This window comes from Planotetraspora kaengkrachanensis (genome assembly GCF_016862895.1).
In the GTDB taxonomy this organism is placed as follows: domain Bacteria; phylum Actinomycetota; class Actinomycetes; order Streptosporangiales; family Streptosporangiaceae; genus Planotetraspora; species Planotetraspora kaengkrachanensis.
The window spans coordinates 113372-158335 of record NZ_BONV01000033.1 but is presented as its reverse complement, the minus strand read 5'-3'; the positions used below and the strand labels follow the sequence as shown (position 1 = coordinate 158335).

The 44964-nt window shown below is 70.6% G+C and carries 42 protein-coding genes (1 of these 42 running past the window's edge); 32 read left to right on the top strand and 10 right to left on the bottom strand.

Features of this window, described 5'->3' with window-relative positions:
• Positions 1-1813, top strand: a 1813-nt coding sequence (locus Pka01_RS29805; RefSeq protein ID WP_203886231.1) for a hypothetical protein, incomplete at its 5' end; no start/stop codon positions are given.
• A gap of 185 nt (positions 1814-1998) precedes the next feature.
• On the opposite strand, the gene Pka01_RS29800 is transcribed toward Pka01_RS29805, so the two are convergent.
• A complete protein-coding gene (locus tag Pka01_RS29800) occupies positions 1999-2925 on the bottom strand; it encodes an MBL fold metallo-hydrolase (protein WP_239115542.1) in 927 nt (308 codons plus the stop codon).
• Between the two features lie 104 nt (positions 2926-3029).
• Here Pka01_RS29800 and Pka01_RS29795 point away from each other — a divergent pair, with 104 nt between their 5' ends.
• A complete protein-coding gene (locus Pka01_RS29795) occupies positions 3030-3821 on the top strand; it encodes a single-stranded DNA-binding protein (protein WP_203886230.1) in 792 nt (263 codons plus the stop codon).
• 145 nt (positions 3822-3966) lie between these two features.
• On the opposite strand, the gene Pka01_RS29790 is transcribed toward Pka01_RS29795, so the two are convergent.
• Positions 3967-5193: a DUF1015 family protein gene (locus Pka01_RS29790; protein WP_239115540.1), complete on the bottom strand. Its 1227-nt coding sequence runs from the start codon at positions 5191-5193 to the stop codon at positions 3967-3969.
• Positions 5194-5277: 84 nt separating this feature from the next.
• Here Pka01_RS29790 and Pka01_RS29785 point away from each other — a divergent pair, with 84 nt between their 5' ends.
• Positions 5278-5706 carry a tetratricopeptide repeat protein gene (locus Pka01_RS29785; RefSeq protein ID WP_203886228.1) on the top strand — a complete coding sequence of 143 codons (429 nt, stop codon included), beginning with the start codon at positions 5278-5280 and terminating at the stop codon, positions 5704-5706.
• The gene (locus Pka01_RS29780; protein ID WP_203886227.1) at positions 5703-6725 is read left to right on the top strand and encodes an HAD-IIA family hydrolase; all 1023 of its coding nucleotides are present in this window, start codon (positions 5703-5705) and stop codon (positions 6723-6725) included. Before Pka01_RS29785 ends, Pka01_RS29780 begins: the two co-directional genes overlap by 4 nt.
• A gap of 169 nt (positions 6726-6894) precedes the next feature.
• Here the strand turns inward: Pka01_RS29780 and Pka01_RS29775 are convergent, their stop codons facing one another.
• Positions 6895-7242, bottom strand: a complete 348-nt coding sequence (locus Pka01_RS29775; protein WP_203886226.1) for an SCP2 sterol-binding domain-containing protein — start codon at positions 7240-7242, stop codon at positions 6895-6897.
• A gap of 471 nt (positions 7243-7713) precedes the next feature.
• Between Pka01_RS29775 and Pka01_RS29770 the strand changes: the two genes are divergently transcribed.
• The 13 genes from Pka01_RS29770 (at position 7714) to Pka01_RS29710 (ending at position 21262) form a co-directional block, all read left to right on the top strand.
• Entirely contained in the window at positions 7714-7980 is a 267-nt protein-coding gene (locus tag Pka01_RS29770) for a hypothetical protein (protein ID WP_203886225.1), read from the top strand.
• A gap of 49 nt (positions 7981-8029) precedes the next feature.
• The gene (locus Pka01_RS29765; RefSeq protein ID WP_203886224.1) at positions 8030-8830 is read left to right on the top strand and encodes a TlyA family RNA methyltransferase; all 801 of its coding nucleotides are present in this window, start codon (positions 8030-8032) and stop codon (positions 8828-8830) included.
• Positions 8831-8924: 94 nt separating this feature from the next.
• A complete protein-coding gene (locus Pka01_RS29760) occupies positions 8925-9833 on the top strand; it encodes an NAD kinase (RefSeq protein ID WP_203886253.1) in 909 nt (302 codons plus the stop codon).
• A 247-nt stretch (positions 9834-10080) separates the two neighbouring features.
• Complete coding sequence (gene recN / locus Pka01_RS29755) at positions 10081-11799, top strand: DNA repair protein RecN (RefSeq protein ID WP_203886223.1); 1719 nt, start codon at positions 10081-10083, stop codon at positions 11797-11799.
• A 90-nt stretch (positions 11800-11889) separates the two neighbouring features.
• Positions 11890-13089 carry a putative cytokinetic ring protein SteA gene (steA, locus tag Pka01_RS29750; protein WP_373318194.1) on the top strand — a complete coding sequence of 400 codons (1200 nt, stop codon included), beginning with the start codon at positions 11890-11892 and terminating at the stop codon, positions 13087-13089.
• A complete protein-coding gene (locus tag Pka01_RS29745) occupies positions 13086-14051 on the top strand; it encodes a copper transporter (RefSeq protein ID WP_203886222.1) in 966 nt (321 codons plus the stop codon). The genes steA and Pka01_RS29745 overlap by 4 nt, the downstream gene beginning before the upstream one ends.
• Before the next feature lie 87 nt (positions 14052-14138).
• Entirely contained in the window at positions 14139-15077 is a 939-nt protein-coding gene (locus Pka01_RS29740; protein WP_203886221.1) for a hypothetical protein, read from the top strand.
• 63 nt (positions 15078-15140) lie between these two features.
• Positions 15141-16784: a murein biosynthesis integral membrane protein MurJ gene (gene murJ, locus Pka01_RS29735; protein ID WP_203886220.1), complete on the top strand. Its 1644-nt coding sequence runs from the start codon at positions 15141-15143 to the stop codon at positions 16782-16784.
• Between the two features lie 36 nt (positions 16785-16820).
• Positions 16821-17921 (top strand): glycosyltransferase, encoded by a 1101-nt coding sequence (locus Pka01_RS29730; RefSeq protein WP_203886219.1) that lies wholly within the window; start codon positions 16821-16823, stop codon positions 17919-17921.
• Between the two features lie 239 nt (positions 17922-18160).
• The gene (locus Pka01_RS29725; RefSeq protein ID WP_203886218.1) at positions 18161-19192 is read left to right on the top strand and encodes a TerC family protein; all 1032 of its coding nucleotides are present in this window, start codon (positions 18161-18163) and stop codon (positions 19190-19192) included.
• Between the two features lie 139 nt (positions 19193-19331).
• Complete coding sequence (locus tag Pka01_RS29720) at positions 19332-20003, top strand: phosphatidylserine decarboxylase (protein WP_203886217.1); 672 nt, start codon at positions 19332-19334, stop codon at positions 20001-20003.
• Entirely contained in the window at positions 19990-20829 is an 840-nt protein-coding gene (pssA, locus tag Pka01_RS29715; RefSeq protein ID WP_203886216.1) for a CDP-diacylglycerol--serine O-phosphatidyltransferase, read from the top strand. Before Pka01_RS29720 ends, pssA begins: the two co-directional genes overlap by 14 nt.
• Positions 20830-20926: 97 nt before the next feature.
• Positions 20927-21262: a hypothetical protein gene (locus Pka01_RS29710; protein WP_239115538.1), complete on the top strand. Its 336-nt coding sequence runs from the start codon at positions 20927-20929 to the stop codon at positions 21260-21262.
• Between the two features lie 10 nt (positions 21263-21272).
• Here Pka01_RS29710 and Pka01_RS29705 read toward each other — a convergent pair whose 3' ends face one another.
• Both Pka01_RS29705 and Pka01_RS29700 read right to left on the bottom strand, forming a co-directional pair.
• Positions 21273-21905: a hypothetical protein gene (locus Pka01_RS29705; RefSeq protein WP_203886215.1), complete on the bottom strand. Its 633-nt coding sequence runs from the start codon at positions 21903-21905 to the stop codon at positions 21273-21275.
• Positions 21902-22654 (bottom strand): MerR family transcriptional regulator, encoded by a 753-nt coding sequence (locus tag Pka01_RS29700; protein ID WP_203886214.1) that lies wholly within the window; start codon positions 22652-22654, stop codon positions 21902-21904. The genes Pka01_RS29705 and Pka01_RS29700 overlap by 4 nt, the downstream gene beginning before the upstream one ends.
• 166 nt (positions 22655-22820) lie before the next feature.
• Here Pka01_RS29700 and Pka01_RS29695 point away from each other — a divergent pair, with 166 nt between their 5' ends.
• The 3 genes from Pka01_RS29695 (at position 22821) to Pka01_RS29685 (ending at position 25418) form a co-directional block, all read left to right on the top strand.
• Complete coding sequence (locus Pka01_RS29695) at positions 22821-23510, top strand: DUF998 domain-containing protein (RefSeq protein ID WP_203886213.1); 690 nt, start codon at positions 22821-22823, stop codon at positions 23508-23510.
• A 41-nt stretch (positions 23511-23551) separates the two neighbouring features.
• Positions 23552-23926 carry a YciI family protein gene (locus Pka01_RS29690; RefSeq protein WP_203886212.1) on the top strand — a complete coding sequence of 125 codons (375 nt, stop codon included), beginning with the start codon at positions 23552-23554 and terminating at the stop codon, positions 23924-23926.
• A 205-nt stretch (positions 23927-24131) separates the two neighbouring features.
• Positions 24132-25418, top strand: a complete 1287-nt coding sequence (locus tag Pka01_RS29685; protein ID WP_203886211.1) for an RNA polymerase sigma factor — start codon at positions 24132-24134, stop codon at positions 25416-25418.
• 77 nt (positions 25419-25495) lie between these two features.
• On the opposite strand, the gene Pka01_RS29680 is transcribed toward Pka01_RS29685, so the two are convergent.
• On the bottom strand, positions 25496-26140 hold the full coding sequence (locus Pka01_RS29680) for an MBL fold metallo-hydrolase (RefSeq protein ID WP_203886210.1): 645 nt from the start codon (positions 26138-26140) through the stop codon (positions 25496-25498).
• 29 nt (positions 26141-26169) lie between these two features.
• Positions 26170-26976, bottom strand: a complete 807-nt coding sequence (locus Pka01_RS29675) for a maleylpyruvate isomerase family mycothiol-dependent enzyme (RefSeq protein WP_203886209.1) — start codon at positions 26974-26976, stop codon at positions 26170-26172.
• 285 nt (positions 26977-27261) lie between these two features.
• On the opposite strand from Pka01_RS29675, the gene uvrA reads away from it, so the two are divergent.
• The 6 genes from uvrA (at position 27262) to whiA (ending at position 36207) form a co-directional block, all read left to right on the top strand.
• A complete protein-coding gene (gene uvrA / locus Pka01_RS29670) occupies positions 27262-30102 on the top strand; it encodes an excinuclease ABC subunit UvrA (protein WP_203886208.1) in 2841 nt (946 codons plus the stop codon).
• A 165-nt stretch (positions 30103-30267) separates the two neighbouring features.
• Positions 30268-30720: a Rieske (2Fe-2S) protein gene (locus Pka01_RS29665; protein WP_239115528.1), complete on the top strand. Its 453-nt coding sequence runs from the start codon at positions 30268-30270 to the stop codon at positions 30718-30720.
• Between the two features lie 279 nt (positions 30721-30999).
• Positions 31000-32943: an excinuclease ABC subunit UvrC gene (uvrC, locus tag Pka01_RS29660; RefSeq protein ID WP_203886207.1), complete on the top strand. Its 1944-nt coding sequence runs from the start codon at positions 31000-31002 to the stop codon at positions 32941-32943.
• A 205-nt stretch (positions 32944-33148) separates the two neighbouring features.
• Entirely contained in the window at positions 33149-34018 is an 870-nt protein-coding gene (gene rapZ, locus Pka01_RS29655) for an RNase adapter RapZ (RefSeq protein ID WP_203886206.1), read from the top strand.
• A gap of 151 nt (positions 34019-34169) precedes the next feature.
• Positions 34170-35162, top strand: coding sequence for a gluconeogenesis factor YvcK family protein (locus Pka01_RS29650; RefSeq protein WP_203886205.1), 993 nt, complete (start codon positions 34170-34172; stop codon positions 35160-35162).
• A gap of 64 nt (positions 35163-35226) precedes the next feature.
• Positions 35227-36207, top strand: coding sequence for a DNA-binding protein WhiA (gene whiA, locus Pka01_RS29645; RefSeq protein ID WP_203886204.1), 981 nt, complete (start codon positions 35227-35229; stop codon positions 36205-36207).
• Between the two features lie 3 nt (positions 36208-36210).
• Here whiA and Pka01_RS29640 read toward each other — a convergent pair whose 3' ends face one another.
• Entirely contained in the window at positions 36211-36984 is a 774-nt protein-coding gene (locus tag Pka01_RS29640) for a hypothetical protein (RefSeq protein ID WP_203886203.1), read from the bottom strand.
• A gap of 209 nt (positions 36985-37193) precedes the next feature.
• Here Pka01_RS29640 and gap point away from each other — a divergent pair, with 209 nt between their 5' ends.
• The 5 genes from gap (at position 37194) to Pka01_RS29615 (ending at position 40927) form a co-directional block, all read left to right on the top strand.
• A complete protein-coding gene (gene gap / locus Pka01_RS29635) occupies positions 37194-38198 on the top strand; it encodes a type I glyceraldehyde-3-phosphate dehydrogenase (protein ID WP_203886202.1) in 1005 nt (334 codons plus the stop codon).
• Positions 38198-39385: a phosphoglycerate kinase gene (locus tag Pka01_RS29630; RefSeq protein WP_203886201.1), complete on the top strand. Its 1188-nt coding sequence runs from the start codon at positions 38198-38200 to the stop codon at positions 39383-39385. Before gap ends, Pka01_RS29630 begins: the two co-directional genes overlap by 1 nt.
• Complete coding sequence (gene tpiA, locus Pka01_RS29625; RefSeq protein WP_203886249.1) at positions 39382-40164, top strand: triose-phosphate isomerase; 783 nt, start codon at positions 39382-39384, stop codon at positions 40162-40164. The genes Pka01_RS29630 and tpiA overlap by 4 nt, the downstream gene beginning before the upstream one ends.
• A 110-nt stretch (positions 40165-40274) precedes the next feature.
• On the top strand, positions 40275-40505 hold the full coding sequence (gene secG, locus Pka01_RS29620; protein ID WP_203886200.1) for a preprotein translocase subunit SecG: 231 nt from the start codon (positions 40275-40277) through the stop codon (positions 40503-40505).
• A gap of 74 nt (positions 40506-40579) precedes the next feature.
• A complete protein-coding gene (locus Pka01_RS29615) occupies positions 40580-40927 on the top strand; it encodes an RNA polymerase-binding protein RbpA (protein ID WP_203886199.1) in 348 nt (115 codons plus the stop codon).
• A 351-nt stretch (positions 40928-41278) separates the two neighbouring features.
• Here the strand turns inward: Pka01_RS29615 and Pka01_RS29610 are convergent, their stop codons facing one another.
• Both Pka01_RS29610 and Pka01_RS29605 read right to left on the bottom strand, forming a co-directional pair.
• Positions 41279-42883 carry an amidohydrolase gene (locus Pka01_RS29610; protein ID WP_203886198.1) on the bottom strand — a complete coding sequence of 535 codons (1605 nt, stop codon included), beginning with the start codon at positions 42881-42883 and terminating at the stop codon, positions 41279-41281.
• 197 nt (positions 42884-43080) lie between these two features.
• Positions 43081-44478 carry an NAD(P)/FAD-dependent oxidoreductase gene (locus Pka01_RS29605; protein ID WP_203886197.1) on the bottom strand — a complete coding sequence of 466 codons (1398 nt, stop codon included), beginning with the start codon at positions 44476-44478 and terminating at the stop codon, positions 43081-43083.
• Between the two features lie 194 nt (positions 44479-44672).
• Between Pka01_RS29605 and Pka01_RS29600 the strand changes: the two genes are divergently transcribed.
• A protein-coding gene (locus Pka01_RS29600; RefSeq protein ID WP_203886196.1) for a GNAT family N-acetyltransferase crosses the window boundary here: on the top strand, positions 44673-44964 show its 5' portion. The gene runs 758 nt beyond the window's last position; only the first 292 of its 1050 coding nucleotides appear in the window; it begins with the start codon at positions 44673-44675; its stop codon lies beyond the right edge, outside the window.

Genomic DNA, 44964 nt, shown 5'->3' with positions numbered 1-44964 from the left:
ATCCCGCGGAGGCGACCGTCCTCAGCGCTCCTACGGAGACCGTCCTCAGCGCGGCGACCGCGGTGCGTACGGCGACCGCCCTGACCGGGGCGACCGGCCGAGCCGCTCCTACGGCGATCGCGACTCGGCACGCTCCGGCGACCGACCGCCGCGTCAGGGTGGCGGTTTCGGCGGCCGTTACGGCTCCCGCGATCGCGACCAGCACTCAGGCGGCGCCTTCCGGGACGACCGCCGGGGCGCCGAAGGCCGGGAGCAGGGCCGTCCGCAGCGTGATCAGGATCGCGAGGCCCGTCCGTTCCGTGATCGTGAGCGCTTCGATTCACGTGACCGCGCACCCCGTCCGTACGGCGATCGCGATGACCGGGGCGGATCGCGGCCCTTCCGTCAGGAGGAGGGCGGCGGAAGCCGCGCCAGGTACGGGAGGAGCGAGGAGCCGCGAGAGCGTGAGCAGCTGCCCGAGCTCGAGGTGGACATCTCTCCGGACGAACTCGACCGCGAGACGCTTGCGGAGCTTCGCTCGCTGCCCAATGATCTCGCTGATCTGGTGGCGTCCCATCTCGTGGCGGCCGCCAGGGCGCTGAGCGCCGACGAGCCCGAGCGTGCATACGAGCATGCGAAGGTCGCCCGCCGGTTCGCCGGCAGGATCGGCGTGATCAGGGAGGCCACCGGGATCGCGGCCTACCGGGCCGGGCAGTACGCCGAGGCCCTCGCCGACCTGCGTGCGGCGCGGCGGATGACGGGCTCCGACGCCTATCTCCCCGTGATGGCTGACTGTGAGCGCGGTCTTGGACGGCCTGAAAGGGCGCTCGACCTCGTCCGTTCCAAGGAGGCCGAGCGCCTGGACCGGGCGGGCAAGATCGAGCTCGCCATCGTCGAATCCGGCGCGCGACGTGACATGGGCCAGTTCGACGCGGCCGTGGTCACACTGCAGCGCCTCACGGAGCTGCGGGATCCCCAGCGCAGGGCATGGTCGGTGCGTCTGGCCTACGCCTACGCGGACGCGCTGGCGGCGGCAGGTCACGAGTCCGCTGCGACCGACTGGTTCGAGCGGGCGATGACCTTCGACGAGGACGGTGAAACCGACGCGGCCGAACGGTACGCGGAGATCACCGGTGCAGTGATCGATGACCTCGAGGAGGACTTCGACGAGGACGACGCAGCCGACGATCTTGACGGCGACCTCGATGACGGTTTCGGTGACGACGCGGCGGCGGACGCTGTCGGCGATCTCGCAGTGAAGCAGGCCGACGCGGAGGTCGGCACCGCCGACTCCGACCCGGACGACTCCGAGCTCGACGACGAGCCCGACGACGAGGCGGATGACTTCGAGCCGGACGCCGCTGAGCCGGACGACTCCGCGGCGGATGACTCCGCGGCGGATGGAGACGAGGATGATGCCGAGCCCGCTGAGGTGAGGCCGGTCGGCGACATCCTCGACGACCTTCCGCAGGAACGCGGTACGTCGTCCCCTGCCGCTGCCGCGGAGGAGACCTCGAACGGGACCGCCCCTCCGCAGGTCGCGGAGGCCAAGGCCGATGATGCCGAGCGGAACCCGGCACGCGGTCAGGACGCGGCCTCGGTGACGAGCGCCGAGAACCGCGCCGCCCCGGAGGGAGAGCGGGTCGCGCCGTCCGCCGGCGCGGACGCGGGGGCGGCAGGAGACGCGGCCGGTGCCGCGACGGACCAGAAGAACGAGGTCAGCTCGTTCGGCCCGGCCTTCATCGAGCCCGATTTCGGCACCGTGATCGGGGACACGGAAGATGATGATGAGGACGCTGAGGGCGCCGATGGCGGTGTGAACCGCCAGCGCTGATGTGGATGTGAGAGCGCCGTCACCGAATGGAAGATCATTCGGTGACGGCGCCTTTCTATGTCAGAACGCCCTCTCCGAGGCCGTACGGCGCCGGGAGCACACCTGTTCGCCCCAGGCGGGCGCGTCACGAGGCGGGCGGCACCGGGTGCGGTCAGCCAGGCGTCACAGCGTGGCCGGGCAGCCTCTCAGGAGCCGGCGCGGTCGAGCCAGTGCATGATCCCGCCCACGTTCGACTCGGCGCCGCTGAGCAACTCGAACCGTTCGACGGTGGCCGGATCGCTCTGGAGCGCCAGGTAGCGCTCTCGTGTGCGGTCGCGGACCATGGCCACCGCGTGATCGAGGTCGAGACCCTCCGAGCGGGCCTGCTTGGTCAGGTCCACCCACACGCGGAGTTCCTCCGCCGACCGTTCGAGCGTCGCGGGCACGTCGTCCACCGGGCCGTAATGGCTGAACAGCAGCCGTTGCGGGCCGAGTGACTCGAAGAGGCCGATCGACCGGAGGGCCACCTCCAGGTCGAAGTCCGGGGGCGGGCTCGCGGGGCGCAGATCGCCGGTCTCCGGCAGATAGACCCCGGCGGCGTCACCCACGTAGAGGTCGCCGGTCAGCGAGTCGAGGAGACCCACGTGGTGCTTGGCGTGCCCCGGGGAGTAGTGGCTCGCCAGAGTGCGGCCGTTGCCGAGATCGACGCTGCCGACGTCGCCGAGCGCCCGGATCCTGGAGGCGTCCGTGGGCGCGAGCGTCCCGAACAAGGTGTCGAGCCTGCCCCCCCAGACCATTTTCGCGCTGGCCATCAGCCGTGTCGGATCGGCGAGATGCCGGGCGCCCTTCTCATGCACGACAATTTCGGCGGACGGGAAATAGCCGGCGATGTCCCCGACGCCGCCGGCATGGTCGAGATGGATGTGGGTCACCACGACGGTGGCCAGGTCGTCCGGGCCCACTCCGAGGGACGCGAGTGCGTCCCGTACGACCGGTGCGGAGGTGGAGGTCCCTGTCTCCACCAGGCACGGACGGTCGCCGAGGATGAGGTAGCCGGCGGTTATGCCCGAATAGCCGGCCATCCTCGTGTCGATCTCGTACACGTCCCCGCCGAGCGGCGTCACGTTGTCCACAGCGCACCCCAGTAATCAGAACCGGTTCACACAGAATCGAATTCAGCTCGTCGAGGCCCCAGCCTATTCATCGACAGTGATCTCCACGAGGGAGAGGGGATCACATGCACCGCAACGAGGTGACGCTGGTCGGCCGGCTGTCCATGGAGCCGGTCGACAGGGAACTGCCCAGCGGGGCCCTGCTCACGCAGTGGCGGCTCGCCGTCCGTCGTCCGGACGACCACCCCGGGCGTCAACGGTCCGACGCGATCGAGTGCGCGACCTTCGACGAGGAGGTACGCCACATGGTCGCCGACTGGCTGGTCGACGACGTCATCGAGGTTCAGGGAGCTCTGCGCCGCCGCTGGTGGCGGGGCGGAAGCCGTTACGAGGTCGAGGTCTGGACGGCCAGGCGTGTCGCTCGTGAACCGGACGGCTCCGGCGGCGGCACTGACCAATCAAAACGTGTCGTACAGTCCGCGGCTCAGCCCAAGGGGGTCGACCGACGAGAACGGGGTGATCAGCCTGAGCGGGCCGATCACCATGAGCACGTCGGACAGCACGGCAAGCCGGTGCAGGCCGACCAGGACGGCGAGACGGTGCCGGCCGGTCGGGACGACGTGCCGGTGCAGGCCCAACAGCACGAGCGGGGTCGGCCCGATACGGAAGCCGGCCCGATCAAATGGCACGGCCTGCTCATGCGCGGCCGCCGGGACGGGCATGTCGGCCCCGCCACGCCGGCCGATCCTGGGGACGGCCAGCCCGGCGACGCGCGTGGGCCCCGGCGCAGACCCGTGATCAGCCTGCGCAGGCCACGCCCGGCTCCGGCCGCGCCGCACGGCTCCCGAGACGTGTACGCCGCCACGGATCCCGAGGACGGGCACGGCGCGCCGGGGGGTGATGACGCGCCCGGTTAGCGTCGCCGGAGCTCCTCGTACGCCGCCGAGTGCGCGCCGCTCTCGCGCGCGTGACGCCGCCGTGCACAGCGCCGCCGTGGGCGCCGTCGCCAGGCGCGTGCCGCCGTCGGGCGTGCACGCGCCTGGCCGCGTACGGCTTCGAGTGTCAGTTCTCGGCGAAGATGCGCAGGACGAGGCCGGTGCGTGGCTTGGGGCCGAACGAGGTGGACTTGCGCGGCACCCGTTCGCCCTGAGCCGCCACGGCGAGAACGTCGACGGTGTTGAGCGGGTTGAGGATGACGGCCGTCCCCGAGTGCTGCCGCGCCAGCCGTACGGCGGCGTGGGGGTCGTGATGGACGACGAGCACGGCCTCCTCGCTGTCCTCGATGCCCCAGACCTTGGGAAGGAGGAACATTGCGAGGATCGCGGTGTCGAGCGACCGCCAGCGCTCCGAATGATCAGCCGGCAGGGCATGGTCGAGCTGCATCGGGTCCGGGTCGGTGAGGAGGTGAGCCGCACCATCTCCGGCCAGCACGAACGCGGGTCCGGCCGTTGCCGCGAGCTCGGACAGGGCCTCGTCCAGCGCGCTGAACTCGTGGACCTGCCAGGCGCCCTTGGCCCGGGCGGCGGCCTCCTCCAGCGGCAATCCCGGGATCACCCGGTGGATCGCCCGCAGCTCCGGCGGGTAGGCCAGCGAGTCGACCAGGAACGCGAGCCCGTAATCCCATGGCCCGGCCCCGTCGTGGTCGGCCCGCAGCGCCTCGTAGGTGGCGTAGCGGTGGTGCCCGTCGGCGATCAGCGCCTGCCGGTCCCGCAGATCCTCTTCCACCGCCGCGATCTCGTCGGGGTCGGTCACCGCCCAGAGCCGGTGACTCATCCCGTCGGCGGTCTGAAGATCGGCGATCGGCGGCCGTCGGGCGGCCACCTCGTCGACCAGGCGCGACGCCGAGCCGCCGCCCTCATAGAGCAGGAAGATCGGCTCGAGGTTGGCCTCGGTGGCCCGCATCAGGGCCAGGCGGTCGGCGACGGGCCCGGGCATGACGTTCTCATGGGGCAGGACGGACGGGGAGCCGACTCCGAGCGCGCCGATCAGGCCGCGCTGCACCGATCGCGGCCCGCTCTGCTCGTACACGTAGAGTCCCGGCAGCTCGTCGGTCCTGAGCACGCCGGAAGCCAGCCATTCGTTCAGCAGCTCCCTGGCCTCGCCGTAATGTCCTGTTCCGGGAAGGATGAGCCGCACCACGTTGTTCGCATGACGAGCGAGTAAATCCCGCATGTCGTCCGGGGAGATGAGGTCGTAGGGCGGGGAGGTGACCGCGGGCAGATCGTCCACTGCGAATCGCACGCCGTGGAACGGACGTAGCACCAGTCCCGCCCGTTCAGAACTCTCCATACCGGGCATGTTGCCATAAGGCCCGGCTCCCCGACGCTGCGGTGCCCGGTTCTTCAGGAAATCGGTTGCAGGAGGCCTTTCCCCATGATCCAGGGACGAAACGGAGCGTCTGACGCTGCCGGGTACCCACCGGGCGGCCCGTCCGGTGACGTCTACGAGTGGTTCCAGCGTGGCGTGAAGCTGCTCACGGACGGAAGCCCGGCTGCGGCCGCCGCGATTCTCGAACGGGCCGCGATGGCCGAGCCCGAATCGCGTAGCATCCGGGAGGCCCTGGCGCGGGCCCAGTTCAACTCTCGTCAGTACACCGAGGCCGCAGGGAGTTTCCGCTTGATCGTCGAGTCCAACCCCACGGAGGATTACGCCTATTACGGGCTCGGAATGGCCCTGTGGCGTACGGGGGACATCGAGGGCGCTCAGGAGCCGCTCGCCGTGGCCGTCGCCATGCGTCCCCTGCGGCACTACGTCTCGGCTCTGAGCCAGGTGCGCGCCACGTTGCGGGCGAGGCAGGCATGACGGTCGAGCAAGATGAGGCGGCGGGCTCCGGATCGCTGCTCGGCGGGTACGACACGCTCCTCCTCGATCTCGACGGCGTGGTCTACCTGGGCGACCACGCCGTCTCCGGTGCTCCCGAGGCACTGGAGCAGGCCAGGAAAGAGGGCGTGCGGCTCGCGTTCGTGACCAACAACGCGTCGCGCACTCCTGCGGCGATCGCCGAGCATCTGCGCCGTCTCGGCCTGACGGCCGCCGCCGAGGACGTGGTGACCTCCGCCCAGGCGGCCGCGCGTCTGGTGGCCGAACACGTTCCGCCGGGCTCCGCCGTCCTCGTCGTGGGGGGAACGGGCCTGCGCGTCGCCGTGCGGTCGCACGGCCTCCGTCCTGTGACCACGGCCCTGGACGCCCCCGCCGCGGTGATCCAGGGCATCTGGCAGGGCCTGTCCTACGGCCTGCTGGCGGAGGGCGCCCTCGCCGTACGGCAGGGCGCGTGGTTCGTCGCCGCCAACGGCGACACGACCATGCCCACGCACAAGGGCGAGCTTCCGGGCAACGGCGCCATGAGCCGCGTGATCGCCACGGCCACCGGCGTCGAGCCGGTCGTGGCCGGCAAGCCCGAGCCGCCGCTGCACCGCGAATCGGTGATCCGTACGGGCGCGAAACGGCCGTTGATCGTCGGGGATCGCCTGGACACCGACATCGAAGGCGCCACCCGCGCGGGAGTGGACAGCCTGCTCGTCCTCACGGGGGTGACCGGCCCCGTCGACCTGCTCGCGGCCGGCCCCGCCCATCGCCCGGCGCACATCGCCGCCGACCTGTCGGGTCTGCACGCGCCGGCGGCGGACGTACGCAGGCAGGGCCAGGGCTGGACATGTGGCGGGTGGATCGCGACCTGGGCGGACGGGCGTCTCGACATCGATGGGGGAGGAGACCCGGTCGACGGCCTGCGCGCCGCCTGCGCCGCGACCTGGGAGGCGGCAGGTGAGGGGCGCGCGGACGAGGACGCGGTCAAGGCCGCGCCCGCCATCCTCGGATTCTGACCTGGGTTCGGGTGATCGCGCGATCCCCGGACTCTGACTCGGGATCGGGCCGCCACCGCGCTTCTCGGGCTCGTGACCAGGGATCGGGGTGTCACCGCGGTCCTCGGGCTCGTGACCCGGGGTCGGGTCGGCCACCGCGGTCCCCGGGTTCCGGCCCGGGGTCGGGCGATCAGAGAAGCTTGCGCAGACGCAGGAGGTCGCCGAGGCTGGCGTCGACCTTGACGCGGCCGCCGAGCAGGGCGCGTCCCATGTCGAGCTCACCGTTGACCAGAGAGACCAGATCCTCACTGGAGATGGTGAGCTTGACCTCCGCCGGGCGCCCGTCCTCGGGGGCGACCTCCTTGAACGGGTCGAGCCCGCCGCGATGGATCCGGCCGTAGAAGGTCACGCCGAGGTCGGAGATGCGGCAGGCCAGCCTGCGCTCGACCACGTGCTTGGTGCGATCTTCCGCGCTGATCTCGTCGAACTGCTCGACGAGCTTCTCCAGCGCCGCCCGGCACTCCTCGACGGTCGCCATGTGCGCCCTCTCCCTTCCCACGGACCAACATCAGATACCGGCTACCACGGACGGTAGCGTTCCAGGTGAACCCCGCGCGAGATCCTGCACGTGGGGCGCGGCGAAAAACGTACCCGAGGGGGCCGGGCCGGTGGACGGCCACCGGCCGGGACCGGTTGAACGGCTCTCCCGCGCGGCCCGCGAGGCACGCGGCCGCCCGTTCGACGGGGTGGGCCGCGCACAGCTTACACAGCGAGATCCAGGCGATGACCAGGACCGGAGCAGCGTGGTACCGGCAGGAGGGGCGCGGCACAGGGCGCCTTCCGATAGCGTCGGGGTGGCCGGGAGGCGCCGAGCGTGCCCGGCTCCCGAGACGACGAGCACGACCAGGACCCAGGACCACCCCCCGGCACGGAGCCGCCGGCACCGGACGCGGGCCGTACGGCCGGCGGGAGACGGACGGACCCGGGCCCGGGTCCCAGAAGGGAACCCATGACGGACATCGGAAGCCAAGCGCCCGCCTGGCTCGCGGTCCCGAACGCCCGCGCGGGGGAGGCCACCGCCCCGGACCAGGCCCCTGCCGTCCACGCGGACGGGGGCCAGGACACCCCGGGAGACGTCGAGTCGGCCCTGTCCCCGCTTGAGCGGCTGGCGGAGGCGCCCGTCTCCGAGCACGTCGGGATCTTCGAAGACGTCCTGACGGGGCTGGAAGCGGTACTGACCTCCGTGGACGAGCCCGTTTCCGACGGCGAGCGGTGACCATGCCGAGTTCGGCCTCCGGCGACGGGCGGCACGTCAGGTGAAGCGGATGCGGCTGGACAGCGAACTCGTCCGGCGGGGGCTCGCGCGCTCGCGAGAGCAGGCGGCGCAGCTCATCGATTCCGGCAGGGTGTCTGTGTCGGGCAGGGTGGCGGCCAAGGCCGCGACCCAGGTGGACATCGCCGCCGCCATCGTGGTGGCGGAGGCGCCGGAGGGCCCCGACTACGTCTCGAGGGGGGCGCACAAGCTCCTCGGCGCGCTCGACGCGTTCGAAGGGCTGACCGTCGAGGGCCGGCGCTGTCTGGACGCCGGCGCCTCCACAGGCGGGTTCACCGACGTTCTGCTCAGGCGGGGCGCGGCGCACGTGCTCGCTGTCGACGTGGGCTACGGCCAGCTCGCGTGGTCCCTGCGCACGGACGACCGCGTCACGGTGATGGAACGCGTGAACGTCCGGGATCTGACGCCGGAAATGGTGGGGGAGCCGCCGACGCTGATCGTGGGCGACCTGTCCTTCATCTCTCTCCGTCTGGTCCTTCCGGCATTGGCGAACTGCGCAGCGGAGGACGCCGAGTTCACCATGCTCGTGAAACCCCAGTTCGAGGTGGGAAAGGAGCGGGTCGGCGCGGGAGGCGTCGTCCGCGACCCGGCGCTGCGGGCGCAGGCCGTACGGGACGCGGCGCTGTCGGCGCAGGCGCTCGGCCTTACGGTGAAGGGCGTGACCGCCAGCCCGCTGCCCGGCCCGTCCGGCAATGTGGAATACCTCCTGTGGCTCGGCAAGGGCCCGGGACACGATCAGGTGCCCGAGCTCGACCCGGCCATCGAACGGGCGGTGGCGGAGGGGCCCCAGTGACATCGGCGGGGCGGCGCGACGAGGCAGACGCGGACGGCGGTGACGGCATGACGGCGACGGATGCGACGAGGGTGAGATCCCGGTGAGCGACCCCGTGGACGGCAAGCGGACGATCGTGGTCACGGCGCACACGGGCAGGGACCCGGCGGTGCGCAGCGCCCGCCTGGTCATGGACCGGCTGATCGGCGCCGGGCTGAGCGTCCGCGTGCTCTCGGACGAGGCGGAGGAGATCGGCTGCACGGGGGTGGCGAGTGTCTCCGGGACCCCGGAAGCGATCGCCGAGGCCGAGCTGATCATCGTGCTCGGCGGCGACGGGACGCTGCTGCGGGCCGCCGAACTCGCCCGTCCGGCAGGCGTCCCCCTGCTGGGAGTCAACCTGGGCCATGTCGGGTTCCTGGCGGAGGCCGAGGTGGAGGACCTCGCCACCGCCGTGGACCGGGTCGTCGAGAACGGCTACGACGTCGAGGAGCGGATGACGATCGAGGTGGCGGTCCGCCTCAACGGGGAGACGCTGGCCACGACCTGGGCGCTCAACGAGGCCTCGGTCGAGAAGGTCGACCGCATGCTGGAGGTCGTCGCCGAGATCGACGGGCGTCCCCTGTCCCGGTGGGGCTGCGACGGAGTCATCTGCGCGACGCCGACCGGTTCGACGGCGTACGCGTTCTCGGCCGGAGGACCCGTCGTCTGGCCCGAGGTTGAGGCGCTGCTGCTGGTGCCCAACAGCGCCCACGCGCTGTTCGCCCGGCCGATGGTGGTCTCCCCCCGGTCCACGCTCGCGGTGGAGATCGTCCCGGAGACCGGCGCGGGAGTGCTCTGGTGCGACGGGCGCCGCCGTTTCGACATCCCGCCAGGGGCCCGCGTCGAGGTGCGCCGGGCAGCGACCCCGGTACGGCTGGCCCGCCTCCTGGGAGCCGAGACCACCGGCGCCCCGTTCACCGACCGGCTGGTGGCGAAGTTCGGCCTGCCGGTGGAGGGATGGCGCGGCCGGGTCCGGTCCCAGTGAATGCGGCCGGGGCTGGTTGCCGATGAGTGCGGCCGGGTCCGGTCGTCAGTGAGTGCGGCCGGGTCCGGCGCGCCGAGCGCGCCCGGTCCGATCCCGATGAGCGGAGCTCCGGTGCGCGGGTTTCCGGTGCGCGGAGTTCCCGGGCGGGTCGCCCTCCGATCTCCACAGGACAGACCCAGTCCTCGAAAATCTTGGCGAGTTGCGCGTAGGATCTCTGGCGGAATCGGTCGGCGGAACGGAGGGACCAGTGCGACCAAGGGTCGAGGAGGTCCGCATCCAGGGGCTCGGCGTGATCGACGAGGCCGTCCTGGAGCTGTCACCCGGTTTCACCGTCGTCACGGGTGAGACAGGTGCGGGCAAGACGATGGTCGTCACCGGACTGGGGCTGTTGTTCGGCGGCCGCGCCGATCCCGCGAGGGTCCGCCCCGGCGCCGACAAGGCGATGGTCGAGGGCACGCTGATCGTCGACGCGAACGGCCGGGTCGCCCAGCAGGTGGCCGACTCCGGCGGCGAGATCGAGGACGGCGAACTGATCATCTCCCGCACGGTGTCCGCCGAGGGCCGTTCGCGGGCCTGGCTCGGCGGCCGCACCGTCCCGGTCGGGACCCTGACGTTCCTCGCCGACGACCTGGTCGCCGTCCACGGGCAGATGGACCAGCAGCGGCTGCTCCAGCCGGGGCGTCAGCGGGCGGCGCTCGACCGCTACGCCGGCGACGACCTGATCAAGCCGCTCCGTGCGTACGAGCAGGCATACAAGCGGCACAAGCAGGTGACCGACCTGCTCCACGAGCTGACGGCCAAGGCCAGGGAGCGCGCCCAGGAGGCCGACGTCCTGAGGTTCGGCCTCGAGGAGATCGAGAAGGCGGAGCCGAGGGCGGGCGAGGACGCGGAGCTGAAGGAGGAGGCCGAGCGGCTCTCCCACGCGGACGCGCTGCGGACGGCGGCCACCACCGCGCACACCGCCCTGCTGGGCGACCCCATGTCGAGCACCGAGGCGATCCACGACGCGGTCTCACTGGTGGGGCAGGCCAAGTCGGCCGTCGAGGCCGTGCGGCAGTTCGACCCCGCCCTGGGCGGTCTGGCCGACCGGCTGGCCGAGGCCGGCTACCTCATCTCCGACGTGGCGACGGAGCTGGCGGCCTACGCCGAGTCCGTCGACGCCGACCCCGCGCGCCTGGCGGCGGTGCAGGAGCGCAGATCGGTCCTGACCGGCCTCGTCCGCAAGTACGGCGAGGACGTGACGGCCGTGCTGTCCTGGGCGCAGCAGGCCGCGACGCGGTTGAACGAGCTCGACGGCGACGACGATCGGATCGATGAGCTGACCCGGGAGCACACCGAGCTGACCGACCGGCTCAAGGAGCTGGCCGGCGAGCTGACGGGCATCCGCACGGTGGCGGCCGAGCGCTTCGGCGACGCCGTGACGGCCGAACTGGCCGCCCTGGCGATGCCGTACGCCAGGGTCAGCGTGGCGATGACGCAGAGCGATGATTTCGGGCCACACGGAATCGACGAGGTGGAGCTGCGCCTGGCCTCGCATCCGGGGGCTCCGGCGCTGCCGCTGACGAAGGGCGCGTCCGGAGGAGAGCTCAGCCGCGTCATGCTGGCCATCGAAGTGGTCTTCGCCGGTGCCGACCCGGTGCCGACGTTCGTCTTCGACGAGGTCGACGCGGGCGTGGGCGGCAAGGCGGCCGTCGAGATCGGCAGACGCCTGGCCAAGCTGGCGCGTACCGCCCAGGTCATCGTGGTCACGCACCTGCCGCAGGTGGCGGCTTTCGCCGACCAGCACCTCGTGGTGGAGAAGGCCCGCGACGGCAGCGTGGTCCGCAGCGGCGTGGTCGCCCTCGACCAGGAGGGCCGCGCCAGGGAGCTGTCGCGGATGCTCGCAGGCCTGGAGGACTCCGAACTGGGTAGAGCACACGCGGCGGAGTTGCTCACGATCGCGGCGGCGGACAAGGCGGCCGACTGACGCTTGATCGCCGGCATAACCGCGTGTGACAAAAACAACACACTGCGGGGTGCGTGACCATTCCGGCCCCCGCCTCTGGCAGGATGGTTGATGATGAAGGTCCTGAGCTTGAATGTTCCGGGCCTCCGCCGCAGGAAGATCGACGATCTTCCCGGGGTAACGGCTGTGGCGAGAATCGACAGGCGGACGAAGAGACTCACCAAACGTCTCAACGCCGGTGAAATAGCGATCATCGACCATGTCGACGTTGACCGGGTCAGCGGGGAGGCGTTGGTCGCGTGCGGTGCCGCGGCCGTGGTCAACGTGGCCGCGGGTATCAGCGGGCGCTATCCCAACCTGGGCCCGCAGATCCTGCTGGAAGCCGGCATCCCGGTGGTCGACAACGCGTCCCCCGAACTGTTCGAGCGCGTCGCGGACGGGGACGTGATCCGCGTCCACGAAGGAATGATCTACCTCGACGACGAGATCGTCGGCAAGGGTGAGGCCCAGACGGCAGAGACCGTCGCCGCGGCGATGGCCGAGGCCCGGGCCGGGCTGGCCGTGCAGATCGAGGCGTTCGCCGCGAACACGATGGAGTACGTCAAGCGCGAGCGCGACCTGCTCATCGACGGGGTGGGCGTCCCCGACATCCGCACGGTGATCGAGGGACGGCACGTCCTGATCGTCGTTCGCGGTTATCACTACAAAGAGGACATCGCGACGCTCCGGCCCTACATCCGGGAGTACCGGCCCATCCTGATCGGCGTCGACGGCGGATCCGACGCGCTGATCGAAGCGGGCTACACGCCCGACATCATCGTCGGCGACTTCGACTCGGTCTCGGAGAAGGCGCTGTGCTGCGGCGCCGAACTGGTCGTGCACGCCTACCGGGACGGCCGGGCCCCCGGCCTGGAGCGGGTCCACCGGCTGGGGCAGCAGGCCGTCGTCTTCCCGGCGACCGGGACGAGCGAGGACATCGCGATGTTGCTGGCCGACGACAAGGGCGCGACCCTGATCGTCGCCGTCGGCACCCACTGGACCCTGGACGAGTTCCTGGACAAGGGACGGTCCGGCATGGCCAGCACCTTCCTCACCCGGCTGAGGGTCGGCAGCAAGCTGGTGGACGCCAAGGGCGTCAGCAGGCTCTACCGCAGCCGGATATCCACGTCTTCCCTGCTCCTGCTCGTCGCGACGACCTTGGTGACCATCGGCGTGGTCCTGTCGGTCTCGCCGATCGGCCAGGTCTGGCTGAACGGCCTGCGCGACGCCTGGAACAGCTTCATCTTCTGGGTGGTCGGACTCTTCTCGTGATCGATTTCCGGTATCACCTCGTCTCGATCGTGGCGATCTTCCTCGCGCTCACGGTGGGGATCGTGCTCGGCAGCACGGTCCTGGAGCCCGCCTTCTACAAGTCGGCGGAGGAGACGACCTCGTCGTTGCGGCAGAACAACGGGAACTACCTGGCGCAGATCTCCGAACTCCAGAGCCGTGAGAACGGCAACGACTCCCTCGTCACGATGCATCTGCCCGATCTCGTCCGGGGCGTCCTGCCGGGGGAGCGGGTCCTGCTCGTCGAGGCTCCGGGGGCTCCCGCCGGTCTGCGTGACCCGATCGAGGACCTGGTGACCGACGCGGGCGCGATCTACGCGGGCCGGATCAGCCTGACCGACAAGTTCGTCGCCGCCGACCAGGAGGCGATCGTGGACGGGCTCGCCAACTCGCTCGCCGCCGCGGGGACCAAGTTCCCCGACGAGGCCACGCCGTACGACAAGGCGGCGGCGGTCCTGGCGGGCGCACTCGTGACGAACGACCGGACGCTGGCGGGCCGCGACAACCCGGCGGCCACGGGGGTCCTCGACGCCTTCCAGACCGCCGGCCTGCTCAGCATCAACGGCACTCCCGGGCAGCGTTCGACGATGGCCATCGTCCTGGCACCCGCGCAGGCCTACGAGGACGACAACGCGGCCAAGGCGACCGCCGCCGTCGTCTCCATGGCCGCGGGCCTGGACACCCTGGACCTCGGCACCGTGCTCGCCGGCACGACCGTCTCCTCCGGTGCGGGCGGGGCCATCGCGGCGCTCCACGACACGGGAGAGGCGGCCTCGAACGTGTCCACCGTCGACACCGTCGATATGGCCGCGGGCCGCGCCGTGGTGGTCTACGCTCTGCGGGAGCAACTGACCGGTAAGGCCGGGGCATACGGCGTCGGCAGCGGCTCGACGTCGTTCGAGCCCGAGGTCGAGGTCAGCCCCAGCCCGGCGGCACGAGGCTGAACCCGTGCGGACGCCGGTCACCCGCCTGACAAGCCTCCGCGAAGCCGTCCGGATGACGACGAGCGCCTGACGAAGAAGGAACCAGCTGTGGCCCATCGCTCCTCGCTCGGCTCGGTGGCCGGTGCCGTGATCGGGGCCGTGCTCGGCGCCGTCGCCGCCCGGGCCGCGTACGCCGCCTTCAAGAGGCGTCCTCCCCTCGGCGACGAGAAGACCGCCGAGGAGTACTGGACCAGGACCAACCACCGGGGAGAGCCCGTCACGCTGCTCGAGGGCCCGGCCTTCGTCGCCGGCGCCGGCGCGGCCCTCACGCTCACCCCCGGGGTGCCCGCGCGCCTGAAGGCGGCGGGTGTGCTCGCCGGCGTCGGCAGCGGTGTGCTCGGCGCGTACGACGACGTCTTCGGCACCACCTCGTCCAAGGGGTTCAGGGGCCATCTGGCCGCCCTCGGCCGCGGCGAGGTCACGAGCGGAGCCGTGAAGATCCTGGGCATCGGCGCCACCGGGCTCGCGGCGGCGGCGCTGTCCCCCTCGGCGGCGGGTGACGGGCCGCGCAGGCCGAAGGTGGCGGCGCGCACGTTCGACACGCTGGTCGACGGCGCGCTGATCGCGGGGAGCGCCAACCTGGCCAACCTCTTCGATCTCCGTCCCGGCCGTGCGATCAAGGTGGGGCTGCTCGCCGGAATCCCGCTGGTGGCCGCCTCCTTCCGGGGGGACTCCCGCGTCGCCACACTGGCCGCGATCCCCCTGGGAGCGGCCGTCGCGCTCCTGCCCGAGGACCTCGGCGAGCGGGCGATGCTCGGCGACTCCGGCGCCAACGCCCTGGGCGCTCTGCTCGGACTCGCCGCGACCGTGCGGCTGGGCAGGCCGGGCCGGCTCGTGCTGCTCGGCACGGTGGCCGCGCTCACGGCGGCGTCCGAGAAGATCAGCTTCACCAAGGTCATCGCCGGCAACCCCGTCCTGAACCGCCTCGACATGCTCGGCCGCCGTCCTCCGCAGGCGGCGGCGGACGGCGCGAAGCCCACCGCGTGACCGACTCTCTCCTCCCGCGACGCGGACACCGGATAACCGGCGTCGGCGGCAGGCCGCGACCGCATGTCTAGGCGGCTCGGCGCCGGGATCGCCGGAGCCGCGGTCCTGATCGCGATCATCACGATCCTGGCGCGCGTCACCGGCTTCGCCAAGCAACTGGTCTTCGCCCGGGCGGTGGGGACCAACTGCCTGGCCACGGCCTATTACACGGCCAACCAGGTGCCCAACATCATCTTCGAGCTCGTGGTGGGCGGGGCGCTGGCCGGGATGGTCGTGCCGGTGCTCGCCGGCGCCGCCGCCCGGCAGACGGACGACGCGCGCGCGGAGGTCGGCCGCATCTCCTCGGCACTGCTCACCTGGGTGCTCGTCCTGCTGGTCCCGCTCGGCGTTCTGACGGCGCTCCTGGCGGGTCCGGTGATGCGCCTGCTCACCAGCGGCGTCCGGGACTGCGACGCCGGCGCCGTGGCCGCGGTCGCCGCGCGCATGCTGGTGGTCTTCGCCCCCCAGATCCCGCTGTACGGCCTGGCCGTCGTCCTCTACGGCGTGCTTCAGGCACACCGGCGGTTCACCGGGCCCGCGGTGGCCCCGCTCGTGTCGAGCGTCGTGGTGATCGTCGCCTATCTGGCCTTCGTGCCGCTCAGCGCCGGGAACAGCGACCCGGCCTCCGTTCCCGGCCCCGCGGAGGTCGCCCTTTCGGTCGGGACGACGCTCGGGGTGCTCGCGCTGGTCGTGACCGTCATCGGGCCCGTCTCCCGGCTCGGGGTGAGATGGCGGCCGACCCTCCGCTTCCCCGACGGCGTGGCCGTACAGGTGCGGCAGCTCGCGCTCGCGGGGCTGAGCGCGCTGGTCGCGCAGCAGGCCGCGATGGCCATCGTGATCCCGCTGGCCAACCAGGACGTCGGCGGGGGAGCGCTCGCGGCGTACAACTACGCCTGGGCCATCTACCAGGTGCCCTACGCCGTACTGGCCGTCCCCATCGCGACCAGCGCCTTCCCGGTGCTCGCCGCCCGTGCCAAGGACGCGGACGGCGCGCCCTTCGCCGCGCTGTCCGCGCAGACCACCCGGGCCGTCCTGATCGTGTCCGGCCTGGCCGCCGGGGCGCTGGCCGCGACCGCGGCGCCCGTCGCGCAGGTCTTCCTCGGACAGGCGGACACGAGGATCCCCCCGGCGCAGTTCGCCTCGGCCGTCGCGCTGTTCGCCCCCGGCCTGATCGGCTACGGGCTCATGGCGCACCTCAGCAGGGTCCTGTACGCGAGCGGCCGCGGGCGGGCCGCGGCCCGGGGCATGGTCATCGGGTGGCTGGTCGTCATCGCGGCCCAGGTGGCGTTCGCGCGGACCTTCCCCGCGGACTGGCGGCTGGGCGGTCTCGCCCTCGGCCAGGCGGCCGGAATGACGGCGGGAGGAGCGATCCTGCTGGCGTCGGTGTTCAAGGCCCGGGGCGTCGAGGCGCTGCGCGGGGTGCCCCGTGCGGCGCTGGCCGCCGTGGTGGGCGGCGGAGCAGGCATGCTCGCCGGTGTCGGCGTCGTCCACGTGCTGGGCGGCTCGGGCCTGTGGGCGGGCGTCGCGGTCGCCGCCCTGTCCGGCGTGTGCGCCCTGTGCGTGGGCACGCTCGCCGCGGCCGCCGTCGACAGGAGAGATCTGCTGGCCGTCGTCTCGCGACTGCGCGGCGGCCGTTCCGACGCGCCCGACCCGGCGGAGATCGCCTGACCGGGCGCGGCCGTCAGGACCGGAAGGGGAGTGGGCATGAAGGTGGCGCTCGTGCTGGGGACCAGCGCGGGAGGCGTGGGCAGGCATGTCCGGATGCTCGTTGAGGGCCTGACCGGGGGCGGCGACGACGTGGTCGTGGCCGGCCCGCCGAGTGTCGAGGAGTCGTTCGGCTTCACCGCCGCCGGCGCCCGGTTCGCCGCCGTACCGATCGCGGATCGCCCGCATCCGGTGAACGACCTCAAATCCGTCGCCAGGCTCAGATCGATCATCCGGGGCGCGCAGGCCGTCCACGCCCACGGACTGCGGGCGGGCGCGCTCTCCGCGGCGGCCCTGATCGGGTCGCGCCGCCGGCCCGGTCTCGTGGTGACCCTGCACAACGCCGTCACGGCGGGAGGCGCGATCGGGGCCGTGTACGGGGCTCTGGAGCGGATCGTCGCCCGCCGGGCGGATCGCGTGCTGGTCGTGTCGCCGGACCTCGGCGAGCGCATGCGCGCCAGGGGCGCCCGCGCGGTGAGCGCGGCGGTGGTGCCCGCGCCGCGTCTGGGCACCCCCACGCGGACCGCGGCGGAGGTGCGGCGGGAGCTCGCCGGCCGGGTCGCGAGCCCGCCGTCGCCGGAGGCGCCGGTCCTGCTGACCGTGGCCCGGCTCGCCCAGCAGAAGGGACTGGAGACGCTGCTTGACGCGTCGGCCCGGCCGTACGACGCCCGCCCCCTGTTCGTCGTGGCGGGGGACGGGCCTCTGCGGGCGGAGCTCCAGGCCCGGATCGACGCCGAGGACCTGCCGGTCCTGCTGCACGGCTGGGCGAACACGGCCGACCTGCTCCAGGTGGCGGCGGCGGTGGTCGTGCCGAGCAGATGGGAGGGTCAGCCGCTGAGCGTCCAGGAGGCGCTCAGGGCGGGCAGGCCCGTCATCGCGACCCGGGTGGGCGGCATTCCCGGCATGGTGGGCGACGCCGCCCTCCTCGTCCCGCCCGGCGACGCCGATGCGCTGGGCGGGGAGATCGCGCGCGTGCTCGGCGACGCCGCCCTGGCGGAGCGGCTGGCCGCGGCCTCCGCGCGCCGAGGAGAGGAGCTCCCCGGCGAGGCGGACGCCGTACGCTCGGCGCTGGACGTCTACCTGGCGGTGTCCCGGAGGTGACACCCTCCTAGCGGTGGCCCAGTCCCGGCCGGGTGGGCGCGTGCACCCGGCGTCGACGGGAGCGCTGGTTCATCGGATTAGGTCAACCTAAGCCTGATCCATATACTGAACGGGTTGGGGGGGAGTATCCCTTCGCGACAGCCTCGTCATCACGGCGTCAGCGCCCGGGACTGTCGGTCCGCCTCGGTGGGCGGGAGAGACCTCCGGCAGTGTCTTCGCGCGCGCCGGAAGGTCTTGTCTTGAGTGTTCCCCTGTGGGCTTGGGTCGCCGTCATCGTCGGCATGGTCGTCGTCCTCGCCATCGACCTGTGGATCGTCGACCGCGGCGAGCCCCGCGAGTTCTCCCTCCGGCAGGCGGGGATCTGGGTCGGTATCTACGTCTCGCTGGCCGCCGTCTTCGGCGTGATCTTACTGATCTTCGCGGGGACCCAGGCAGGAGGCGAGTTCTTCGCCGGATACCTGACCGAGTACAGCCTCAGCGTGGACAACCTGTTCGTCTTCTACATCATCATGGGCCGCTTCGCCGTGCCGAGGATGTACCAGCACAAGGTGCTGCTGGTGGGGATCGTGCTCGCGCTGATCATGCGCGGCGTCTTCATCGCGATCGGCGCGGCCGTGCTCAACCAGTTCAGCTGGCTGTTCTACGTCTTCGGCGTCTTCCTCGTGTACACGGCCTACACGCTGGTCCGTGACCACGGCAGGGAGGACGAGGAGTTCACGGAGAACATCGTCCTGCGCTGGGCCCGCCGGGTGTTCCCGACCACGTCCGACTTCGTCGGCTCGCGTGCGATCGTCCGCGTGGACGGCCGGCGGATGGTCACTCCGATGCTGATCGTCATGATCGCGATCGGCACGACCGATCTGCTCTTCGCGCTCGACTCGATTCCGGCGATCTTCGGGCTCACCAAGGACGCCTTCATCGTCTTCACCGCCAACGTGTTCGCCCTGATGGGACTGCGTCAGCTCTACTTCCTCCTCGGGGGTCTGCTGCAGCGGCTGGTCTACATCAGCTACGGGCTTGCGTTCATCCTGGGTTTCATCGGGGTTAAGCTCGTTTTGGAGGCGATGCACGAAAGCGGAGTCTCCTGGGCGCCTCAGGTCCCCATCTGGCTGTCGCTGTCCGTCATCGGTGTCACGATGGCGATCACGACCGTCGCCAGCCTGATCAAGGTACGGCGCGATGCGGCGTCCGCTCCGGCGGAAGCGCAGCGGGGTCAGGAGACCTCGCTGGGCCAGGAGGCCCCGCAGGGTCAAGAAGCCTCACAGGGGTAGGAAGCCTCACAGGGGTAGCGAAACGGGCAACGAAACTGTTTGCTTGTCTCGTTGTGCCGTGCAATGACCGACCGGTCGGTAATATCGTCCGTTAAGGCGCAAACCGGTCCATAGTCGCTACAGAGTACAAAGGTTCCCTGTGTCCAACGATTCTGAATTTTCCCGCGAGTCCGTCCAGGTCGCAGGAAGTCCCGGTCGTCTCCGGCTCGCGCGGGGGGTGTCGCCGTGGCTGGCACCGACCGCCACGGCGGCGGCCGTCACCTCCCTCCTCGTACGCAGGTCTCCCAAGTGGGCGCTGGCCGCCGTGCCTCTGGCGGCGCTGACGGGCGGGATGCTCTGGTTCTTCCGCGACCCTGAGCGCGCGCCGGGCCGGGGCCGGGTCATATCGCCGGCCGACGGAGTCGTGCAGAGCATCGACCCGTGGGCCGACGGCCGCACCAGGGTGGCCATCTTCATGAGCCCCCTGAACGTCCACGTCAACCGGGCACCGGTGGCCGGCACGATCACGTCGGTCGAGCACGTGGCCGGCGGGTTCGTCCCCGCGTTCAACAAGGACAGCGACAAGAACGAGCGCGTGGTCTGGCACTTCGACTCCGACCTCGGCGACATCGAGATGGTCCAGATCGCCGGCGCCGTCGCACGCCGGATCGTGCCGTACCTCGAAGCGGGGACCAAGGTGTCCCAGGGCGAGCGGGTCGGCCTGATCCGGCTGGGCTCCCGGGTCGACGTCTACCTGCCCGAGGGCATCGCCCCCGCGGTCACCGTGGGCGAGAAGACCGTGGCGGGGGTGACACGCCTTGACCACGTCTGATCTCGGTGCCGACGCGGGCTGGCCGGTCGAGGAGCTGTCCGACGAGCCGAGGGGCCCGGTCGGCAAGGCCTTCAGGCTGTCGGCCGCCGACTCGCTGTCGCTCGGCAACGCCCTCAGCGGCTTCCTCGCCGTCTGCCTGCTCGCGTGGTCGGCGATCACCGATCTGCAGGCGAGTGGCAAGTTCGAGCCGGACCCCCGGTTCTTCGGCACCGCGGTGGTGCTGCTGCTCGTGGGCGCCACCTGCGACCTGTTCGACGGCCTCGTGGCCAGGAGGTTCCGGGCGTCGGCGATGGGCGCCGAACTCGACAACCTCGCCGACGTCATCAGCTTCGGCTTCGCCCCCGCCTTCATGGTGGTGATCTGGGGCGGGTTCTCCGGCAGGGTGCCCCTGTGGCTCGTGCTGTTCGCGGCGGCCTCGATCCTGCTCGCCGGCGTCGTACGGCTGGCCCGCTTCGCCTGCGTGAAGACCAAGAGCGGCGACTTCATGGGTCTGCCGATCCCGATGGGCGCGATGACCGTGGTGTCGATCGTGCTGCTCTTCCAGCCGGGCTATCTGACGCTCGCCGGGATCGTCGCGGTCGCGTGGCTGATGGTCAGCCGGATCGAGTATCCGAAGCCGAAGGGCAACCTCGCCGCCGTCGTCCTCGCCTGGATGCTGATCAACGTGGCCTGCCTCATCATCTGGGCGGCCCGCCTGGCAGGGGGCGACCAGCTCATCACCGTGGGCGCCGTCATGCAGATCGCCATCGTCTCGGCGATTCCGTTGCGCGTCCTGATGTTCAAACAGCAGCAACGCAGGGAACGACGCGAGGAGAGCGTGGGCTGACACCAGCACTGAAAGGGGTCTGACCAGCGACTACGGTCACTCAGACCCCATCAGCGCCGGGCATGTCGAAAGGGATGGACGGACCCAGGCTCTTCACGTGGATAGATCGCCTAGTCCAGACGGAGCCCTGGTCGCCATGCCTCGTGAGCACACCCGGACGTACTTCCTCGGCAAACTCGCGCGGGAGTTGGAGCTCAGGGGCCTGGAAGCGTTCCTGCGTCCCGACCCTCCCTCGCTGAAGGTTCGCGACCCTGACGCGGCGATCTTCTCCGAGACCGTCGACTGCGTCGCCCTGTCCGACGGCTGGTTCTACCGCTGGTCCTGGGGCGACGTCGTGGAGAGCGCCGACCAGCCCGCGGCCGCGGCCGACCGCATCGTGAAGGTCTTCACCACCGGGGAGCCCCGCCCGCACCCGGGCCTCGAAGACGCCTGACGGCCGCCCCTCAGCGGGGTTGGCGGGTGCGCAGCGCGGCCAGCGCCGCGGCCGGGTCGTCGGCGAAGAAACGGATCTGGGTCACGTCCGCCCGGCGGCCGAGAGGCCGGGTGACCGTGACGGGTTCGGCCAGCTCGACGATGATGTTGGTCTGGGACGAGACCGCGACGCCGAGACGCCCGTCCTTCACGGTCACGACACCTGACTCGTCATAGGCGCGCATCGGTCGCACCGACGTGATCGTCTCCCGCCGCAGACGCAGGTCGAAGAAGACGCCGTACCGGATGCGCAGCTCCGTGGGGGAGACGACGTGCGGCCGCGTGGCGCAGGCCGCGGCGATCGCCAGGCCGATGACGACCGAATAGAGGTCCACCGCGAGCACCGCGAGGCGCAGGGCCGCGGGCACATCCCACGCCCTCAAGAGCACCTCGACCGCCCCTGCCTCCAGGGCCATCAGGAACACCACGATCAGCAGCGTCGGCGTCTGCTCCCGCGCGTACGGCACGGCGGTCGCACCTGGCGGGACCCCGTCGCGGCGGCGCAGGACCCACGGGACGATGCTGGCCATGCCCATCGCGTCGAACCTCATGATTCGCCGGGCGGTGAGCAGCGCCTGGCCGGGCGGCGTGGATCCGCAGATCATGTCCTGTCCTTCAGCGTGAGCACGAGGAGCCGGAACACCTCGGCCTGGGCGGGGGAGACCTCTGCCGTCATCGCCTCGAGCCACCCGCCGCCGGGGGCGTCCGCCGGCGTGCCGATCATCGCCGTGACCATGGCGTCGGGCATGTGGGCCGCCAGGTCGGCGGCGAGCGCAGGGACGCGGGGGTCGGCGGGGTCGGCGTCGTCGAGCTCGTCGAGGCGTTCGTAGAGGGCGTGGCCGCGGGCGAGGGCCTGCGGCTCGGTGAGCGGGAGCATGAGATCGAGGACCCGACCACGGTCGGCCGGGTCCGCCACCGTGTCCATCAGGGCCAGCCACTCGCGGTCGACGGCGGCGAATCGCGATCCTCCCGAGGACAGATCGCGCAGCACCGCCGCCATCTCGGGCGACACCGCCGACTCGGCCTGAAGATCCGCCTCCGCGAGGAGAACGGCCAGCCGGGCGCGCCGGGCGCCGATCGCCTCCTGCTGCCTGGCCAGGTCCGCGTCCAGCTCTTCGAGCATCTCGCGCAACTCCCTGCCCAGGTCGTCGGCCAGCGCGTCGCGGATCTCGTCCAGGGACAGACCGAGCTCGGCCAGCCTCCTCACCCGGGCGAGGGCGACCGCGTCCCGCAGCCGGTAGTCCCGGTATCCGTTGGTCAGCCGTACGGGCTCGGGGAGAAGCCCGACGTGGTGGTAGTGGCGCACGGTCCGGGTGGACACCCCGACCAGCGCGGCGAGTTCGCCTATTCGCATGCCCTCATTAGAAACGTTGCCGTTGCGTCAAGGTCAAACCACCGCATCCCGGCCCGCCGGCGGCGGCAGGAAAAAACTTCCTGCGCGGTGTCGATTCCGGGCGAGCCCGTTCGAGGCCCAGGTGGAGGGCCGTGAACGAGCGGCCCGGGGACCGAAGGGAACAGACATGACGGCACGACAGGTGGTCACGGCCGCGACCGGCGAGCGCTGCGATCCGGCGACGAGCGTCACCAGGACCTTGCTGGCCTACGGCGTCATCGCCGGGCCGATCTACGTACTGGTGTCCGTGATCGAGGGCCTCACCCGCGAGGGCTTCGACTTCTCCCGCCACGCGTGGAGCCTGCTCGCCAACGGCGACCTCGGCTGGATCCACGTCGCCGACCTGGTGGTGAGCGGCCTGATGACCATCGCGTTCGCGGTCGGCCTGGGACGTTGCCTGCGACCCGGCCGGGGCGCCATCTGGGCGCCGCGCCTGGTCGGCGTGTACGGCGCGAGCATGGTGGCGGCGGGGGCGTTCCGCGCGGACCCGGCTCTGGGCTTCCCGGTGGGTGCGCCCGCGGGCGCGGCAGAGGTCACGTGGCACGGCACACTGCACCTCGTCTCGGGCGGCATCGGGTTCGCCTGCCTGATCGTGGCGTGCTTCGTGGTGGGATCGCGGTTCGCCCGCGAGGGGCGCGGGGGATGGGCTGCGTTCTCCCGGGCCACCGGGGTGCTGTTCCTCGCGGGCTTCGCCGGCATCGCGTCCGGCGGCGGTAGCGTGTGGATCAACCTGGCCTTCACCGCGGCCATCGTGCTCGTCTGCGCCTGGATCTCAGCGGTGGCGCTCCACCTCTACCGCCGGACCGCGCACAACTGAACCCCATACGGAGAACGTCGCAAGAAGGTGAAGGAGAGATCATGCGTTACCTGGTGCTGCTCAAGTCGGAACAGCCGCCGACCCCACCGCCTCCCGAGCTCATGGAGGCGATCATGAAGCTCGGCGGCGAGGCCGCCGCGGCCGGCGCCCTGCTCGACACCGCCGGGCTGGCCCCGAGCGTGGCAGGCGCGACGGTCGAGCTGACCGGCGGACGGCTCAGTGTGACCGACGGGCCGTTCGCCGAGGCGAAGGAGATCATCAGCTACGCGCTGTACGAGGTCAGGTCGAAGGAGGAGGCCGTCGAGTGGACCTCGCGCTTCATGAAACTGCACCGGGACCTGTGGCAGGGCTGGGAGGGCGTGTCCACCGTCCTGAAGGTGATGGGTCCGGAGGACTTCGGCCCTCCGGCGGGCTGAGGCGGGCTTCTCCGGCCTTTGCGGTCCCTTCGGCCTTTGCGGTCCCTTCGGCCTTTGCGGTCCCTTCGGCCTTTGCGGTCCCTTCGGCCTTTGCGGGCTCTACGGCCGTCACGGCCTTCACGGGCGGCGGGGCCGCACCGGGACCCGGCTGAGATTTCGGCCCGCGCCTCCCGCGCGGGCCGGCGTGGTGGTTGGATCGGTGGCCATGACGGCCGCCGATCCTCACCGCGTCACGCACCGCGCGATCGAGGCGGTGTGGCGAATCGAGTCCGCCAGGGTGATCGCGGGGCTCGCCCGGCTGGTCCGCGACGTGGGCCTGGCGGAGGAACTCGCGCAGGACGCGCTGGTGATCGCGCTCGAACAGTGGCCCGAGTCGGGCGTCCCCGACAATCCGGGCGCGTGGCTCATGGCGACGGCCAAGCATCGTGCGATCGACCTCCTGCGCCGCCAGACCAGGTACGCCCACAAGCTGGAGGAGATCGGGCGCGACCTCGACGCCCGGCAGCGGGTGGAGCCCGGCCCCGGCTCCTCGGCCGACGAGGACATCGGCGACGACCTGCTCAGGCTGATCTTCACCGCCTGTCATCCCGTCCTGCCGTCCGAGTCTCGCGTGGCGCTCACCCTGCGCCTGCTCGGTGGGCTCACCACCGAGGAGATCGCCCGCGCGTTCCTGATCGCGGAGCCCACCGTCGCCCAGCGGATCGTCCGCGCGAAGCGGACCCTCGCCGCGAAGAAGGTGGAGTTCGAACTGCCGGCGCCGCACGAACTGGCCGACCGGTTGTCGTCGGTGCTCGGCGTGATCTATCTGATCTTCAACGAGGGGTACGCGGCGACGGGCGGGGGCGACTGGACGCGCCCGGAGCTCTGCCAGGAGGCGCTCCGGCTGGGCCGGATCCTGGCCGGGCTGGCGCCAGGAGAGCCCGAGGTGCACGGCCTGGTCGGTCTGATGGAGATCCAGGCGTCCCGCCTGCGGGCCAGGACGGGCCCGGGCGGCGAGCCCGTGCTGCTCCTCGACCAGGATCGGCGTCTGTGGGACCGGCTGCTCATCCGCCGCGGCCTGGAGGCCATCGGCCGGGCCGAGGCGCTCGGCGGCAGGTTCGGCCCGTACGCGCTGCAGGCCGCGATCGCCGCCTGTCACGCCCGCGCGACATCGGGCCGGGACACGGACTGGGAGCGGATCGCGGCGCTCTACCAGGTGCTGGCCCACGTCTCGCCGTCTCCGGTCGTGGAGCTGAACCGGGCCGTCGCCGTCGGGATGGACTCCGGCCCCGCCGAAGGCCTGGAGATCGTGGACGCGCTCGCGTCCGAGCGCACCCTGTCGGCCTATCCTCAGCTGCCCGCCGTACGTGGTGATCTCCTCGCCCGGCTGGGCAGGCTCGACGAGGCGCGGCGGGAGTTCGAACGCGCCGCCGCGCTGACGCGCAACGAGCGGGAACGCGCGCTATTCCTCCGGCGGGCGGCGGCCCGGCAGGACGGGACCCCCACCGGGTGACCGCGTGCCCGCATCGGGCACGCGGCCGTTCATCGCGGCTTCTTCCAGGGTGCGCTCCGGCTCCGGTCAGGCGCTGATCACCAGCCGCGCGCCTTCCATTCGGGGAGGGACGGGCGCTCGACGCCGAGGGTCGTGTCCTTGCCGTGGCCCGGGTACACCCACGTCTCGTCGGGGAGGCGGTCGAAGATCCGCTCGGCGACGTCGGTGAACAACTGCTCGAACCGCTCCGGGTCCTTCTGGGTGTTCCCGACGCCTCCGGGGAACAGCGAGTCGCCGGTGAAGATGTGGGAGTCCTGGTAGAGCAGCGCGATCGACCCCGGCGTGTGCCCGCGCAGGTGGATCACGTCCAGGACGGCGTCGCCCACGGTCACCTGGTCGCCGTGCTCCACCGTCCGCGCGACCGCGACCGGCAGTTCGGGCGCGTCGAGGGGGTGGGCGATCACCTGCGCTCCCGTCGCCCTGGCCACGTCCTCCAGGGCCATCCAGTGGTCCTGGTGGCGGTGGGTGGTCACGATGGAGCTGATCGGCCGATCTCCGATGAGATCGAGCAGGCGGTCCGGCTCCGCTGCCGCGTCGACGAGCAGCCCGTCGCCGGTGGCCGTGCACCGCAGAAGGTAGGCGTTATTGCCGAAGCCACCGACCTCGATCTTGGAAATGGTCAGGCCGGGCAGCTCGCGCACGTCGGCGGGGCCGCCCTGGGTGACGTCTCCGGTGTAGCTCATGATCCTCCTAAGATCCTGTACGGCTCACGCTAGTCACGGTCGGGCGGCCATGTGCGCGGCGGCCGCGCGGGCAGATCCGGCGGAGCGGGCATCACCAGCCATGGAGGCGGCGACGGCGGCAGGCCGGGCGCACCGGCCGTGTCCGCCGGGGAGCACTTCACGACCAGGCCCTCTCCGAACGCCCGCCCGGTGAGCCAGGCGACGAGCTCACGGGGTGAGCCGTGCACGGCGGGACCGCGGCCGAGCCCGCTCCAGATCCGGATCCGCCCGCCGTCCTCCCACCGGGCGACGATCTCGCTGACCGGGCCCTCACCGTGGGGCCACGACGCCATGGTGTCGTGCAGCTCCCGCCTGGCGAAGCTCTCGGGCCAGTCGGCCCAGCCGTAGCCCGCGCCGAGATCGACATGATGGATCTCGAGCTCGCGGAGCCGGCGGGCCGGGATGTACCAGGCGGGATGGTCTGGCGGGCGCATGCCGCACACGGTGGCCGACCAGGCCTCGGAGGGCATGCGGTCGACCGCATCGCGCAGGCGCTCCGCGCTGGCCTCGAGGTCGGCGAGCAGGTCCTCCGCGGGCCGTACGGCACCCGCCTGGATCTCGGCCTCCCGCACGCCGGGAGCGGCGTACTGGGGCGTCCTGACGCCGCTCCTGGCCCAGGTCAGCAGATTGATGTGGCTGTCGGCGTTGCACGCCAGGTGGGCCAGGACGTGCCCCCGGGTCCATCCGGGCAGGAGGGAGGGGGCGCGGACGTCGTCGTCGGTGAGCCGGGCGGCGGTCGCCAGCAGCCGGCTCGTGGATTCATCCAGTTCGGTCTGAAACTCCTCGACAGCGGACATACGGCAATCATGGACCACCTGGTGGACCCGGGTCCCGGCGGCCGTGCCCGGACCGCCGGGGAAGCGCACGCGGGCGCGAGTGGTTTCACAGAGAGAGTTTCCGGCCGGAGTCCGGGACGCGGGTTTGACGGAACTCATACCCTGGATGTGTGGGGGCGTGACCGTTTCGGAGGCGTTCGGCGGCCGCCCGCGCCGGCCGCCGGGAGACGCCCCCGAAATTGTCGGTGGCACCGGATAGCTTGCCCGTGCACCTCCTGTTGACTCCATCGACCTATCGGGACCACCGTGGCTGACCGCCTGATCGTGCGTGGCGCACGTGAGCACAATCTGAAGGACGTCTCGCTGGATCTCCCGCGAGACGCTCTCATCGTCTTCACGGGGCTCTCCGGCTCCGGGAAGTCCAGCCTGGCCTTCGACACGATCTTCGCCGAGGGCCAGCGGCGCTATGTCGAGTCTCTGTCCGCCTACGCGCGGCAGTTCCTCGGGCAGATGGACAAGCCCGACGTGGACTTCATCGAGGGCCTGTCCCCGGCGGTCTCCATCGACCAGAAGTCGACCAACCGCAACCCGCGTTCAACGGTCGGCACGATCACCGAGGTCTACGACTACCTGCGACTGCTCTGGGCGCGGATCGGCAAGCCGCACTGCCCCACGTGCGGGCGGCCGATCGCGCGGCAGACGCCGCAGCAGATCGTCGACCGCGTCCTGGAGCTGGAGGAGGGCACCCGCTTCCAGGTGCTCGCCCCGGTCGTCCGCGGCCGCAAGGGGGAGTACGCCGAGCTCTTCCGCGAGCTTCAGAGCAAGGGTTTCGCCCGGGCGAGGGTCGACGGCACGATCGTCAGGCTGGAGGAGCCGCCGACGCTCAAGAAGTACGAGAAGCACGACATCGAGGTGATCGTCGACCGGCTCGCGGTGAAGGACGGCGCACGGCGCAGGCTCACCGACTCGGTCGAGACGGCGCTGCAGCTGTCCGGCGGGACGATCACGCTCGACTTCGTCGACCTGCCCGAGGGCGATCCCAACCGCGAGCGGTTCTACTCGGAGCACCTCTACTGCCCCTACGACGACCTGTCGTTCGAGGAGCTGGAACCCCGGTCGTTCTCGTTCAACTCGCCCTTCGGCGCCTGTCCGGAGTGCACCGGCCTCGGCACGAGGATGGAGGTCGATCCGGACCTCGTCGTGCCGGACCCGGAGCGCACGCTCGGCGACGGCGCCATCGCGCCCTGGGCCAGCGGCCACACGAGCGACTACTTCGTCCGGATGATCGAGGCCCTGGGCAACGCGCTCGGGTTCGACCTCGACACCCCGTGGGAGCGGCTGTCCAGGAAGGCGCAGAAGGCCCTCCTCAACGGTCACGACGAGCAGGTCCACATCCGCTACCGGAACCGGTACGGCCGCGAGCGCTCCTATTACACGAACTTCGAGGGCGTCATCCCCTGGGTGCAGCGCAGGCACGCCGAGTCGGAGAGCGACGCCAGCCGTGAGCGGTTCGAGGGCTTCATGCGCGAGGTCCCGTGCCCGGCCTGCGGCGGGCGCCGCCTCAAGCCGGTGTCCCTCGCCGTCACCGTGGGCGACGCGTCCATCGCCGACGTCTCGAGCCTGTCGATCGGCGAGTGCGCCACGTTCCTCGGCGCGCTCCACCTGTCCGACCGGGACATGCACGTCGCCGAGCGGGTGGTGAAGGAGATCAACGCACGGCTCGGCTTCCTGCTCGACGTCGGTCTCGACTACCTCACGCTCGACCGGGCAGCCGGGACGCTCGCGGGAGGCGAGGCCCAGCGGATCCGCCTGGCCACCCAGATCGGGTCCGGTCTCGTCGGCGTGCTGTACGTCCTGGACGAGCCCTCGATCGGCCTGCACCAGCGGGACAACCAGCGGCTCCTGGAGACGCTCATCCGGCTGCGCGACATGGGCAACACCCTGATCGTGGTCGAGCACGACGAGGACACGATCGCGGCGGCCGACTGGGTGGTCGACATCGGTCCGGGTGCGGGCGAGCACGGCGGCCAGGTGGTGGTCTCCGGCACGGTCGAGCAGTTGCTCGCCAGCGAGCAGTCGCTCACCGGCGCGTATCTGTCGGGCCGCAAGGCGATAGCCATACCGGACGTGCGGCGCAAGCGGGACCGCAAGCGGCAGCTCGTCGTGAAGGGCGCCCGCGAGCACAACCTGACCGGCGTCGACGTCGAGTTCCCCCTGGGCGTCTTCACGGCCGTGACGGGGGTCTCCGGCTCGGGCAAGTCGACGCTCGTCAACGACATCCTCTACAACGCGCTGGCGAAGGAGCTCAACGGCGCCCGCACCGTTCCCGGCCGTCACTCCCGGGTGACGGGCACCGACCTGGTCGACAAGGTGGTCCACGTCGACCAGTCGCCGATCGGGCGTACGCCGAGGTCGAACCCCGCGACCTACACCGGGGTCTTCGACCACGTGCGCAAGCTCTTCGCCGCCACCGCCGAGGCGAAGATCCGCGGATACCTGCCCGGCCGGTTCAGCTTCAACGTCAAGGGCGGCCGGTGCGAGGCGTGCTCCGGCGACGGCACGATCAAGATCGAGATGAACTTCCTGCCCGACGTGTACGTCCCCTGTGAGGTTTGTCACGGAGCCCGGTACAACCGGGAGACGCTGGAGGTCCACTACAAGGGCAAGACGATCTCCGAGGTCCTCGACATGCCGATCGAGGAGGCCCTGGAGTTCTTCGAGGCCATCCCGGCGATCCGCCGGCACCTGCAGACGCTCAACGACGTCGGCCTCGGCTACGTGCGGCTCGGTCAGCCGGCGACCACGCTGTCCGGTGGTGAGGCCCAGCGGGTGAAGCTCGCCTCGGAACTGCAGCGCAGGTCCACCGGGCGCACGGTCTACGTCCTCGACGAGCCGACCACGGGTCTCCACTTCGAGGACATCCGCCGCCTGCTCGGCGTGCTCAACCGGCTCGTCGACAACGGGAACACGGTCATCGTCATCGAGCACAACCTCGACGTCATCAAGACGGCCGACTGGATCATCGACATGGGGCCCGAGGGAGGCTCCCGCGGCGGCAAGCTGGTCGCCACGGGAACGCCCGAGGACATCGCCGGGATCGAGGACAGCCACACGGCTCTGTTCCTTCGCAAGATCCTCGGAACGTGACCCGTCCGGGCAGGTCGGCGGGGGTCCCGCTTACGCTCCCGAGAGCAGTCGTCCGTCATGCTGAACCATGCCAGGGATGCCGGCCGTTATAGACGACGTAGAGTGACGCGTCGCCGATACGGCGGACGCGGCACCCTGACCTGTTCGCATCATGGAAGGACGATCATGACGGAAACGACCCGACGAGCGATGATCTTCGGTACGGGAGGAGCCGGTCTCGCCGTCGCGCTGACCGCCTGTGCCGGATACACCACCGCCGGGCCGGAGGCCGCCCAGCCCGCCCAGCCCGCGGAAGGGGCAGGCGAGGGGGCCGCCTCGAAGGTCAAGGCCGGCGCCGCGATCGCCAAGACCGCGGACATCCCCGTGGGGGGCGGGAAGGTCATCTTGGCCGCTCAGCTCGTCGTGACCCAGCCCGCGGCCGGTGAGTACAAGGCGTTCAGCGCGGTGTGCACCCACCAGGGCTGCATGGTGGACAAGATCGCCGACGGCACGATCGACTGCCCGTGCCACGGGAGCAAGTTCAGCGCGAAGGACGGCTCCGTGGTGAACGGCCCGGCGTCGGCGCCGCTCCCGGAGATGAAGATCCAAGTGAACGGTGGCGACATCACCCTGGGGTGAGTCCCGCGCCCGGCGCGATCCCCGCGGCCGGTCCGCGACGGCGGCCTGCCACGATCCCGCCGGGCGCTTCCATCTCCCGGAGGGGCCTCCGGCGGTGGCCGGGGGCGATCGCATGAAGAGATCGTGAAGAGCTCGTGAAGGGGAAGTGCCGGCGGTGGCCGGCGCGAGCTGAGCGTCCAGCCGAGGCCGGAGCGATCTCGTGAAGAGGCGGCCTCGGCGGCCGCCCTGAGCGATCTCGCGAAGCCGGAATTGTCGGCGGATCCAAGTAGGCTTCTGAATGTGGCGGATCCGGCAACCTACAGACCGGCGCCCGGATCGATCCCCGAGTCGCCAGGCGTCTATCGCTTTCGCGACCCCGGCGGCCGGGTGATCTACGTTGGCAAGGCCAAGAGCCTGCGCCAACGGCTGAACTCGTACTTCGCGGACTTTGCGGGGCTGCACCCGCGGACCCAGACGATGCTGACCAGCGCGGCGTCTGTCGACTGGACCGTCGTCGGGACCGAGGTCGAGGCGCTCCAGCTGGAGTACTCCTGGATCAAGGAGTTCGACCCGCGGTTCAACGTCAAATACCGCGACGACAAGTCCTATCCGTACCTCGCGGTGACGATGGCGGAGGACTTCCCCCGCGTGCAGGTGCTGCGCGGTGCCAAGCGCAAGGGGACCCGCTACTTCGGGCCCTACTCGCACGCCTGGGCGATCAGGGAGACCGTCGACCTGCTTCTGCGCGTGTTCCCGGTGCGGACCTGCTCCGCCGGCGTCTTCAAGCGGGCCGGCCAGATCGGGCGGCCCTGCCTGCTCGGATACATCGACAAGTGCTCGGCGCCCTGCGTGGGCCGCGTCACGCCCGAGGAGCACCGCGACCTGGCCGAGGACTTCTGCGACTTCATGGCGGGCAACACCACCCGCTTCATCAAGCGGCTCGAGCGTGACATGCGCGCCGCGGCCGCCGTCGAGGAGTATGAGAAGGCCGCGCGGCTGCGCGACGACGTCCAGGCGCTGCAGCGGGCCCTGGAGAAGCAGACCGTCGTCCTCGGCGACGGCACCGACTGCGACGTGATCGCCCTGGCCGAGGACCCGCTCGAGGCGGCCGTCCAGGTCTTCTACGTGCGCGGAGGGCGGATCCGCGGCCAGCGCGGCTGGGTCGTGGACAAGGTCGAGGAGACCACGTCGGGCGACCTCGTGGAGCAGTTCCTCCTCCAGATGTACAGCGAGGCCACGATTCCCCGGGAGATCCTGGTCCCGGCCTCGCCGCCCGACGTCGAGGCCGTCATCGAGTTGCTCAGCGAGCAGCGGGGCTCGCGGGTGGATCTGCGCGTCCCCCAGCGGGGCGACAAGAAGAGCCTGATGGAGACCGTCGAGCGCAACGCCAAGGAGTCCCTGGCCCAGCACAAGCTGCGGCGGGCGAGCGACCTGACCACGCGCAGCCGCGCGTTGCAGGAGATCGCCGACGCCCTCGACCTGGACCAGGCGCCACTGCGCATCGAGTGCTACGACGTGTCGCACATCCAGGGTTCCGACGTGGTGGCCTCGATGGTGGTGTTCGAGGACGGCCTGGCACGCAAGAGCGAATACCGCAGGTTCTCGATCAAGAGCGCCGAGGGCGACGTCGCCTCCATATACGAGGTCATCTGCCGGAGATTCAAGCGCTACCTGGAGGAGCGCGTCGCCACCGGCGAGCTCGACGGTGAGTCCCCGGCGGCGGAAGCGCTCGCGGACCAGGGGAGCGACCCGGCGGTCGGGACGCCCATCGACCCGGAGACCGGTCGCCCGCGCAAATTCGCCTACCCGCCCAACCTCGTCGTCGTGGACGGCGGCCCGGCCCAGGCGGCGGCCGCCCAGCGAGCGCTCGACGAGCTGGGGATCGACGACGTCGCGGTCTGCGGACTGGCCAAGCGCCTGGAGGAGGTCTGGCTGCCGGGGGACGACCTGCCGGTGATCCTTCCGCGCACCAGCGAGAGTCTTTACCTGCTGCAACGCGTGCGCGATGAGGCTCATCGCTTCGCTATCACCTACCATCGGTCAAAGCGGTCCAAAGCGGTGAAGGAAAGCGCGTTGGACCAGGTTCCGGGGCTGGGGCCCTCCCGACGGCAGGCGCTCCTGCGCCACTTCGGCTCGGTCAAGCGGCTGCGGGAGGCGACCGCCGCCGACATCCTCGAGGTTCCCGGCATCGGACCGGCCACCGCTGACGCGATCGTGGCGGCGTTGAAGGACGACCGCGGGTGAACGTCGCGGAACGTCCGCTCGGGGTCGGCTCGGCCCCGAACGGTCACGGGCGGTGGCGGGCCGGTCGCGTGTTGCGGCGAGCCGGTGGCGCGCCGTGGTGTGGCGGTGTCATGCTCCGGGCAAGGGGTGGGTCGTCCACCGGCGGGGGCGCCGATGGGACGAGGCCGTTATCAAGGTCGTTATCAGGCAGGACGGTGAGCGGGCGATGAGCACGACTGAGCCGGCGTTCGTTGTCGTCACGGGCATGTCCGGGGCGGGCAGGAGCACAGCGGCGAAGGCGCTTGAGGATGTGGGCTGGTTCGTCATCGACAACCTGCCGCCTGGTCTGCTGTTCTCCCTGGCGGAGGAGGCGGGCAAGGTCAACCTGGCCGCCGACAAGGTGGCGGCGGTGGTCGACGTGCGCAGCCTTGCGTTCACGACGGACCTCAACGCGGCGATTGAGGAGCTCGACGGCCGCGGCGTGGGCGTCCGGGTGATGTTCCTGGAGGCGAGCGACGACGAGCTGGTCCGCAGGTTCGAGAACGTCCGGCGGCCCCATCCCCTTCAGGGGGACGGCCGGCTGGTCGACGGCATCGGCCGGGAGCGCGGCATCCTCCGCGAAGTCAGGGCCAATGCCGACCTGGTCATCGACACCTCGTCGCTGAACGTCCACGAGCTGCGCAACAAGGTCGTCTCCTTCTTCGGCGGGGAGGACCGGCCCGGTCTCAAGGTCAGCGTCGTCTCCTTCGGCTACAAGTACGGCATGCCGGTCGACGCCGACCTCGTGGTCGACTGCCGGTTCCTGCCCAACCCTCACTGGGTGCCGGACCTGCGTCCTATGAACGGCCTGGACGCGCCCGTGAGGGACTACGTGCTCAGCCAGCCCGGCGCGAAGGAGTTCCTCGACGGATACGAGGACGTCTTCGGGGTCGTGGCCGCGGGATACACCCGCGAGGGCAAGAGCTACGTGACCCTCGCCGTCGGCTGCACCGGCGGCAAGCACCGCAGCGTCGCCATGGCCGAGGAGATCGGCTCCCGACTGCGGGAGCACGGCATGGACGTGCAGGTCAGCCATCGCGACATGGGCCGCGAGTAGCCTCCTCGGATCTCGCGGCGCCTTCCGCCGCGCCCTCGCCCGGCGCCTGCCCTTCCGCGCAATTGTGGATCTTCCGGAGCTTTTTCGTAGAGTAGGGCTTTCTGGAAAAGGGCTTCGTTAGGGTTAGGCGAGCCGTCGGGCGAGGAGGAGCATGAACGAGCTCGCCTTTGGACTCGGTGAGTCCGCAGTCCCCGGGGAGTTCGCGAGTCCCCCACCTGGGCCGAAGGTCGTCGCTCTCGGCGGCGGCCACGGCCTGTACGCCTCTCTGTCGGCCCTGAGACGGGTCACCGGCCACCTCACGGCGGTCGCCACCGTGGCCGACGACGGGGGCTCCAGCGGCCGTCTGAGGCGTGAACTCGGCGTGCTGCCACCCGGCGACCTGCGCATGGCGCTGGCGGCCCTCTGCGGCGACGACGAGTGGGGCAAGACCTGGAGCGAGGTCGTCCAGCACCGGTTCCGCAGCGAGGGCGAGCTTCACGGGCACGCCATCGGCAACCTTCTGATCGTGGCCCTGTGGGAGTTGCTCGACGACCCCGTCAAGGGACTCGACTGGGTGGGGCGGCTGCTCGGCGCGCACGGCCGGGTCCTGCCCATGGCGTCGGTTCCCCTGGACATCGAGGCCGAGGTCGAGCTGGACGGGGTGATCTCCGTCGTCCGGGGACAGGTGGCCTGTGCGCTGACCCCCGGGCGGGTGCAGGCGATCTCACTGGTGCCGCCGGACCCGCCCGCCTGCCCCCAGGCGGTCGAGGCGGTCGAGGACGCCGACTGGGTGGTGTTCGGCCCCGGCTCCTGGTTCACGAGCGTGCTGCCGCATCTCAAGGTGCCCGAACTGGCCCGTGCGCTGCACGCGACCAGCGCCAGGCGCATGGTCGTACTCAACCTCGCGCCGCAGCCGGGGGAGACCGACGGCTTCTCCCCGGAGAAACATCTGGAGGTGCTCAGGGACCACGCGCCGTCGCTGCTCGTCGACGCGGTGGTCGCCGACCAGAGCGTGGTCGACGATCCGCGGGCCCTGGAGAAGGCCGCCGTGTCCCTCGGCGGCCGATTGGTTTTGGCCGATGTGGCCGCTTCTGACGGATCTCCGAGGCACGATGGACCACGTCTTGCCGCGGTCCTGGACGAGATTTTCCACGAGAAGCGGTGATCCCTGTCTGTCAAGGTGCGAGAGACTGGCTCCCGTAAGTCTGGTTCGGGGAGGACACGCGCAGATGGCCATGACGGGTGTGGTGAAAGACGAGCTGAGCCGCCTATCGGTGCTCAAGCCTTGCTGTCGTAAGGCCGAGGTGTCGACGCTGCTGCGGTTCGCCAGCGGACTGCACCTGGTAGGCGGTCGTATCGTGATCGAGGCCGAGCTGGACACCAACGTGACGGCCCGCCGGCTCATCAGGGACATCGGCGAGGTGTTCGGCCACCGGGCCGAGGTGCTCGTGCTGGCGCCGGCCGGGCTGCGCAAGGGTTCGCGGTACGTCGTACGGGTCTACAAGGACGGCGAGGCCCTCGCCCGGCAGACGGGGCTGATCGACAATCACGGCCGCCCGGTCCGCGGCCTGCCCCGCCAGGTGGTGTCCGGGGCCACGTGTGACGCCGAGGCCGCATGGCGGGGGGCGTTCCTGGCCCACGGCTCGCTCACCGAGCCCGGCCGTTCGATGTCGCTCGAGGTCACCTGCCCGGGACCGGAGGCGGCGCTCGCCCTGGTCGGATCCGCGCGCAGGCTCAAGATCCACGCGAAGGCGCGGGAGGTGCGGGGCGTGGACCGGGTGGTGGTCCGCGACGGCGACGCGATCAGCGCCCTGCTGACCCGCCTGGGGGCGCACGACAGCGTTCTGGCCTGGGAGGAGCGGCGGATGCGCCGCGAGGTCCGGGCGACGGCCAATCGCCTGGCCAACTTCGACGACGCCAATCTCCGCAGGTCGGCCCGGGCGGCCGTCGCCGCGGGCGCCCGGGTGCAACGCGCTCTGGAGATCCTCGGCGAGGATGCTCCCGAGCACCTCGTGGTTGCGGGCCGGCTCCGGGTCGATCACAAGCAGGCGTCCCTCGAGGAGCTCGGCCAGATCGCGGACCCGCCCCTGACCAAGGACGCGATCGCGGGGCGGATCCGGCGGTTGCTGGCCATGGCGGACAAGCGGGCTCAGGATCTCGGCGTCGCCAACACCGAGGCCAACCTCACGCCCGACATGCTCGCTCCCTGAGCGTCAGCTTCGGGCCTTCTCCAGTTCGCCGTCCTCGGCGTCGGTCCGGGCTGCCGCGGTTTCCTTGGCGGCCTCGGGGATCGCCTCGCCTTCCACCGTGTCGTCCTTCGTGTCGTCCTTGACGGCGGCTGCGGGCTCCGGGGCCGGCTCGCTGCTCGGCGCTTCGGCCGGGGCTTCGGCTTCAGCGGTCTCGGCACCGGCAGCCTTGGCTTCGGCGGTCTCGGCGGTCTCGGCGGCGGCGTCAGGCGTGCCGGCCGTCTGGGACTCCTGGGACGCGTCCTGCGCTCCGCCGGCCTCGGGAGCAGTCACCGGAGCTGCGGAGGCCGCCGCGGCCCCCTGCAGGACACCCTTCACACGAGCGTTCACGAAGGAGAAGCCGGCGGACGCACCGACCGCCCATATGAGCACGGTGATGAGGTCGACGAGCTCGCCGATGTTGTCCTTGACCAGGGTGAATGCGTCCCAGTAGGACAGCGGGAAGCCTGCTTCTGCCGCTATCTTGACGGTCAGCGCGACGTCTCCGGCAAGGGTGCCGAGGATCGCGCCGGCGAGTGCGATGACGGCCGCGATGGCCGGCAGAGCAGGATGGGCGGGCTTGGCGGCCATCATGGCGAACCCGACGAGGATGCCGATGGCGATCGTGCCGTAGCTGTACTCGTGCTTGGTGACGTCGATGATCACCGCGTAGAGGACCGCGCCGACGATGGCCGCGGCAAGACCGGCGAGGATGCCGGGAACCAGCCCGCTCTTCTGCTGGGCCGGGGAATTCTCATACATGGGGGGATTCCTGGGAGAGAGGAGATGGGTGTGACAAGCCGGGCACATTACCCCAGAGGCTGACTCTTGGCGCGCGCTTTACCTGACTGTGGCATGACCCACCCGCGCGTGGTCTAGTCCAATTTGCGTCCGATAAGGTCTGTCATTGAAGTTTCACGCCAGCCCTGTCGCCGGAGAGCCGGCGCACGACGTACGAGGAGATCGGATCCGTGAGCATCCGCGTGGGCGTCAACGGCTTTGGCCGTATCGGCCGCAACTTCTGGCGCGCAGTGGCGGCCAGCGGTAAGGACATCGAGATCGTCGCGGTCAACGACCTGACCGACAACGCAACGCTCGCCCACCTGCTGAAGTACGACAGCATCCTGGGCCGCCTGCCGTACGAGGTGAAGGCCTCGGCGGATGAGATCACCGTCGACGGCAAGGCGATCAAGGCCTTCGCCGAGCGTGACCCCGCGAAGCTGCCCTGGGGCGACCTGGGCGTGGACGTCGTCGTGGAGTCGACCGGCCTGTTCACCGACGCCACCAAGGCGCGGGTGCACGCCGACAACGGCGCCAAGAAGGTCATCATCTCCGCCCCGGCGAAGAACGAAGACGTGACGATCGTCATGGGCGTCAACCACGAGTCGTACGACCCGGCGGCGCACACGATCATCTCCAACGCGTCCTGCACCACCAACTGCCTGGCCCCGATGGCCAAGGTCCTCAACGACACCTTCGGTATCGAGAAGGGTCTGATGACCACCATCCACGCCTACACGCAGGACCAGAACCTGCAGGACGGCCCGCACAAGGACCTGCGCCGCGCCCGCGCCGCCGCGCTGAACGTCGTGCCGACCTCCACCGGTGCGGCCAAGGCCATCGGCCTGGTCCTGCCCGAGCTCAAGGGCAAGCTGGACGGCTTCGCGATGCGCGTGCCGATCCCCACGGGCTCGGCCACCGACCTGACCGTCGAGGTCAAGCGTGAGACCACCGTCGAGGAGGTCAACGCCGCGCTCAAGGCCGCCGCCGAGGGCCCGCTCAAGGGCTACCTGTCGTACACCGAGGACGAGATCGTCTCCTCCGACATCGTGACCGACCCGTCGTCCTGCATCTTCGACGCCGGTCTGACCAAGGTGATCGGCAACCAGGTCAAGGTCATCGGCTGGTACGACAACGAGTGGGGCTACTCCAACCGCCTCGCGGACCTCATCGACTACGTGGGCGCCTCCCTCTGATGATCGGAATCGACGAGCTCGACGTGAAGGGTCGGCGCGTCTTCGTGCGCGCCGACCTCAACGTGCCCCTCGACGGGGAGACGATCACCGACGACGGCCGGATCAGGGCGTCGGTGCCGACGATCAAGAAGCTGCTCGAGCGCGGCGCCAAGGTGATCGTCGGCGCCCACCTCGGCCGCCCCAAGGGCGCTCCGACGCCGAAGTACTCCCTCGCCCCGGTCTCCCGGCGGCTGGCGGAGCTGCTCGGCGAGGACGTGGCGTTCGCGACCGACGTGGTCGGCGAGTCGGCCGGGAGCGTGACCGAGGCCCTCCAGGACGGCCAGGTCGCGCTGCTGGAGAACCTGCGTTTCGAGCCCGGCGAGGAGTCCAAGGACGACGCGGTCAGGGGGGAGTTCGCCGACAAGCTGGCGGCCCTCGCCGACCTGTACGTCGGGGACGGCTTCGGCGCGGTGCACCGCAAGCACGCCAGCGTCTACGACGTGCCGCAGCGCCTGCCGCACGCGGCCGGCGACCTGGTGCTGACCGAGGTCGAGGTGCTCAAGAAGCTCACCGAGGACCCGGCCAGGCCGTACGTCGTGGTCCTGGGCGGCGCGAAGGTCTCCGACAAGCTCGGCGTCATCGCCAACCTGCTGTCGAAGGTCGACCGGCTGCTCATCGGCGGCGGCATGGCCTACACCTTCCTGAAGGCGCAGGGGCACGAGGTCGGCAACTCGCTGCTGCAGGAGGACCAGCTCGACCAGGTCCGCGGCTTCCTCAACGAGGCCGCGTCCCGTGGGGTCGATCTGGTGCTCCCCGTGGACGTGCTGGCCGCCACGCACTTCGCGGCGGACGCGCCCCACGAGGTGGTGGACGCCACCGCGATCCCGGCCGACCGTGAGGGCCTCGACATCGGGCCGAAGACGCGGGAGCTGTTCGCCGCCAAGCTGGCGGACGCCGAGACGGTGTTCTGGAACGGCCCCATGGGCGTGTTCGAGTTCGAGGCGTTCTCCGGCGGCACCCGTGCCGTGGCCGAGGCGCTCGTCCGGTCCGGCGCGTTCACGGTCGTCGGCGGCGGCGACTCGGCGGCCGCGGTGCGGCTGCTCGGTCTTCCTGAGGACGGCTTCTCGCACATCTCCACCGGTGGCGGCGCCAGCCTCGAGTACCTCGAAGGCAAGACGCTGCCCGGGCTCGCTGCTCTGGAGGCATAGTGGCTCGAAAGCCGCTCATCGCCGGCAACTGGAAGATGAACCTCAACCACCTCGAGGCCATCAACCTGGTGCAGAAGCTGGCGTTCTCGCTGAACGACAAGGACTTCGACGCCGTCGAGGTCGCGGTGCTCCCGCCGTTCACCGATCTGCGCAGCGTCCAGACGCTGGTCGACGGTGACAAGCTCCGGATCGTGTACGGCGGGCAGGACCTGTCCCACCACGACTCGGGCGCCTACACGGGGGACATCTCCGGGGCGATGCTCGCCAAGCTCGGCGCGACCTTCGTGCTGGTCGGGCATTCCGAGCGCCGGCAGTACCACCACGAGGACAACGGCCTCTGCAACGCGAAGGTCAAGGCGGCCTACCGGCACTCGATCACGCCGATCCTGTGCGTCGGCGAGGCACTCGAGATCCGCAGGGAGGACCGCCACATCGAGCACACCGTGGGCCAGCTCGTGGGCGGGCTCGAGGGCGTGCCGGCCGAGCAGGTCAAGTCGCTTGTGGTGGCTTACGAGCCGGTCTGGGCGATCGGTACCGGTGAGGTCGCCACCCGGGAGGACGCCCAGGAGGTGTGCGGAGCCCTCAGGGCGCGACTCGCCGAGCTGTATGGGGACGAGGTGGCCGCGTCGGTCCGTATCCTTTACGGAGGCTCGGTAAAGGCGGACAACATCGCCGGCATCATGGCGGAGCCCGACATCGATGGCGCCCTCGTCGGAGGGGCAAGCCTCGACCAGGGAGAATTCGTCAAGATTTGCCGCTTTCGGGAGATGTCTGGCTAGCTGGGCCGTTTAGGGGGTACGAGTTGACAACAAGTCGTACCCTCGTAGTGCAAGATTGAATCGTCACGCCGAATGGCGTCGTACACGCCCCACATAGGAACAGGTCTACGGTGACAATCGGAATCTCCATCGCTCTCATCCTGTCGAGCGCTCTGATGGTGCTGCTCGTCCTGCTCCACAAGGGCAAGGGCGGCGGTCTTTCGGACCTGTTCGGCGGTGGTTTCACCTCGTCCTTCGGTGGATCGTCGGTGGTGGAGCGTAACCTGGACCGACTCACCGTCATCACGGGCGTGATCTGGTTCGTCTGCATCATCGCGCTGGGTCTGCTGCTCAAGCCGTAGCGGCTTGTCAGGCGAACGCGTGATCTGGATTCACCTCCCCGTGTCCCCGGGGCGATCGAGCAAGGAGTTCATCCGTGGGTAGTGGCAACGCGATCCGTGGCAGCCGAGTCGGTGCCGGCCCCATGGGGGAGGCCGAGCGCGGCGAGGCCGCTCCCCGCGTGCGGGTCTCGTTCTGGTGCGCCAACATGCACGAGACGCGTCCCAGCTTCGCCAGTGACGCGGCCGTCCCGGAGTACTGGGATTGCCCCCGGTGCGGGTTGCCGGCCGGTCAGGACGAGGCCAATCCGCCCGCCCCGCCGCGGAACGAACCGTACAAGACGCACCTCGCGTACGTGAAGGAGCGTCGTAGCGACACGGACGGCGCGCAGATCCTCGCCGAGGCACTGGAGCGCCTGCGGTCGTCTTCTCGCCCGATCTACTAGGTCGTACGGCACGCCGACGAAACAGGTCCCCGCGACGGAAACCGTCGCGGGGACCTCGTCGTTTCCGGCGGGCCGATGCCGCAAGTGAGCGTGGGGCCACGAGACCGCAAGTGCGCGTGGCACGATCCGGGGCGCGGCGCCACCCGGACAGAGAACGAGATCTCGATCATCGTTGGATGCGGAGGTTCCCGTGCTGCCTGCTTGGATGAACGCACGACCATGAACCCCCTTCTCGAGGACCCCAGGCCGCGGGGTCAGGGAGGCACGGCGGGAACGGGGTCCGTCACCGTGACGGTGGCCTCGGCCGGGGGCACGAGTTCCCCCGGCGTCGCCTGCACCTATACCTGACCGTCAGCCGTGCACCTGCTCGCCGTCCACGAAGGTCATCCGGGCCTGGGTGGTCCAGATCTCGCCGGGCTCGAGCGTGAAGGGATCCCGGTCGAGCACGACGAGGTCGGCCGGCCGGCCCTCCTCGATCGTGCCGGCGGGAGATCGGTTCACCCAGGCCGAGCCGGCCGTGTAGGCGTTCATGACCGTCCTGAGGTCGATGCTCTGGCCGGGGAGGAACGGCGTCTGCGCGGTCGGGTAGGACGCGTGGACCGAACTGCCCGGTTCGGTCCGGTTGACCGCGACGTGCATGCCCTGGATCGGGTCGGCCGACGAGACGGGCCAGTCGGAGCCCGCCGCGAACCTGGTGCCGTGCCGTACGAGATCGGCGAAGGGGTACTGCCACGCCGACCGCTCCTCGCCCAGGAACGGGATGCACAACTCGTCCATCTGGGCGTGGTGGGTCGCCCAGAGCGGCTGCAGGTTCGCGGTCACGCCGAGTTCGGCGAAGCGCGGGACGTCCTGCGGCGTGATGATCTGGAGATGGGCGATGTGGTGCCGGTTCTCCGGACGCGTGCCGGACAGGGCGTCCAGCGTCTCCCGTACGGCGCGCTCGCCGATGGCGTGGAAATGGACCTGGAAGCCGAGCTCGTCGAGTTCCTGGACGTAGCCTTTCAGCAGCCCGGGGTCGACGTACGACAGACCGGTGCCGCCGCAGCGGCAGTAGGGCTCGATGACGGCCGCGGTGAAGTTCTCGGCGATGCCGTCCTGCATGATCTTCACGGAGGTGGCGCGGAACCGGTCGAGGCCCCCGGCCCTGGCGCGCCGATCGACGAGCTCGGGGATCTGTTCCGCGCCTCGCGTCCGGTCCCACCAGAGGGCGCCGACGACGCGCGCCTTCAGGCGGCCCGCGCCGGCGGCCTCGATGTAGGTGGGCAGGTTGTCGTCCGATCCGGCGTACGAGCCGACGATCGCGTCCTGCCAGCCGGTGATCCCGACCGAGAAGAGGTACGCCTGGGCGTCGAGGAGGGCCGCTTCGGCGTCGGCGGGGGTCGGTCGTGGTGTGAGGAGGCCGACCAGGTCCATCGCGCCCTCGTGCAGGACTCCGCTGGGTGTGCCGTCGGGGTCGCGCTCGATGCGGCCGTCGGCGGGGTCGGGGGTGTCCCGGGTGATCCCTGCCACCTCGAGCGCGCGGGTGTTGACCCAGGCGGCGTGGTGGTCGCGCTGGATCAGGTAGACGGGCCGGTCGAGGAAGTCCAGCTGGGATCGGTGGGGGAGACCGTTGGGGAAGGCTGACATGTCCCAGCCGCCACCATCGATCCACTCCTTATCCGGATTTTTCATGGCATAGTCGGCTACTTTTGCGACGTAGGCGTCCAGGCCGTAGATCTCCGACAGTTCGCACTTGGCCCGCTCGAGGCCCGCCTGTACGGGGTGGATGTGAGCGTCGGTGAATCCCGGTGTCAGCAGGCCGCCTTCGAGTTCCACCGGCTGGGCCGTGGGCGAGAGCCGTACGAGGTCGGACTCGGCGCCGACGGCGGCGATGCGGCCGTCGCGGACGAGAACCGCTTCGGCGAAGCCGTCCGGGATGAAGGCGCGGCCGCCGCGGAAAAGGATGTCACTGCTCACAGGCCTGGTGCCCTTCCAAGTGGTGCATGATCACGAATGGTGTCCCCTCAGGTCAGAGTAGTCGGCGCCGAATCTGTGCATGATCACGGCTGGCGTCGGGCCAGCTCACCGGGCTGATCGCCGAAAGTGTGCATGATCACCTCCAGGGGGCTCCAGGGGGCTCCAGGGGTCTCCGGCGGGTGCATGATCACCTCCAGTCAGTGGCCGGTGATTTTGTTGGCGATCTTGGCGAGGGTGGAGGTTCTGGTCATTCCGCGGCTCTCCCGGGCGTCGGCCAGGCGGTAGAGGCGGTACATCGAGTGCACGCCGAGCCAGCGCAGCGGCTCGGGCTCCCAGGAGCGGACCCGGCGGTCGACCCACGGCAGGGAGGTCAGCTCGGTGTCCCGCCCGAGCACGAGGTCGCACAGCGTGCGCCCGGCCAGGTTCGTGGTCGTCACCCCGTGCCCGGTGTAACCCCCGGCCCAGCCGAGTCCGCTCGCGTGGTCCACGTGGACGGTCGCACACCAGTCGCGCGGCACGCCGAGCACGCCCGACCACGCGTGCGCGACCCGCGACGAGGCGACGGCGGGGAAGAACGAGGTGAGCAGGTCCCAGAGGGCGTCGACCGTCCAGGCGTGCGTGTGCCCGCGCTCGTCGATCTTCGATCCGTAGAGGTACGGTTTGCCCCGGCCGCCGAAAGCGATGCGGTCGTCGGCGGTCCGCTGGGCGTACATGTAGTAGTGCGCCATGTCGCCGAGCAGTTCGCGGCCGTCCCAGCCGATGGAGTCCCACACCTGGGCGGGCAGCGGCTCAGTGGCGATCATGGAGCTGTTCATCGGCAGCCAGTCGCGGTGGTGTCCGGGGATGGTCGCGGTGAATCCCTCTGTGCAGCGCAGCACGTGGCGGGCGGTCACCGTGCCGTACGGTGTGACCGCCCGGCCGGGGGCGATCTCGGTGACCGGCGTCCGCTCGTAGATCTTCACGCCGAGGTCCCGTACGGCCCGGGCCAGCCCCTGGGCGAGTTTCGCCGGCTGGATCCGGGCGCAGTGGGGGCTCCACGTCGCGCCGACGGCTCCGCTCACCCTGAGGCGCGCGTCCATCTCCTCGGGGGACAGCAGGCGGACGTCGTCCTCGGTCCAGCCCCACTCCCGCTGCCAGTCGAGGTCCTCCCGCAACCGCCGGGCCTGGGCGGCGGACCTGGCCACGGTGGTGATGCCGCCCTTCACGATGTCGGCGTCGACGCCCTCCTCGGCGGCCACCCTGACGACCTCGTCGACCGCGGCGAACATCGAGCGCTGCAGCCGTCTGGCCGCGTCCGGGCCGTGGGTCTTCGCATACCGCTCGGGCGTGCCGGCGAGCGCGCCGGTGAGCCATCCGCCGTTGCGCCCGGAGGCGCCGAAGCCGGCGAACTCCTTCTCCAGCACCACGATGTCGAGCGACGGCCGGGCCTTCTTCAGGTAGTAGGCGGTCCACAGCCCCGTGTAACCGGCTCCCACGACGGCCACATCGGCCTGTACGTCGCCCCCGAGGGGTTCGCCGGGCACCGGGAGTCCGATGGAGCGATACCAGAACGACACGTCGCCGTTGACGAAACCCGAGGACAGCGGAGCATTCATGGTGCACATACTGCTATATCCGTACTCTTCAGCACATCATGCGACGGAAGTCGTTGGCTAATCGCGATGCTCATGCTGATAACGGCAACTTTCTGTGCGTATATCGGTCTGAAACGGCAGGCTCACTGTTGCGTAGCAATCGCGTAACAGAGGTGCGTCAAGCTGTGGGCAGCGCAACGGAGGGAGCGGCACCGATGGGGTTCTTGCGAGTACGGACGACGGTCGACGAGCGGCCGGGACGTCTCGCCGCGCTCGCGGCGGCCCTCGCCGAGAAGGGCGGGAACATCCTCGGCCTGTCCGTCCAGCCGGACACGGACGGCACGGTCGACGAATTCGTGACGGAGATCCCCGCCTCGCCCGACGTGGTTCGTGAGGCGCTGGAGGCGGCGGGAGGCCGGCGGGTCCAGGTCGTGCCCGCGACGGCGCACGAGCTCACCGACGAGCCGACCCGCGCCCTGCTGCTCGCCGCCCGGCTCCGGGCGATGC

What these genes read in the sequence shown, in the direction of transcription:
- Pka01_RS29795 (WP_203886230.1), top strand. Translation starts at nt 3,030, where the DNA reads ATGCACCGCAACGAGGTGACGCTGGTCGGCCGGCTGTCCATGGAGCCG.
- Pka01_RS29790 (WP_239115540.1), bottom strand. Translation starts at nt 5,193, where the DNA reads ATGGAGAGTTCTGAACGGGCGGGACTGGTGCTACGTCCGTTCCACGGC.
- Pka01_RS29785 (WP_203886228.1), top strand. Translation starts at nt 5,278, where the DNA reads ATGATCCAGGGACGAAACGGAGCGTCTGACGCTGCCGGGTACCCACCG.
- Pka01_RS29780 (WP_203886227.1), top strand. Translation starts at nt 5,703, where the DNA reads ATGACGGTCGAGCAAGATGAGGCGGCGGGCTCCGGATCGCTGCTCGGC.
- Pka01_RS29775 (WP_203886226.1), bottom strand. Translation starts at nt 7,242, where the DNA reads ATGGCGACCGTCGAGGAGTGCCGGGCGGCGCTGGAGAAGCTCGTCGAG.
- Pka01_RS29770 (WP_203886225.1), top strand. Translation starts at nt 7,714, where the DNA reads ATGACGGACATCGGAAGCCAAGCGCCCGCCTGGCTCGCGGTCCCGAAC.
- Pka01_RS29765 (WP_203886224.1), top strand. Translation starts at nt 8,030, where the DNA reads ATGCGGCTGGACAGCGAACTCGTCCGGCGGGGGCTCGCGCGCTCGCGA.
- steA (WP_373318194.1), top strand. Translation starts at nt 11,890, where the DNA reads ATGATGAAGGTCCTGAGCTTGAATGTTCCGGGCCTCCGCCGCAGGAAG.
- murJ (WP_203886220.1), top strand. Translation starts at nt 15,141, where the DNA reads ATGTCTAGGCGGCTCGGCGCCGGGATCGCCGGAGCCGCGGTCCTGATC.
- Pka01_RS29730 (WP_203886219.1), top strand. Translation starts at nt 16,821, where the DNA reads ATGAAGGTGGCGCTCGTGCTGGGGACCAGCGCGGGAGGCGTGGGCAGG.
- Pka01_RS29705 (WP_203886215.1), bottom strand. Translation starts at nt 21,905, where the DNA reads ATGATCTGCGGATCCACGCCGCCCGGCCAGGCGCTGCTCACCGCCCGG.
- Pka01_RS29700 (WP_203886214.1), bottom strand. Translation starts at nt 22,654, where the DNA reads ATGCGAATAGGCGAACTCGCCGCGCTGGTCGGGGTGTCCACCCGGACC.
- Pka01_RS29695 (WP_203886213.1), top strand. Translation starts at nt 22,821, where the DNA reads ATGACGGCACGACAGGTGGTCACGGCCGCGACCGGCGAGCGCTGCGAT.
- Pka01_RS29690 (WP_203886212.1), top strand. Translation starts at nt 23,552, where the DNA reads ATGCGTTACCTGGTGCTGCTCAAGTCGGAACAGCCGCCGACCCCACCG.
- Pka01_RS29685 (WP_203886211.1), top strand. Translation starts at nt 24,132, where the DNA reads ATGACGGCCGCCGATCCTCACCGCGTCACGCACCGCGCGATCGAGGCG.
- Pka01_RS29680 (WP_203886210.1), bottom strand. Translation starts at nt 26,140, where the DNA reads ATGAGCTACACCGGAGACGTCACCCAGGGCGGCCCCGCCGACGTGCGC.
- Pka01_RS29675 (WP_203886209.1), bottom strand. Translation starts at nt 26,976, where the DNA reads ATGTCCGCTGTCGAGGAGTTTCAGACCGAACTGGATGAATCCACGAGC.
- Pka01_RS29665 (WP_239115528.1), top strand. Translation starts at nt 30,268, where the DNA reads ATGACGGAAACGACCCGACGAGCGATGATCTTCGGTACGGGAGGAGCC.
- rapZ (WP_203886206.1), top strand. Translation starts at nt 33,149, where the DNA reads ATGAGCACGACTGAGCCGGCGTTCGTTGTCGTCACGGGCATGTCCGGG.
- Pka01_RS29650 (WP_203886205.1), top strand. Translation starts at nt 34,170, where the DNA reads ATGAACGAGCTCGCCTTTGGACTCGGTGAGTCCGCAGTCCCCGGGGAG.
- whiA (WP_203886204.1), top strand. Translation starts at nt 35,227, where the DNA reads ATGGCCATGACGGGTGTGGTGAAAGACGAGCTGAGCCGCCTATCGGTG.
- Pka01_RS29640 (WP_203886203.1), bottom strand. Translation starts at nt 36,984, where the DNA reads ATGTATGAGAATTCCCCGGCCCAGCAGAAGAGCGGGCTGGTTCCCGGC.
- Pka01_RS29630 (WP_203886201.1), top strand. Translation starts at nt 38,198, where the DNA reads ATGATCGGAATCGACGAGCTCGACGTGAAGGGTCGGCGCGTCTTCGTG.
- Pka01_RS29605 (WP_203886197.1), bottom strand. Translation starts at nt 44,478, where the DNA reads ATGAATGCTCCGCTGTCCTCGGGTTTCGTCAACGGCGACGTGTCGTTC.